Below are 55,629 nucleotides of genomic sequence, written 5' to 3'. Positions count from 1 at the left end.
CATCGGCTGGTTCAGCCGCGAGATCGCCCCCTGGTGCAGGGGTGAGTACACCGTGAGCGCCAGCGGCGGACGCTCCGCCGTGCCGGTGGATGCCGCGTAGTCGAGCATTCCCGGCGTGACGAAGTTGTTGCGCCCGTACTTCGGCGCCGGATGCAGGTAGCTGTACTGCTGCTGCACCAGGCCGTAGGGCGCGACATCCTGCCGCTGCGCCTCCTGCCGCGCCTCGACCAGGCGCCAGGTGGCGATGTTCGAGATGCCCGTGATGCCGACCAGGCCGCTGCGCTGCAGCTCGCCGAAGGCGGCGACGGTCTCGGCAGGATCGGTCGCACGGTCGTCGACGTGCCCGTAGAGCACGTCGATGTGATCGACGCCGAGATGGCGGGCGCTCTCCGGCGCCTGCCGCGCGATGACCTCGGCGGACAGGCCCTCGAAGTTGTCCTCGGTGAGCGGGACGCCCGGGTCGCGCGGCGCGGCACCCAGCTTGGTGGCGATGCGCAGGCTGTCGCGGTTGCCACTGTCCTTCAGCCAGCGGCCGAGCAGGTCCTCACTGTCGCGGCCGGTGCCGCCCGACCAGATCGCGTAGTTGTTCGCGGTGTCGATGAACGTGCCGCCGGCGTCGACGAAGCGATCCAGGATGGCGCGCGAGGTCTGCTCGTCGACGCGGGTGCCGAAGTTCATGGCGCCCAGGCACAGGGTCGAGACCTCGAACGAGGTGCGTCCGTCGGAGATGGTGCGGTACTGCATGTCGGTTTCCCTTTCGTCGGTGAGCTCCAGGCTAGAAAGAGATCGGTTCGGGCATACACTCCAATCAGAATGCAGAACACCAGACCAATTCTCGCGTGGGAGACCCTGCTGGATCTCGCGCCCGCCGCAGCGGACGCCGCCGGCCCCGGCCGCCTGCCCGCACTGCGCGACCGGCTCGAGCACGCGCTGCGCGAAGCGATCGCCGACGGCCGCCTGCCGGCCGGCGCGGCGCTGCCGCCGAGCCGGGTGCTCGCCGATGCGCTGGGGATCTCGCGCTGGGTGGTCACCGAGACCTATGGACGTCTGGTCGCCGAGGGCGTGCTGGACGCCAGGACCGGTTCGGCGACGCGGGTCTCGGCCGGATGGGCGGACGCTGCACGGCCGACCTCGGCGCGTGCTGTCGCGCAGGACCCCGCCGCGGGCGCGGCGATCGCGCCGGCTGCTCCCCCGCAGCATCCGCGGTTCGACCTGCGGCCGGGTATCCCCGACCTGCACGCCGTGCCGCGCTCACGCTGGACGGCGGCGCTGCGCGAGGGCCTCGCCTCGCTGCCCGACCGCGATCTCGCGAGCGCCTTCCCGTTCGGGCATCCGCTCGCCGCAGCCGCGGTCGCCGGATACCTCGGTCGCTCGCGGCTGATCGACGTCGAGGCGGCCCGCATCGTGATCACACACGGCGCGACGGACGGCATGGCGCTCATCGCGGCCGCGTTGCACGAGCGGGGGCACACGCGCCTGCTGGTGGAGGACCCGAGCTGGCCGCGACTGCGCGAGGTGGCTCGGCAGCACGGCCTGGAGCCGGTACCGGTTCCGGTGGACGCCGATGGGATCGACACGGAGCGCCTGGCGGACGAGGCCGCGCGCACCGGGGCGCGGGCTGCGCTGGTGACCCCCGCGCACCAGTTCCCGCTCGGCGCGGCACTTCATCCGGCCCGCCGTGAGCGCCTGGTCTCCTGGGCGCGAGAGGCCGACGGCCTCATCATCGAGGACGACTACGACGCCGAGTTCCGCTACGACCGGCGGCCGATCGCCGCATTGCAGCGGCTCGCGCCGGATCGGGTCGTGCTGATCGGCTCGCTCTCGAAGTCGGTCTCGCCCGCGCTCGGCGTCGGCTGGGCGGTGCTGCCGCCCTGGCTCTCGCTCGCGGATGCCCCACCCGCTCCCTCCACGATCGATCAGGCCGCGCTCACGCGCTTCATCTCCAGCGGCGACCTGGAGCGGCACCTGCGCCGCTCTCGAGTGCGCTTCCGCCGGCGCCGGGAACGCCTGCTCGCGGCGCTCGCAGAGCGGATGCCCGAACTGCCGGTGTCCGGCATCGCAGCCGGCATGCACCTGGTGCTCGGGTTGCCGTCCGGCGTCGTCGCCGCCGACCTGATCGCGGCCGCGCCAGAGGATCTGGCGCTCACCGCGCTGTCACGCTACGTCGTCGCCTCGCCGGCATCCGAGGCCCTCGTCATCGGGTACGGCGACCTCGACGACGCCCTCGTCGACGAGGCCGTCGCGCGCCTGGCCGCGCTGATCCGCCCGCACTGACCGCCTCAGGTGCCACTTTCGGCGCTGGATCTTTCCTGATCCGGGCATCATGCGAAGATTCTGCGAAATCTCATCCGTGACCCCGATGTTTCTGCGATTCTTCTCTACGCTCTGCTATCCCGCCACCCCAGGAGAATCGATGAAGATCGGCGTCCCGACCGAGGTCAAGAACAACGAGAATCGCGTCGCCCTCACACCCGCCGGCGCCGACCGGCTGGTGCGCGAAGGCCACCGCGTGTTCGTGCAGTCCGGAGCCGGCAACGGCTCGCGCATCGACGACGATGCCTACCGCGCCGCCGGCGCCGAGATCGTCGCCTCCGCGGACGACGCCTGGGGCGAGGCCGACCTGCTGCTCAAGGTGAAGGAGCCCATCGCGCAGGAGTACGGCTTCCTGCGCCCCGATCTCACGCTGTTCACCTATCTGCACCTGGCCGCCGACCGCCCGCTCACCGAGGCTCTGGTCGACGCCGGCACCACCGCCGTCGCCTACGAGACCGTGCAGCTGCCCGACCGCAGCCTGCCTCTGCTGGTGCCGATGAGCGAGATCGCCGGGCGCCTGTCGGTCACTGTCGGCTCGTACTCGCTGATGCGCTCCAACGGCGGCCGCGGCACGCTGCTGGGCGGCATCCCGGGCACCCCGCGGGCGAAGACCGTCGTCATCGGCGGCGGCGTCGCCGGCGAGCATGCGGCGGCGAACGCGCTCGGACTGGGTTCGAAGGTCACCGTGTTCGACATCTCGCTGCCCCGGCTTCGCGAGCTCGAGCACCGCTACGGCGGCGCACTCGAGACGCGCGCCTCCAGCCGCTACGACATCGCGGAGGAGCTCGCCACGGCCGACCTCGTGATCGGATCGGTGCTCATCCCCGGCGCAGCCGCCCCGAAGCTCGTCACCGACGACATGGTCGCCGCGATGAAGCCCGGGTCCGTGCTGGTCGACATCGCGATCGACCAGGGCGGATGCTTCGAGGGCTCGCGCCCCACGACGCACGACGACCCGACGTTCGCGGTGCACGACTCGATCTACTACTGCGTCGCGAACATGCCCGGCGCCGTGCCCGAGACCGCCACCCGGGCGCTGACCAACGCGACCCTCCCGTACGTCTCGGCGATCGCCAGCAAGGGCTGGGTCCGGGCGGCGGCGGAAGACGCAGCACTGGCCAAGGGCTTGAACGTGCACGGCGGTCGCATCACGCTGCCGGCCGTCGCCGAGGCGCACGGGCTCGCCGCCTGATCGTTTGAGGGGCGCGTCAAGAACGTCGGTTCTTGACGCGCCCCTCGCCTGCGCAGCGGCTCGCCCACCCGAGTACGATCGTGATCGTGACCGAACGCGCGCCTCTCTCCCGCAAACTGTCCGCCATCGCCGAGTCCGCCACGCTGAAGGTGGACGCCAAGGCCAAGGCCCTGAAGGCCGAGGGCAAGCCCGTCATCTCCTACGCCGCCGGCGAGCCCGACTTCGCGACGCCGCAGTTAATCGTGGATGCCGCGGCCGAGGCCCTGGCCGACCCGGCGAACTACCGGTACACCCCCGCCCCCGGCCTTCCCGCGCTGCGCGAGGCGATCGCGGCGAAGACGCTGCGCGACTCGGGTCTCGAGGTCTCGCCCAGCCAGATCATCGTCACCAACGGCGGCAAGCAGTCCGTCTACCAGGCGTTCCAGACCGTGGTGAACCCGGGCGACGAGGTGCTGCTGCCCGCGCCGTACTGGACCACCTACCCCGAGGCGATCCGTCTCGCCGACGGTGTGCCGGTCGAGGTGTTCGCCGGCGCCGATCAGGAGTACAAGGTCACCGTCGAGCAGCTCGAGGCCGCCCGCACCCCGCGCACGACGGTGCTCGTGTTCGTCTCGCCGTCGAACCCGACCGGTTCGGTGTACTCCGCCGACGAGACCAGGGCGATCGCCGAATGGGCCCTCGAGCACGGCATCTGGATCATCTCCGACGAGATCTACCAGAACCTCACCTACGACGGCGTGAAGGCCACCTCGGTCGTGCAGGCTCTCCCCGAGGTCGCCGGCCAGACCATCCTCGTCAACGGCGTGGCCAAGACCTACGCGATGACCGGCTGGCGCGTGGGCTGGATGGTCGGCCCGGCCGACGCGATCAAGATCGCGGGCAACCTGCAGTCGCACCTGACCAGCAACGTGAACAACGTCGCCCAGAAGGCGGCGATCGCCGCACTGAACGGTCCGCAGACCGAGGCCGAGCAGATGCGCGAGGCGTTCGACCGCCGTCGCCGCCTGATCGTCTCGGAGCTGTCGAAGATCGACGGCCTCGTGGTGCCGAACCCCACCGGCGCGTTCTACGTCTACCCCGATGTGCAGGGTCTGCTCGGGCGCACATGGGGCGGCGTCACGCCGACCACCTCGCTCGAGCTCGCCGATCTGATCCTCGACCAGGCCGAGGTCGCCGTCGTGCCCGGTGAGGCCTTCGGCCCGTCCGGCTACATCCGCATGTCGTACGCGCTCGGCGACGACGCCCTGCTCGAGGGTGTGCAGCGCCTGCAGCGGCTGTTCGCGTCCTGACCTCGGCCATGGCGGGCGAGACGACCGAGAACGGCACGCGCAAGACGCGCTCTCCGGCCGGCTCCATGAAGCTGTCCGAGATCGCCGCCGTCGCCGGCGTCAGCGAGGCGACGGTGAGCCGCGTACTCAACCGCAAATACGGGGTCGCGCAGAAGACCCGCGATCAGGTCGAGGCCGCGCTGCGCTCGGTCGGCTACGAGCGCACCAACAAGGGCGAGATCGTGCTGATCCTGGTGCCGAGTCTCGGGGGGTTGATCTTCGCCGAGCTGTGCGACGAGATCGAGAAACAGCTCAGCCCGCACGGGCTGCGCGCCCTGGTGTGCCCGGTGTTCCCTGGCACGGTGTACGAGCAGGACTATGTCGAGCTGATGATCGACAAGGGCATCGCCGGTGCGATCTTCGTCTCGTCCAGCAACACGCTCCGGAATTCGGATTCGGGCGCGCATCAGCTTCTCGAGTCTCGCGGTGTGCCGTTCCTCACCGTCAACGGCGGCTTCGCCGACGCGGATGCCCCGGTCGTGTCGACGGATGACTGGCAGGCCGCCGAGCTCTCCGTCGCGCATCTGCACGATCTCGGACACCGCCGGATCGGTCTGGCCGCGGGCCCCGTCGGCAACATTCCGGCGGACCGGAGGGCCGAGGGATTCCTGACCGCGATGGAGTCCCGCGGCATCGACGACGCCGAGGAGCTCATCGCCAGGGGCCGATACACGATCGAAGGCGGCCGCACCGCCGCCGACGAGCTGCTCGAGCTGGGCGCGACGGCGATCATCGCCGCGAGCGATGACATGGCGCTCGGCGCCTACCGCGCGATCGCGCGACGGGGGCTGAACGTGCCGCAGGACGTCTCGGTCATCGGCTACGACGACTCGTACCTGCTCGACTTCACGGATCCGCCGCTGACCAGCGTGCGGCAGCCGGTCGAGTCGATCGGCGAGGTCTGCACCCGCGCGATGGTCACGATGATCCAGCACCGCCCGCTGCGCACCGAGGAGGTGCTGCTCGAGCCGGAGCTGCGCCTGCGCAAGTCCACCGGACCGGTGCCCGTGTCGTCGTCCTAGCGTCTGCCGCGGCGCAGCACCGCACCGTCCCCTGCGACGACGACGACGCCTTCATCGGCTTCCTCGGCCAGGTGCGGATCGCGGAACCCGGATGCCTCGCACGCGGCGACGCGCAGTGCCTTGCCGGTTCCGTTCCAGACATGCACCTCCGACTTCGTGACGCGCACCGAGACGGCCCCGCGGCCGAACGGCAGGCCGCGCAGCTCGACGGTGCCAATGTCAGCGGGCAGTCCCGGCCGCACGGTGAGCCGGCCGCCCGCAGCATCCGGTTCGATGCCGAGCATGCCGAGCGCGATCTGGCTGAGCAGCGTGAACGACACCTCCGGGTACGAGCCGTTCGCGCCCTGCTCCGGCACCTCGTGCGGCTCGTCGCGCAGAGCGTGGATGTGCTGCATCCAGCGCCACGCAGTGTCGGGCCGGCCGTGCCGGAAGAACAGGTCGGGCAGATAGGTGAGCGCCTCGACGTTGCGCGGAGCGGATGCCGCATCGCGGCAGAGCGCATCCACCCGATCCAGTTCGCCTGCTGCCCGATCACCGACCAGCAGGCCCTTCAGCAACGGGAACCAGGTGGATTCGCGCGACCACTCGGTGACCGGTTCACCGGCGGTCGTCCACCCGCACACGACCTCTCCCGAGGGCCCGCGACTCCACACGGAGGCGTAGTGCTGCAGCATCCGCGCCGCTCGCGCGGCCAGCCGCGGCGCGGCATCCGTGCCTGCCAGCAGCGCGGCCGCATGCAGGGTTGCGGCGTACTGCGCCGCGAAGCCGTCGCCCGCCTCGTGCAGCACCACGCCGGGCAGCTCGTTGTAACTCGCCGTGCCGTCGAAGATTCCGGGGCCGGATGCCTCGGCCACGCCGTTGCGGGGCGCGACGTCGTGCGCGTCCGCGAAGTCCTCGACGAGTCGCCGGGCGGCATCCGCATGCTCGCGCAGTGCGGGGTCGCCGGTCCAACGGTGCAGAACCTGCACGGTCTCGGCCAGCTCGAACGCGGCGGGAAGCTCGCGCACGAACCGGTCAGCCGACCGGTAGTCGATCGCCAGCGGTGTGCGCAGGTCGAAGTTGATCGCCCACCACGGCCAGCCGCCGTGCCGCTCGTCCGCCGATCGCACGAAGGCGGCGAGCATCGACGCGTTGCGCTGCGCCCAACCCAGCATGTGCGCACCGACGGCCTGGTGCGCGAAGTCGCGCAGGTAGAAGCCGGAGCGATGCCGGTAGCCGGCCCAGTAGGCGTCGCGGTACAGCACCGGCCAGCTCCCCCGCGGCGAGCGCTCCGAGACGTCCCTCCGCTCCAGGCGTCCGCCCGGCACGACGTGCGAGCGCGCCTCGGCAACAGCCCAGGCGAAGATCCTCTCGAGCTCACGGCTGTCGCTGTGCAGCGTGAGTGCAGTCATACGACGATCAGCTCGATCGCGCCGGCCTCCTGCGGGCGCAGCGTGGGCAGCGGCAGCCCCACCTGCGTGAGCACGACGCCGGCGACCTCGGTCGACTCGAGCCACCAGGCCGGCTGCCCGCGCCGGGCGGTGGGGTCGTCTGCGCCCTCGACCGTCAGCCGCTGCACGCGGTAGCGGCGGTCGGGATCGATGCCGGCGATCCGCAGCGTTCCGCCTGGGATGTGTGCGACGGAGTCGATCGCGGCGATCGTGACCAGGCCGTGCGCACGGTCGGCCGAGACGACCGACTGCGCGATCAGCGCGGGCTCAGTCGCCAGGCGGTGCAGTTCGCCGCGCTCGGTGAGGGGCCGCAGCCGCTTCGCGATCTCGATCCAGCCTGCCAGCTCGGTACGTTCGGCAGGCGTGGCCTCGCGCAGGTCCCACTCCACCCCGAAGCTCGCGACCAGCGCGGTGACCGCGCGGTAGGTCATGCTCGCCGCGCGGCCGGTGGTGTGCGCGAACAGCGCCCCCACGTGCGAGCCGAGCAGCTCGGGCGGCATCAGCAGGGTCGTGGCGCGCTGGATGCGCTGCCGCTCCAGCGGGTCGTTCGAGTCACTGGTCCAGAACCGGTCGACGTACTCGGCGATGCCGAGGTCGATGCGACCGCCGCCGGCCGAGCACGACTCGATCTCCAGCCACGGGCACGCCTCGCGCACCTCGCGCAGCAGGCGGTACACCGCTGCGGTCTGCCGGTGCACGCCAGCCCGTCCGGTGCTGCGGTCGACGGGTTCGGTGAGATCGCGGTTGTGGTCCCACTTCACGTAGTCCACCCGGTACCGGGTGATCACGTCGATGAGCCGCTCGGCGATGTAGGCGTAGGCGCCGGGATGGGCGAGGTTCAGCACCTGCTGCTGGCGTGCGAGCGGAGCATCCCGCTGCTCGGGCGAGAGGATCCAGTCCGGATGCTGCCGGGCGAGGTCCGAGTCGGGGTTGACCATCTCGGGTTCGAACCACAGGCCGAACTGCATGCCACGCTCGCGCACGTGATCGACCAGCGGGCCGAGCCCGTGCGGCCAGACGTCCTCGTCCTCGTACCAGTCGCCGAGTCCCGCCCGGTCGTGCCGTCGGCCGCGGAACCAGCCGTCGTCCAGCACGAAGCGCTCGATGCCCACCTCGGCGGCCTGATCGGCCAGCTCCAGCAGCGGCGGCAGGGAGTGGTCGAAGTACACCGCCTCCCAGGTGTTCAGGGTGATCGGGCGGCCGACCGGCGGGTGCGAGGGTCGCGCCCGCAGCATCCGGTGCAGGCGGGCGGATGCCGCATCCAGCCCCTCACCCCAGGTGAGGTACAGCCACGGCGAGGTGTACTGCTCACCGGGCGCGAGGTCGAGCTCACCGGGCTCGAGCGCCTCGCCGCCGCCGAGGAAGGAGCGCCCGCCGTTGGTGCGGTGCGCCCACAGTCGCTGGTCGCCCGACCAGGCCAGGTGCGCGGCCCACACCTCGCCGGTGTCGAATCCGAAGCCGGGGATGCCTGCGGCGAGCAGTGTCACGGCATCGGGGCCGGTGCGGCCGCGGCGGTTCTCGCGCAGATGCGTGCCGTCGACCAGGGCGTGCCGCTGCGGGCGGCGCTCGCCGTTGTGACGGCCGCTGAAGTCCAGCAGCTCGGTGGCGCGCGCCGGGATCGGCGCGGCGAGGTCCATGCCCTCCAGGGCGTAAGGCCCGTCGCCGTCGTTCGTGACGGTCGCACGCGTACGCAGCAGGCCGCTGGGAAGCAGTTCGAGGCGCACCTCCAGCGCGACCCCGGCGGTCTCGTCGACGCCGTGCGCGACGAGGACACCGCCCTCCTCGCGCAGGGCGGTGCGGGTGAAGGCGGGGAACGGATGCCGGCCGGCTCGGTGGCCGGCCAGGCCAGTGGGGCCGTACCAACCCTGTCGCGCCTCGGGCACGACGCCGATCGGCAGCGGGATGTCCGGTTCGCTGGTGGCGCGCTGACGGCGTGTGCCCGCCGTGATGTCGTCCAGCGCCTGCGCTGAGAGATCGCCGAGGCCTCGCCCCCAGTAGGCGATCGCGGGCATCGCCCCCGCATCCGCGGTGATGACGACGCTGACACCGTCGGAGGTCAGGTGAAAGACATCGATGTCCATGCATTCTTCCGTTCTGCAATCTTGCAAATCATCATTGCATATCTGCAGAATCTGTTGTTAGCATGACGTTCACCACCCGCTGCTATGTCACACAGCACCCGAAAGGACCCTGAACGATGAAGTTCCCCTCGCGGCTCGGCCGCACCACTGCATTGATCGCCGCGGCTGCCGCAGCGCTCGCCCTCACCTCCTGCTCTCCTGCCTCCGACGGCGAAGCCGCCGGCAGCGAGAAGATCGAGGGCAAGATCACCGTCTGGTCGTGGACCGCACCCGCCAAGGGCCTGCGCGCCGCGATCCCCGGCTTCAAGAAGCTGCACCCGGGAGTCGAGGTCGAGGTGCTCGACGTGGGCAACCCGGCGATCTGGAGCAAGATCACCACCGGCATGGCCGCCGGCGGAGCCGGTCTCGCCGACGTGCTCAACATCGGCATCGACTACATGGGCAACTACGTCGAGGAGTTCCCCGGCAAGCTGGTCGACTTCCGCGACTACGACGGCGAGGAGCTCGAGGGCGACTTCCCCGCCGGCGCGTGGAAGAGCGGCAGCGGCGCGAAGGGCCAGGTCTACGGCCTGCCCTACGAGGTGAACGCCACCGGCTTCTTCTACCGCACCGATCTCTTCGAGCAGGCGGGAGTCGACATCGACCAGGTCAAGACCTGGGACGAGCTTTTCGACGCCGCCAAGATCGTGCAGGACGAGACGGGCGCCCCGCTCTTCCGCATGGACATGTCTGCCACGAAGGGTCCGTCCGGCGGGCTCTGGCAGCTGCTGACCAATCTTCAGGGTTCGTTCTACTTCAACGAGAAGGGCGAGATCACGATGAACAACGCCGAGGGCCTGCGCTCCCTCGAGCTGATCAAGAAGGCCAAGGACATGGGCCTGATCGAGCAGGACTCCAAGGGCGGCTGGGAGGGCATGGTCGCGCAGATGAAGGGCGAGAAGCCCGTCTCGGCGTTCTCGAGCGGCGGCTGGATGGCCGGCGAGATGGCGATCGACGCCCCCGAGATGGCCGGCAAGTGGGGCGTGCGCAAGCCGCCGTCCGTCGAGCCGGGCGGGCTCACCGCCGCGATCGACGGCGGCACCTACCTGTCGGTGCCCACCACGAGCAAGAACAAGGCGACCGCCGTCGCCTTCGCGAAGTACGCCATGGCGACGACGGAGGGTGCCCAGGAGGTCTACAAGGCCGGCGGCATGTTCCCGGGCTACAAGCCCTTCATCACCTCGAAGGAGTTCTCGCAGCCCGTCGAGTTCTACGGCGGTCAGCGCGTGAACGACATCTTCATCGCGCAGCTCGCCGAGAAGACGCCCGTCGTCAACTACACCAGCGATTACGCCCGCGCCCTGAAGGCGTACAGCGACGCGCAGACCAAGGTGCTCACACAGGATGCCGACCCGCAGAAGGTCCTGGACGAGGCGGCCGAACTCGTCGCCCAGCAGACCGGCCGCAAGATCGCGGACGACTGACCCGAGAAAGGATGCGGGTTCCGGCGCCTCCGGGCGCCGGAACCCGCGACGACATCGTGACCATCACCGCACCATCCGCACCGCGCACCACGGAGCCCCGCCCTGTCGCGCAGCCGCCCAGGCCGCGCCGTCGTGGCAGCGTCGGCTACCCGCGCTACGTCCCCTACGCGCTGCTGCTCCCGACCATCGCCCTGTTCGCGGCATTCACGGTCTTCCCCTACATCAGCGCCCTCTGGCAGAGCTTCACCACCAACACCGACGGCGAGGCGGTCTTCTCGGGCCTGGCCAATTACACCCGGCTGTTCCAGGACCCGCTGTTCTACACGGCGCTGTGGAACACCTTCGTCATCCTGATCGTGCAGGTGCCGATCATGCTCGCGCTCGCGATCGTGCTCGCGGTCGCCTTCAACTCAGTGCTGCTGAAGTTCCGCGCGCTGTGGCGCACGCTGTACTTCGTGCCGATCGTGATGGGCCTTGTGGCCTACGGCATCCTGTTCAGTGCCCTGTTCAACTCTCAGGACGGCTTCGTCAACCAGCTGCTCGGCTACATCGGCATCGGGCCGGTGCCCTGGCTCACGGACCCGTTCTGGGCGAAGATCTCCATCGTCCTCGCGATGACCTGGCACTACACCGGTCAGAGCGCGATCATCTATCTCGCCCAGTTGCAGGCGATCCCCACCGAGCTATACGAGGCGGCATCCGTCGACGGAGCGAATGCGCGCAAGCAGTTCTGGCACGTCACCCTGCCCGGCCTGCGCCCGGCGATCGTCCTCACGGTGATCCTGTCCACCATCGGCACGCTGCAGCTGTTCGACGAGCCGTTCGTGATCACCAACGGCGGTCCGCTGAACGCCACCCTCACCGTGGGCATGTACCTGTACCAGAACGGCTTCCAGTACTTCGACTTCGGGTACGCCTCGGCGATCGGCTACGTCCTCACCCTCATCATCGGCGTCATCTCGCTGATCCAGTTCCGACTCTTCCGGGAGAAGTCATGACCACCGTCCAGGCCGGCCCCCGCCGCACGGGCCGCTCGCTGGTGCTGACCACCGCGATCGCCGCCGGCGCCGTGTTCATGGCGCTGCCGTTCTACTGGCTGATCATCGCCACCACCTATCCGTCGAGGGACATCTTCGCGACCCCGCCGAACTTCCTGCCCGGCGACGCGTTCTGGGACAACGTCACCGGCCTGTTCCAGGACACGATGTTCGGCCGCTCGGTGCTCAACTCGGTGCTCGTGGCGAGCATCTACACCGTGCTCGGGCTGATCGTCTGCACCGCGGCCGGCTACGCGTTCGCGAAGTTCGAGTTCCGCGGCAAGAACGTGATGTTCGGCATCCTGCTGGTGACCCTCGCACTGCCCTCGCAGGTGACGCTGGTGCCGCTGTTCCAGATCATGGTGTGGCTGGGCTGGCTGGACACCTATCAGGCCATCATCCTGCCCGGCCTCGCGATGCCGTTCGGCGTCTTCCTGATGCGGCAGGCGATGACCTCGATACCCGGCGAACTGATCCAGGCGGCCCGCGTCGACGGCGCCGGCGAGTTCCGCCTGCTGATGCGCATCGTGATCCCCACGGTCCGCCCCGCTCTCTCCGCGCTCGCGATCTTCCTGTTCCTCGGGCAGTGGAACGCGTTCGTGTTCCCGCTCGTCGTGCTGCGCTCGCCGGACGCGTACACGATCCCGGTGGCGCTGGCGACCCTGCAGGGCGTCAGCAGCACCGACTACGGCCAGCTGCTCACCGGCACGATGCTGTCGATGCTGCCGATCCTCATCCTGTTCCTGTTCCTCCAGCGCCAGTTCGTCGCCGGCATCCTCGCCGGCGCCGTCAAGCAGTAGCGCCCTCCCTCCACGACGCAAAGGACCATCTGTGCTCCTCGAAGACAACGACCTCGACACCGTCCAGTGGACGCCGCTCTCACGCGGCTTCTCGCTGGGGGTGGGCGGCCGGGCCCGCACCCTCTCCGCCGAACGCATCGGCGCCCTGTTCGAGGTGCGCCTCCGCGTGGCCGGTCCGGGTCAGATCATGCTGGAGGGCCCGCTCGGCAACGCCTCCGGCGTCTGGCACGGCGGCGCGGACAGCCGCGGACTGCCCGCGGACTGGGCCGGTTCCGAATCCTTCGGCGCCGTGCGGTCGGTGCCCCTGCTGGTGCTCTGCGACGTCGACGGCAGTGCGCAGGTCGGCATCGCGTTGGACAGCATGGTCGCCAGCGGGCGGATCGAGTACGGCGTCTCGGAGGAGTCCAAGTCGTTCGTCGCGCGCGTCGCGCTCGACGACTCGATGACGGATGCCGACGGAGAGGTCGTCCTGCTGTTCGTCGCCGATCGGGAGCCGTACGGCGACGCCGTGCGCCTGTTGTCGCGACGGCTCCGCGCGGGGCTGCCGTCGCGGCCGGTGTCGCCCTACGCCGTCGAGCCGGTGTACTCCTCGTGGTACTCCTACTCGCAGCGCATCAGCGCGGACATCATCCGCGACGAGGCGCTGCGGGCCCGTGAGATCGGATGCCGTTCGGTCTTCATCGACGACGGCTGGCAGCGTTTCGGCGACGGGCGCTGGTACGCCGGATGCGGCGACTGGGTGCCGGACGAGACGAAGTTCCCCGACCTGCGCGGCAGCGTCGAGGAGCTGCACGAGGCGGGGATGGGTGTCATCCTCTGGGTGGCGCCGCTGCTGCTCGGCGCACAGAGCGAGGCCTTCTCCCGGCTCTCGCAGTACGCGCCGCACCACTCAGCAGGCTTGCGCGCACACGTGCTGGATCCGCGCATCCCGCAGGTGCGCGAGCACCTCGCGGAGACCTGCGCCCGGCTCATGGCCGACTACGCGCTGGACGGCCTGAAGGTCGACTTCCTGAACAACGCGATGGTCTACGCCGGCACCGAGTCCCCCGGTGACATCGCCGACGTCGGCGAGGCGATGAGGGTGCTGCTCGCTGACATCTCGGCCGCGGCGGAGCGCACCCGGCCGGGATCTCTGATCGAGTATCGCCAGCCGTACGTCTCCCCCGCGATCGCCGGGTACGCCGACGTCATCCGGGTCACCGACTGCCCCGCCGACGCCGATCAGAACCGCCGCTCCAGCGTCGACCTCCGGCTGTTCGCCACCGATCAGGTGGTGCACTCCGACCCGATCATGTGGGACCCGCGAGCCGGCGTCGATGCCGCGGCCCGCCAGGTGCTGAACGCGTTCTTCTCGGTGCCGCAGTTCTCGATGCCGATGGCCTCGCTGCCCGCGGATCAGCGTGAACTCGTGCGCGGTCTGCTCGACGTCTGGCGCGGGCTGCGCGACGTGCTCGTCCGCGGCACGATCACCGCCGCCCTGCCCGGCGAGGGATATCCAGTCATCGCGTCCCGTCTCGACGGCGTGCTCGTCGTCGCGGCGTACCAGGAGCGCATCCTCGAGCTCGACCTCGACGGCGTCGAACGCCTCGTGCTCATCAACGGCACTGCGGCGAGCGCCCTGCCCTACCGCGTGACATCCGGCGACCCCGCCCGGTTCGGGCTCGAGGCGGAGTGCGCGATCGAGGTGCGCCCGTGGAGCGTCACAGCGCTACGCTGACGCCCCTCCGTACCGCCGACGCCCCCTCGGAGCCGCGGCGCTACGCGGGGGCGTCGGCGGCCAGAGGGGGCGTCGGCGCGATCAGCCCTCGTAGCCGATCAGCCAGCGCACCCCGTAGCGGTCCACGAGCGTGCCGTCGTGGTCGCCCCATGGCCGCTTCTGCAGCGGGTCGATCACGCGGCCGCCTTCGGCGAGCGCGTAGAACCAGGTCGTGAGCGTCTCCGGGTCGGCGGTGCCGAGCAGCGAGAAGAACATCCCGTTCATCTGCACCGCGTCGTCGTCGGCCCCCGCGTCAGCGCCGGAGAGCGCGACAGGGCCGCCGGTCAGCATCCCGTGCGCAATCTGATCGCCCGGCCCGTCGGTGCGCTCGAACTGCGCGTAGGTGAACGTCGTGAGCTCACCGCCGAATACCGAGCGGTAGAACGGCAGCGCCTCGGCTGCGGTGCCGGGGAACAGGATGTATGGGACGAGTCCGCTCATCCTGCGAGCGTACCCTCCGCTCACCCCAGCAGCAGGGCGGCGCCCAGCAGCACGGGCACGCAGCCGATGGTCGTGATGAAGACCGTGTCGCGGGAGATCGCTTCGCCGACGTCGTAGCGCTGCGAGTAGTTGAACACGTTCTGCGCCGTGGGCAGTGCCGCGAGCACCACGACGATCAGCACCTCGTGCGCGGACAGGCCGAAGACGAACTGCGCGACCAGCCAGGCGATCACCGGCATGACGAGCAGCTTCAGCGTGCTCGCCAGCAGCACGTCGCGTCGTCGCCCCGACGCGCCGAGCACCCGCTGCCCGTGCAGCGAGATGCCGTAGCTGATCAGCAGCACCGGCACGCACGCGTTCGCGAGCAGGGTGATCGGATCGATGACGATCGGCGGCAGTTCGATACCGAGCACCGACACCAGGGTGCCGAGCGCCGATCCGAGGATGATCGGGTTGGTCGCGGTGCGCAGCACCGTGCGCCCCAGAGAGGTGCGCCCGCCGGTCACCGTGTCGAGGATCGTCAGCGAGACGGGTGTGAAGATCAGCAGCTGCATGAGGATCACCGGCGCCGGATACGCCGCACTGCCGAGCAGGTAGAGCGACAGCGGAATGCCGATGTTGTTCGAGTTCACCTGCCCCGCGGAGAGCGCGCCGATCACGGTCTCCCCCGCGGCGCGCTTCCAGACGAGCTTCGCCACCAGCACGTACAGCCCGATGACGACGACCGCCGCGATCGCCGACACCGGGAGCAGCGCGGAGAACAGCACCCGGGCATCGGCCTGGGCCAGCACGGTGAAGAGCAGGAACGGCGACAGCACGAAGAACGTCAGTCTGCTGAGCACCCCGCGCGCGTGCGGGCCGAGCAGGTCGATGCGGCCGATGACGTACCCGACGGCGATCGCCAGCCCGACGACGGCGAATCCGGTGAGAGTGTCGAGCACCCTTCGAGCTTAGAACGAGCTCAGAGCTCGACCTCCACCAGCACCGGTTCGGGCTGCAGCAGCAGCCCGTACTCGGCGTGCACGCGGCTCTGGATGAAGCGGGCCAGTTCCGACACCTCGGCGGCGGTCGCCCCGCCGCGGTTGGTGAGGGCGAGGGCGTGCTTGGTCGAGACGCCCGCGCGCGAGCGCGGCAGTTTGAATCCCTTGCGGATGCCGGAGTGCTCGATCAGCCAGGCGGCGCTGACCTTCACGTCGGCCTGCGCCGCCGCGAGCGGCGGCACCGCGCCGGTGAATCCCGAGAGCGGGATCACCGTGACCGCGTCGAGGTCCGGGGTGACGGGCCAGCGCGGGCATTCGGCCGGCAGCGTCCTCGCGACCGACTCCGGCACGATCGCGTTCTGGAAGAACGAGCCGGCACTCGCGGTGTCGGGGTCGTCGGGGTTCAGCAGCATCCCCTTCTGGGCACGCGTGGAGAGGATGGTGGAGCGCACCCAGGCCAGCGGCACGGCGCTCGCGTCCTCGAGACCGAGCGCGCGGCGCAGCTGCTCCCCGCGCACCACCCGCGTGCCATCGGTGACGGCGAGGTCGAGGGTGACGCTGAGGATCACGGCGCGGCGCTGCGGCACACCACCGTAGTGGTGCTTGAGCACGGAGGTGCGGAAGCCGAGGGCCAATTCGGATGCCGGGACGATGACCGGGCTCTCCGCGTACTCGTCGATCAGCTCGACCTCGACGAGCGTCTCCTGGATCTCCTGGCCGTAGGCGCCCACGTTCTGCACGGGGGCGGCGCCGACCGTGCCCGGGATGCCGCTCATCGCCTCGATGCCGGCGTAGCCGCGCTCGACCGCGTAGGCGACCAGGTGGTCCCAGTCGTGCCCGGCCTGCACGCGCAGCCGCACCCGGCCGTCGTGCGGCGACGGGAGCTCCTCGATGCCACGGGTGAGCACGCGGATGACGGTGCCCTCGAAGCCGGCGTCGCCGGCGAACAGGTTCGACCCGCCGCCGAGCACGAACCACTCGTCGCCGGCGGCCCAGACCGTCTGCAGCTCGGCGATCAACTCGGCGGCGGTGGCTGCCTCGCGCATCCGTTCGGGCGCGCCGCCGGTGCGCAGCGTGGTCAGCTCGCGCAGCGGGATCGGCGTGATCTCGGTCACAGTGCGACGCGCAGCTGCGCCTTGGCCAGCACGGTGGTCTCGCCGTGCGTGACCTTCAGGTCGATCCGCGCGGTCTCGTCGTCGACGGCCGCGACCTTGGCGACCACCGTCACGTCGGCGCCCTCCCGGGGGTCGACGACGACGGGCTTGGTGAAACGGACGCCGTAGTCGACGATCTTCGCCACGTCGCTCGCGCCTGACTCATAGAGCGCGGACACCACGACGGACGAGGCGAGCCCCATCGTCAGCATGCCGTGCGCGAGCACGCCGGGCAGACCGACCTCCGCCGCGACGTCGTCGCGGTAGTGGATGGGGTTGAAGTCACCGGACGCTCCGGCGTAGCGAACCAGCGACTCCCGCGTGAGGTGCACGGTGCGCTCGGCGATGACGTCTCCGACTACGAGGCCCATCACTCCCCCTCTCCGACCAGCAGCACGCTGGTCGCGGTGACGACGTGCGAGCCGTCGGCATCGGTGATCTCGGCCTCGCTGGTGATCATCGCGTTGCCGCCGAGCGTGCGGATGCCGGTGACCCGCAGCTGCCCGGTGAGCTCGTCGCCGGCGACGATGGGCCGGGTGTACGTGAACTTCTGCTCGGCGTGGATGGTGCGCGCCAGCACGATGCCGGAGTCCTCGAGCGACAGCAGCTGCTGCAGCGTGTGGTCCTGGATGACCATCGCGAAGGTCGGCGGCGCGACCACGTCGGCGTAGCCGGCTGCGCGCGCGGCCTCGACGTCGATGTGCACGGGCGCGTCGGCGAAGACCGCACGCGCGAACTCGCGCACCTTCTCACGCCCGACGAGATAGGGGGACGTCGGCGGGAACTCCCGGCCGACCAGTTCTGGGTTCACTGGCACCCCTCGATCCTATCCGGGCCGGGTTCCGGCCATCCCTTGACCGATCGGGGAAAAGAGTGATTCGATATGACTGCTTTGCGCACCCCAGATGCACAAACAATCACAACGAGGAGACGATGACGTTGAACTCACTTTCCTGCCGGCGCCGCTTCGGTGCGCTGGGACTCGCGATCGCACTGGGGGTGACGGGCTTCGGGCTCGTCTCCGCTTCGGTGCCCGAACCGGCATCCGCCGCCACCACGACCGCGTCCGCCCCCACACCGATCACGCCCGATCCCGCGTCGCCGGAAGTCCCCGTCGACGACGCCGGCACCTCGATCGGCGCCATCACCGGCGTGCAGCGCGACGGCGCATCCGTCACGCTGACCGCCGAGCACGGCGCGATGCGCGTGACGTTCCTCGAGAACGGCACCTTCCGCCTCGAGGCCGATCCGAGCGGCGACTTCACCGACCCGGCGAACACCCCGCAGAACGACCCGGCGCGCACCGCCGACATCGTCGTGGGCGCCAAGACCTTCGACGGCGCGGAGGTCGACGTCGCCGAGGGCGACGTGATCCGCATCGCCTCGAAGACCGTCACCGTGTCGGTCGACCGGGCCACCGGCGCCGTGTCCGCCACCCGCGCCGACGGTTCGACGATCTTCGCCGAGTCTGCGGCGATCACGTTCGGCAAGAACTCCGCCACCCAGCACCTGAAGGGCGCGGAGGGCGAGCAGATCCTCGGCGGCGGCATGCAGAACGGCCGGTCGATCCACACCGGATCGGTCATCAACATCGCCAACAACTTCGACTGGGACGACGACGGCTACCCCAACGCCGTTCCCTACTACATGTCGTCCGAGGGGTATGGCGTGCTGCGCAACACCTTCGCGAAGGGCACCTACGACTTCGCCAAGCACACCACCACGCATCAGGAGCGCCGGTTCGACGCCTACTACTTCGTCGGCGACTACGCGCAGTCCCTCGAGTCGTACACCCAGCTGACCGGCCGGCCGATGATGCCGCCGGTGTACGCCCTCGAGTACGGCGATGCGGACTGCTACAACCGGTCCAGCCCGACCTACTCCGGCAGTAGGCACCCCGACAAACTGCGCACCCCGCAGGCCCTCGAGATCGCCAAGGACTTCGTCGAGAACGACATGCCCGGCGGCTGGATGCTGGTGAACGACGGCTACGGCTGCGAGTACCAGGAGCTTCCCGAGACGGTCGAGGCCATCGAGAAGGAGACCGGCCTCAAGACCGGCCTGTGGACCCAGCGCTCGCTGACGAACCAGGAGTACGAGGTCGGCGAAGCGGGCGTGCGGCTGCGCAAGCTCGACGTCGCCTGGGTCGGCAGCGGCTACCGTCTCGCTCTCACCGGCTGCGAGGCCGCGCACGACGGCATCGAGAAGTACTCGGATGCCCGCGGCACATCTCTCATGGTCGAGGGCTGGGCCGGATCTCAGCGCTGCGGCATGCAGTGGACCGGCGATCACTCCGGCAACCTCGACGCCGTGCGCTGGCAGATCTCCGCGCTGACCGGCGCGGGCAACTCGGGTCTCGCCTTCTCCACCGGCGACGTGGACGGCATCTTCGGCGGTTCAGCGGAGAGCTACGTGCGCGACCTGCAGTGGAAGGCCTTCGCACCCGCGCTGTACTCGATGAGCGGCTGGGCCTCGGTCGACAAGCGCCCGTGGCTCTACGGCGACGAGGCGACGAAGATCAACCGCAGCTACCTGCAGCTGCGTCAGCGCCTGATGCCGTACATCTACACGCTCGCGGCGGAATCGCACCGCAGCGGACTGCCGATGATGCGCTCGCTGGCGCTGGAGTACCCGAAGGACCCCGGCTCGTACAGCGCCGAGGCGAACAACGAGTTCCTGCTCGGCAGCGACTACCTCGTCGCACCGGTGTTCACCAAGACCGAGGTGCGCAACGGCATCTACCTGCCGAAGGGCACCCGGTGGGTGGACTACTGGACCGGGAAGCTCTACGAGGGCGGTCAGGTGCTGAACGGGCACCCCGCTCCGCTCGACAAGCTGCCGATCTTCGTGCGCGCCGGTGCCCTGGTGCCGCAGGGCATCACCGCCCGTAACGCCTCGCTGGTTCCGGCGGACTCCCCCGTCACGCTGTCGGTGTTCCCGCAGGGTGAGAGCTCGTTCTCGCTCTACGAGGACGACCAGGTCACCCGCGCTTACGCCGACGGCGCGTCCAGCACCCAGGAGTTCACCGTGGATGCTCCGGAGGCCGGCAAGAAGGGCTCGGTCGTGATCGGCATCGGCAAGCGGGCCGGATCGTACGACGGCAAGGCCGACGCCCGGCCCTACGTGATCGAGGCGCACACCGGCTCCGCACCGGCGAATGTCGCGATCGACGGCAAGGGCCTGGAGCAGGCCGCTTCGCGCGAGGCCCTGGATGCGGCATCCTCGGGCTGGTTCTTCGACGCGGAGAACGCCGGAGGCGTCATCGTCGTGAAGGTGCCCGCCCTCGCCTCCTCCGCCTCTGCGGAGGTCGTGCTCGCAGCGACCAGCGCCGTCGGAGGTCGCGATGCCGACCTCACCGCGGCATCCGTCTCAGTCGGCCTCGAGGACCGCGTCTTCCAGGGCGACACCACCACGGTGGAGGCGACGTTCCGCAACACGGGCACGAAGAAGAAGGAGAACGTCACGCTCACCGCGCAGCTGCCCGAGGGCTGGACCCTCATCTCGTCCGAGGGCGAGAAGGCCGCCCTGGTCGAGCCCGGCGCATCCTTCACCGCGACCTTCGACGCGAAGGTCACCGACGCGGCGGCCGCCGACCTGCAGACCGTGACGGTGGTCGCGGACTACACCGCGCAGAAGACCGCGCAGCAGACGTCCGGAGCGAACCAGCTCTACGTCGCCTACGGGTCGCTGGCCGGGGCGTACAACGCCGACGCCGTGACCACGCTGACGACCGCGAAGCCCGGTGACTTCGACGGCGGCGGTGCCACGTTCTCGGCCGAAGCGCTGGAGCGGGCAGGAGTCACCCCCGGTTCCACCGTCACCGTCGGCACCGGGGATGCGGCGATCGCCTACACCTGGCCGAACCCGGCAGGCGCGAAGGACTCGGTCGCCCCGGCCGGGCAGACCATCGCACTGGCGGGCAAGGGCACGCACCTCGCCGTCCTCGCCTCCGCGGCATCCGGTGGCGGCGTGAACCCCGCGCTCGAGCTGCACTACGCCGACGGAACGGTCTCGAAGCAGAACGTGTTCTTCCCGAACTGGCTGCCGCAGGCATCCGGCCTCGGCGGCGCGAGCGTGGCGATCACCAGCCTCGGGCGCAACAGCGCGACCAACTCGAACGTGTACGAGTACTCGACGTACAAGTACCAGGTGTATTCGAACCTCGTGCGGCTGAACCCGGCCAAGGAGCTCGCCTACGTCGTGCTGCCGACCGAGAGCCGTCTGAAGATCTTCGACTGGAAGGTCGTCGATCAGCCGATGCCCCCTGCACCCTCCGGCACGGTCTACGCGTCGGATCTGGACTGGATCAGCGCGACCAACGGATGGGGCGTGATCGGCAAGGATGTCGCCAACAAGGACTCGGCGTCCTCGCCCGACCTGCCGCTGGCGATCAACTACGTCGATCCGGCGACCGGCACGAGCCCGACCTACGAGAAGGGGCTCGGCGTGCACGCGGCGTCGAAGGTGACCTACTTCCTCGGCGGCAAGTGCTCCACCTTCACGGCCTCGGTCGGGCTGGAGAAGAACTTCTCCGGGAACGTGATCTTCACGGTCGACACCGACGGGACCAACCGCTACCAGTCCCGCACGTTCACACCGGGCTTCGCCCCCGAGGAGGTGAAGGTCGACGTCACCGGAGTGCAGTACATCGACCTCAACGTGACGGCACCGGGCAGCATCAACGGCGCGCACGGCGTCTGGGGCGACGCGCTCTTCACCTGCGAATGACCGGATGATGCGCTGAACGCACGGCGCCCCTCGGACCTGATCCGAGGGGCGCCGTGCGTTGCGGACTCAGCTCTTGGCGCGCAGCGCCTTACGGGACATCTGATAGCCGATGTAGAGCAGGTACGCGGCGAACAGCATGTTGCCGACGAACGGGTCGATGCGCGCGGCGATCAGCGCACCGAGGGCGGTGGTCGTGCAGGCCGAGACGCCGACGACCGCGGCGGCGACGAGGTCGACGTTCCGGTGCCGCACGTTGCCGATCGTTCCCGAGACCGCGGTGGGGATCATCATCAGCAGTGACGTGCCCTTCGCGACCAGATCGCTGACCCCCATGCCGAGCATGAGCGCGGGCACGACGATGATGCCGCCGCCGACGCCGATGAGTCCTGCCAGGATGCCGGTGAAGACGCCGACCACGGCGAGGATCAGCCCGGTCAGCCAGGTGAGGTCGAGTTCGGCGTCCCGCGACGGAATGACGAAGAACAGACTCACCACGACGAGGGCGAGGAAGCCGACGAATCCCCACAGCAGCGCACGCTGCGAGATCCGCGGCAGCAGTCGCGTGCCGATCTGCGCGCCGACGACGGCACCGACCGCCAGGATCAGCGCCGCGACCCACGACACCGAACCGGAGACCGCGTAGGAGATCACGCCGACCGTCGCGATCGGGACGATCGCGGCCAGCGAGGTGCCTGCGGCGCGCCGCTGGTCGAATCCGAGCAGCAGCACGAGCATCGGCACGATGATGGTTCCTCCGCCGACGCCGAACAGGCCGGAGAGAAGTCCGGCGGCGAGGCCGATCCCGATGTACGAGAGATATGCGCGAGCGCCCCGCGTGGTGGTGTGTTCGTCCTGCACCGCCCCAGCTTAGGGGGCGGTGCAGGACGTGTTTCAGATCTCCTGGTCCGCGAGGATCGGCACGGAGATCGACTGCGTGAGCTGCTGCTCGTACCGCGCCTGACGACGACGCAGCCACAGCGCGCCGATCACGAGCAGCGCGAGGAACGCGTACGCCGCGGCCGCGAACGGCTGCAGGATCAGCGTCGACAGGTCGCCCTGACTCAGCTGCAGCGCCTGCCGCAGGAACGCCTCTCCCATGGGGCCGAGGATCATGCCCACCACCAGCGGCGCCACCGGATAGCCGTACCGCCGCATGAAGTAGCCGAGCAGACCGATGACCACGAGGATGACGATGTCGGCGATCAGGAAGTTCAGCGCGTACGCGCCGAAGGCCGCGAACATCAGGATGCCCGCGTACAGGTAGGGGCGCGGGATCTGCAGCAGCTTCACCCACATGCCGACCAGGGGCAGGTTCAGCACGATCAGCAGCAGATTGCCCACGTACAGGCTCGCCACCAGCGCCCACACCAGCGCGGGCTGGTTCGTGAACAGCTGCGGCCCCGGCTGGATGCCGTAGGTCTGCAGCGCGACGAGGATGATCGCCGCGGTGGCGGTCGTCGGCAGCCCGAGAGTCAGCAGCGGTACGAGCACCCCTGCCGCCGCGGCGTTGTTCGCCGCCTCCGGACCCGCCACGCCTTCGATCGCGCCGCGGCCGAACTCGCTCTTGCGCTTGGACAGCTTGCGCTCGGTCGCGTAGGAGAGGAACGTCGCGACATCCGCACCACCCGCAGGGATCGTGCCGATCGGGAACCCGATCGCCGTTCCGCGCAGCCACGGCTTCCAGGAGCGGCGCCAGTCGTCCTTCGTCATCCAGTTGCGCCATCCCTTCGACACCGGGATCACGTCGACGCCGCCGTGCCGCAGCCGGGATGCCACGTACAGCGTCTCCCCCACGGCGAAGAGTCCGACCGCCACGAGCACCACGTTGATGCCGTCGCCGAGCTCCGGCAGTCCGAGGGTGAAGCGCTGCTGGCCGGACAGCGCGTCCGTGCCGACCATGCCGAGGAAGAGGCCCGCGGCGAGCGAGACGAGACCGCGGGAGATCGACTTGCCCATCAGCGCCCCGACCGTGATGAACGCGATGACGATCAGCGCGAACTTGTCGGCGGGACCGAGGCTCACCGCGAACTGCGCGAGCAGCGGCGCGAGCAGGGTGAGGCCGACCGTCGCGATCGTCCCCGCGACGAACGATCCGATGGCCGCGGTCGCGAGCGCCGCCGCACCACGGCCGAGCTTCGCCATCCGATTGCCCTCGATGGCCGTGACGATCGACGCGGACTCCCCGGGGGTGTTCAGCAGGATGCTGGTGGTCGAGCCGCCGTACATCCCGCCGTAGTAGATGCCCGCGAACGTGATCATCGCGGCGGTCGCGTCGAGCGAGTAGGTCAGCGGCAGCAGCAGAGCGACCGTCATCGCCGGCCCGACGCCGGGCAGCACGCCGACGGCCGTGCCGATGAAGACGCCGATGAACGCCCACATCAGGTACTCCGGCTGCAGCGCGGTGGCGAATCCGTCCAGGAGGAGTCCCCAGCTGTCCATCAGAACATCCCTCCGAGCCAGCCGAACACGGGACCCCACGGCAGCGAGAGCCCCAGCAGGCCGGCGAAGATCACCTGGACGACGAGCGCGAGGCCGAGTCCGATGACGAATCCGAGCCACCAGCGCCTGGCGCCGAGAGCCCACGCGACGATCCCGAACAGCACGGCGGCCGCGGGCGCCCAGCCGATCAGCTCGAGCAGCACGACGTGCGCGATCAGCCCTCCGACGATCTCGACGAGCGTGAGCCAGTCCGTCTTGGCATCCGGGTCGATGTCCTCGCCCTCTTCGAGCTCTGCGCGCTTCCCGCGCAGCACGCCGACGAGCACCGCGACGGCCGAGCCGATCAGCAGCGCCGAGACGGCGATGGGGAAGACCGTCGGGCCGACGGTCACCCCGACGGGCACGTGGATGCTGAACGCACCGACCAGTGCGGCGATGCCCAGCGCGAGCATGAGCAGGGCGAAGACGAGTTCACCGACGGGAATCCGCCGGGCGGGCCGGGAGTCCCCGACCCGCCCGTCCGCCCCCGCGAGCGGGGTGCTGCTCATGTCAGATCAGCCCGATGTTCTTCAGCGTGCCGGTGACGTCCGAGACGTTCTGCTCCACGAACGCGTCCAGGTCGTCGCCGGTCAGGAAGGCGTCCGCCCAGCCCTTGGTCTCGAGTTCCTGCTTCCAGGCATCCGAGTCGTGCATCTCGGTGACGATGCGCTCGAGTTCGGCACGATCCGCGTCCGAGATGCCGCCGGGCGCGATCACGCCGCGCCAGTTCGTGAGCACGACGTCGTAGCCCTCGTCGGTGATGGTCGGCACGTCGGGCAGCTGCGAGCTGGGCTCCTCGCTCGACACGGCGAGCGCACGCATGTCGCCCGACTCGATGTGCTGGGCGAACTCGCCGACGCCCGAGATGCCGGCGCCGACCTTGCCGCCGAGGATCAGCGACACCGCCTCGCCGCCGCCCGCGTTGGGCGTGTAGTTCAGCTTCTGCGGGATCTCGGTGCTGTCCAGCCCCGCCTCCTCGAGCAGCAGGCCGGCGAGGATGTGGTCGGCACCGCCCGCCGAACCGCCGGTGACGGTGACCTTCTGGCCGTTCTCGACGATGTCGTCGACCAGATCCTCGAGGGTGTCGTACTTCGAGTCGGCCGGCACCACGACGACCAGGGGCTCATCGGTGAGGCGGGCGATCGGCGTGGTGTCCTCGAGACGCGTCTTCGAGTCGTTGGTCTCGATCGCGCCGACCATCACCAGGCCGTTGACCATCAGCGTGCCCGGATCCTTCTCGTTGGCGAGCTGGGCGAGGCCGATCGTGCCGCCGGCGCCGCCGACGTTCGTGACCGGCGCGGACTTCACGATGTCATCGTCCGTCAGCACCTTCGACATGGCACGGCCGGTCTGGTCCCAGCCGCCGCCCGGGTCGGCGGGGACGATGATCTTGACGCTGTCGATCGACGCGGCCTCGGCCTCGCCGTCGCTCTCCGGTGCGGCGTTCTGACCGGAGCAGGCGGTCAGGATCAGGGCAGCGGATGCGGCGAGCGCCGTCAGCGCGATCCGTCGGGTGTTTCTCATTGCGCTCCTCCTCGAGCGGTGAAAGGGATGCTGGCAACCGTATGCACCCGCTCCCCCGCCGCCGCGCTTGCGAAACCATTGGTCGCGTTCCGTAAGTATTGGTCGCGAGAAGGTCCCGGGCCCGGATGCGGGCGCACGCGCGCGCGGTGACAATGGAGTGTGCCCTCGATGACGACGACGCATGCGCCTCGGATGACGCTCCGCGTGCAGCTGCTCCTGCTGCAGGCGGCGATCGTGTTTCTCGTCACCCTGATCGCCGGCATCACGGCCGGCGTCGTGCAGTGGGGTACCATCCGCGACGCCTACGAGGACCGGATGATGGCGGTTTCGCAGTCGATCGCGTCGATGCCCGCCGTGATCGATGCCTTCGACGACGCCGATCCATCGGCGACGATCCAGCCGCTCGCCGAGACCATCCGCGAGGCCTCCGACCTCACCTACGTGGTCGTCGCCAATGCCGACGGCATCCGCTACTCGCATCCCGATCCGGCCCGGATCGGCGAACGCGTCTCGACCGACCCGTCGGTGCCGCTGTCCGGGCGGATCTACACCGGCACCCAGACCGGCACGCTCGGCACCACCTGGCGGGTGAAGGTGCCGATCTTCCAGGAGGGCGAGGTGATCGGCACGGCCTCGGTCGGCATCCTGGAGTCGCAGGGCAGGGACGAGTTCTTCGGCAACCTGGCGTGGATCATCGGCGCGATGCTCGCCGCCGTGCTCATGGGCCTGTTCGGGTCGGCCTGGGTGGCCGCCCTCATCCGCCGCCGCATCCAGGGTCTCGAACCCGACCAGATCAGCGCGCTGGTGCGCAACCAGGAGACGACGCTGCACGGGCTCAGCGAGGGCGTCATCACGGTCGACGCCGCAGGTGTCATCACGCTGGCGAACGACGCCGCCGCGCGATTCCTCGACACGGATGCCGCGGAGCTGACCGGTGCGCGCGCCGAGGACGTGCTCGGTGCAGAACTGCTCGAGGTGCTGCGCGAGGGCGAGGATGCAGGACGGCCGGTCATCCTCGGCCCGCGCGTGGTGGTGGCCCGTTCGACCGGCGCCCGCGACGGCGGGGCAGCGGTGGACGCGACGCTGCTGCTGCGCGACCACACCGAACTGCACGACGTGGTGCAGCGCGTGGAGGCCGCCGACGCCATCATCGCGTTCCGGCAGCGTGCCGGGCTGCCGAAGGGGCTGTCCGCGGAAACGCTGGAACGGGTGTCGAACGCCCTCGCCGGGCATCCGGACTCCTCGGCCTCGGAGATCGGCGCGGTGCTGCAGATGTCGCGGGTGAGCACACGTCGCTATCTGGAGCATCTCGCGAGCACCGGGCGCGCGGTACGCTCGCTCGACTACTCCACTCGCGGACGTCCGGGCAGCCGTTACCGCGTCAACGATCCGAGTACCGGACCAGTTGAGACTGCGTCTCAGTACATGAGACACTGAATCACACCACCCGACGGGATGATCGAAGGAGATCACATGTTCCGCAGCCCTTACCCGGATCTCGAGATCCCCGATGTCTCGATCCACGAGTACCTCTTCACCGGACTCGATGAGGCCGCCCTCGATCGCGTCGCGATCGTCGACGGCATGTCCGGCGCCGAGACCACCTATCGTCAGTTGATCGGCCAGATCGATCTGTTCGCCGGTGCCCTCGCCGCGCGCGGAATCGGCGTCGGCAGCGTCATCGGCGTGCTGTGCCCGAACATCCCCGCCTTCGCGATCGTCTTCCACGGCATCCTTCGCGCCGGCGCGACCGCCACCACGATCAACTCGCTGTACACCGCCGAGGAGATCGGCAACCAGCTCGAGGACGCCGGTGCCGAGTGGTTGATCACGGTCTCCCCCATGCTGGCGGGCGCGATGGCCGCCGCCGAGCGCAGGGGCATCCCGGCGGAACAGGTGATCGTGCTGGATGGCGCCGAGGGGCACCCGAACCTGCGCGACCTGCTCGGTGAGGGCAACGCCGCGCCCGAGGTCGCCTTCGACCCGGCCACCCACATCGCCGTGCTGCCGTACTCCTCCGGCACCACCGGCCGCCCCAAGGGCGTCATGCTCACGCACCGCAACCTCGTCGCGAACGTCGCGCAGGTTCGCGGCGTGCTCGACGTCACCCAGGACGACGCACTGCTGGCCGTGCTGCCGTTCTTCCACATCTACGGCATGACCGTGCTGCTGAACTTCGCCATGAGCCGCGGGGCGCGCCTGGTCACGATGCCGAAGTTCGACCTCGTCGAGTTCCTGCGCATCATCCAGGAGCACCGCACCACCTGGGTGTTCGTCGCACCGCCGATCGCGGTCGCGCTCGCGAAGCATCCGATCGTCGACCAGTACGACCTGTCGTCGGTCAAGGTGATCTTCTCGGGCGCCGCGCCGCTGGACGGCGCACTCTCGGCGGCCGTCGAGAAGCGCCTCGGCTGCGAGGTGCAGCAGGGCTACGGCATGACCGAGACCAGCCCGGCCGCCATGGTCATCCCGAGCGGCCGTCGCGACGTCGACCGCGCCTCGATCGGCCCTCTCGTGCCCAACACCGAGGCCCGCCTCGTGGACGTCGAGTCCGGCGCCGACATCGAGCCGCCGGCCGAGGGCTCGAGCGCGCCCGGCGAACTATGGCTGCGCGGCCCGCAGATCATGGCAGGCTACCTGAACCGGCCGGATGCCACGGCCGAGATGATCGACGCGGACGGCTGGCTGCACACCGGCGACATCGCCACCGTGGACACCGACGCCATCTTCCACATCGTCGACCGACTCAAGGAGCTCATCAAGTACAAGGGCTACCAGGTGGCTCCCGCAGTGCTGGAGGCGCTGCTGCTCGAGCACCCGCAGATCGCGGATGCCGCGGTCATCGGGGCGAACGACGAGGACGGCCAGGAGGTGCCGAAGGCGTTCATCGTGCTCCAGCAGGACGCCGACCTCGACGCTGCCGGCGTGATGGAGTTCGTGGCATCCCGTGTGGCCCCGCACGAGAAGGTGCGCATGGTCGAATTCATCGACGTCATCCCGAAGTCCTCGGCCGGCAAGATCCTGCGCAAGGACCTCCGGGCCCGGGTCTGACCCGCGTTCTGGGTCCGACCCGCCCTTCCCTCGCTCCGGTCTCACTCGTTGCGGGTGTTTCTGCCCGAACACCCGCAACGAGTGAGACCGGAGCTTCTTTCTGCGCGGCAGATGCGAAGAAGCCCGCCTCCCCTTTCGGGGTGGCGGGCTTCTTGCGTCAGACGAGAATTACTCGGCCTTCTCCTCAGCGGGTGCCTCGGCGGCGGTCTCCTCGACGGGAGCCTCGGCGGCCTCCTCGACGACCTCCTCAGCCGGAGCCTCCTCGACCTTCTCGGCCTTGGGGGCAGCAGCCTTCTTGGCGGCCTTCTTCTTCGGGGCGACGGGCTCGAGCACGAGCTCGATCACGGCCATGGGCGCGTTGTCGCCCTTGCGGTTGCCGATCTTGGTGATGCGGGTGTAGCCGCCCTCACGCTCGGCGACCAGCGGCGCGATCTCGGTGAACAGCACGTGCGCGGCATCCTTGTTGCTGCGCAGCACGGTCATCGCACGACGACGGGCGTGCAGGTCGCCGCGCTTGGCCAGCGTGACGAGGCGCTCGGCCAGCGGACGCAGGCGCTTGGCCTTGGTCTCGGTGGTCGTGATCGAGCGGTGCTCGAAGAGCTGCGCGGCCAGGTTCGCGAGAAGCAGGCGCTCGTGGGCGGGGCCGCCTCCGAGGCGGGGACCCTTGGTGGGCTTAGGCATATTCGTTTACTCCAGGGAAAAAGGGGATCAGAAGGACTCGTCTTCGGAGCCGCCGTAGAAGTGGGCTCCGTCGAAACCGGGCACCGAGTCCTTCAGCGAAAGACCGAGCGAGACGAGCTTGTCGCGCACCTCGTCGACCGACTTCTGCCCGAAGTTGCGGATGTTCATCAGCTGGGTCTCGGAGAGGGCGACCAGCTCCGCGACCGTGTTGATGCCCTCGCGCTTGAGGCAGTTGTAGGAACGGACCGAAAGGTCGAGGTCCTCGATCGGCATGGACAGCTCGCTGGAGAGCACAGCCTCCACCGGCGCCGGGCCGATCTCGATGCCCTCGGCCTCGACGTTCAGCTCGCGTGCGAGGCCGAACAGCTCGGTCAGGGTCTTCGCAGCCGAGGCGACGGCGTCGCGCGGGCTGATCGCGGACTTGGTCTCGACGTCGAGGACGAGCTTGTCGAAGTCGGTGCGCTCACCGGCACGGGTGGCGTCGACGCGGTAGCTGACCTTCAGGACCGGCGAGTAGATCGAGTCGACCGGAATCTGACCGGCCTCGGCGTACTCGTTGCGGTTCTGCGAGGCGGAGACGTAGCCGCGACCGCGCTCGATCGTCAGCTCCAGCTCGAACTTCGCGGTGTCGTTCAGGGTCGCGATCACCAGGTCGGGGTTGTGCACCTCGACACCGGCCGGAGCGGAGATGTCCGCAGCGGTGACCTCGCCCGCGCCCGTCTTGCGCAGGTAGGCGGTGATCGGCTCGTCGCGCTCCGAGGAGACGACCAGCTGCTTGATGTTGAGGATGATCTCGGTGACATCCTCCTTCACGCCCGGGATGGTGCTGAACTCGTGCAGCACGCCGTCGATGCGGATCGTGGTGACCGCGGCGCCGGGGATCGACGAGAGGAGGCTGCGACGCAGCGCGTTGCCGATGGTGTAGCCGAAACCGGGCTCCAGCGGCTCGATCACGAACCGGCTGCGGTTGTCGGCGAGCTTTTCCTCGTTCAGGGTGGGACGCTGTGCGATGAGCACTATGTGTTCCTTTCGATCACATGCCCGCTATATGACATGTGTTGGGTGAGGTGTTGAGTTGTCGAAAGTCGGCGGAAGGGATGCCGGCCCCGACGGATCGGTACCGGCATCCCTGTCCGAGATCAGACGCGGCGGCGCTTCGGCGGGCGGCAGCCGTTGTGCGCCTGCGGGGTGACGTCCTGGATGGACCCCACCTCGAGGCCGGCGGCCTGCAGCGAGCGGATCGCGGTCTCGCGGCCCGAGCCCGGACCCTTCACGAAGACGTCGACCTTCTTCACACCGTGCTCGGCGGCCTGACGGGCGGCCGACTCGGCGGCCATGCCGGCCGCGTACGGGGTGGACTTGCGCGAGCCCTTGAAGCCCACGCCACCCGACGATGCCCAGCTGATGACAGCGCCGGACGGGTCGGTGATCGAGACGATGGTGTTGTTGAACGTCGACTTGATGTGGGCCTGGCCCAGCGCGATGTTCTTCTTCTCCTTGCGGCGCGGCTTGCGCGCGGCGGCCTTGGGTGCAGCCATGAAAGTGTTCTCCTATTCCCTGGCCGCTTAGCGGGCCTTCTTCTTACCGGCGACGGTGCGCTTCGGGCCCTTGCGGGTACGGGCGTTGGTCTTGGTGCGCTGACCGCGGACCGGGAGACCACGACGGTGGCGGATGCCCTCGTACGAGCCGATCTCGACCTTGCGGCGGATGTCTGCGGCAACCTCGCGGCGAAGGTCACCCTCCACCTTGTAGTTGCCCTCGATGTGGTCGCGGAGTGCGACGAGCTGGTCGTCGGTGAGGTCCTTGACGCGGATCGACTCGTCGATCTCGGTGGCCTTGAGGATCTCGACCGAACGGGTACGGCCGATGCCGTAGATGTACGTGAGGGCGATCACCACGCGCTTGTCGCGCGGGATGTCGACGCCGGCAAGACGTGCCATGCGGTAACTCCTGGAGTGTTGTGGAGGTGTGGAGCAGAATCCCTTCCCGGGCCTCCTACCCGGGGTGTCCCCCGCCTGCGCGGGATCCGACCTGCCTGTTCAGATATTGAGTTGTATCCCCGTCCCGTGTCACGGCTCCTGAGCGAGGAGCGCAGCGACGAGACGAAGGACGTTCAGCCCTGGCGCTGCTTGTGACGCGGGTTCGACTTGCAGATCACCATGACGCGACCGTGACGACGGATCACGCGGCAGTGGTCGCAGATGGGCTTGACGCTGGGGTTGACCTTCATGTTTCTTCCTGTTCGCTGTCCTCACCGGGCAGGCGCAAGCGCCTGGGGTGTTACTTCTCGACCGATCAGCGGTAGCGGTAGACGATACGACCGCGGGTCAGGTCGTAGGGCGAGAGCTCCACGACCACGCGGTCCTCGGGGATGATGCGGATGTAGTTCTGCCGCATCTTTCCGGAGATCGTTGCCAGAACCTTGTGTCCGTTGCTGAGCTCAACGCGGAACATCGCGTTGGGAAGAGCCTCGGACACGACGCCCTCGATCTCGATGACACCGTCTTTCTTAGCCATAGCCTCGCTGACGCTTCTGCAGATCGGTCGATCTGCGGTGGATGGATGGGTGGTGCCGGGACACGCCGGATGAAGGCGCAAGGCACCAAAGATCTATGATAGTCCGCTCCGGCGCATCCGGCAAATGCAGAACGCGGATGCGGCGCCGGGGCCCGCATCCGCGTTCATGCGGAACGATCAGCCGATCAGATCGGTGAGCTTCTTGAAGTCCGCGTCCTTGGCGAGGTCGAGGCGCTCACCGTTGATCTCGACCGTCGGCGTGCCCTGGATCTCGTGCGCCTTCGCCTGCGATGCGCCGAACTTCTTGTACGTCTCGTCCATGATGCAGGACTCGACCTTGTCGGCGCCCGCTTCCTCGGCGATCGATGCGATCTGCTCGTTCGTCAGGCCGGGGGTGTTCTCCGCGGGCTGACCGGCGAACAGCGCCTTGGAGAAGTCGAGGTACTTGTCGGGCTGGGTCGACGCGACGCAGACCGCCGCTCCCGCCGATCGCGACGAGTACTCGGTCCCCTGCGAGAAGCGGTCGAGGATCGCGATCGGGTGGTATGCCAGGGTGATCTTGCCGTCGTCCGCAGCCTTCTCGAGCGCGGGCCCGAACTGGTCCTCGAAACTCTTGCAGGCAGGGCACTGGAAGTCCACGAAGACCGCGACCTCGTCCTTGCCATCGCCGAACGAGATCGCACCGCTCTCGGAGTCGAACGACGAGTTGCTCGTCGGCGTGGCCCCCGGACCGGTGGCCTGGTTGTTCAGGTACACCACGAAACCGCCGAGGGCGACGAGCACCACCACGACGGCGATGGAGACTCCGATGGCGAACCAGTTGGTCTTGCTCTTGGCGTTGGCCATTGCTTTCCGTTCTGTCTGCAGGGGGCGTCCGCACGCCCGCATCCTCGCAATTGTGCCATCAGATGACTATGGGCTCCATGTGAATGCATGGAGTGGGTGCCGTCCTCCCGCCGCGATCCGCGTGACACCCCGAGTTCTGCGTGAGCCCCACCTGCATCAGGCGGGTCTCACGCAGCCTTCGGGGTTTCGCGGGGAACTCGCGGCAACTCTCGCGGACTCGAACGCAGTGTGGCGAGCATCGCGGGCTGCGCCGGACGCATCTGGGGCACGCCGGCGTCTTTCAACGTCGTACACAACGGCTTCACACGCATCGCCTCGCCGAGGTCCCAGCGAGCGAACGGATGGCCGTTGCGGCGGAGCCTGTCCTCGCGACGCTTCTCATCCGCCAGCTTCTGGGCGGCCTGCGCCGGATCACCGAGCGAGTACTTCTGCCATCCGTCGGACTCGCCGATGACTCTGCCCGAGCGAAAATGGAAGTCGACGCGATCCTCGTGCCCTTCGTAGTGGAACTCGGACTGCAGCTCCGGTTCCTCGAATCCGCTCCACATGATCACGGCCCGGCTGATGCTCTCACCCGGCGACTCGGCCAGGCCGTCGGCATGAGCGCAGACCCATCGGGCGCGTGCGACGCCGCGCTTGCTCGGCTGCGCGTCGAGCAGGTCGCAGACATCGTCGATCGAGACCGTACCGCCCTGCACCGGCGAGATCGCACTGTCGGCAAGGCAGAGCGCCTTCGCGGTCGGCAGCACCCGGCACAGATCGGCCACCGTGTCCGACTCGGAAGTGACCAGCACGCCTCCGACACGTTCGACGCTTCGCGCGACCTCGCTGGTGTGCACCCAGACATCACCGGCATGGCGCGCCTTCTCGCCGGGATCGCCGAGCACGTGGATGTCGCGTGTCTCGCCGAACAACGGGAAGCCGTGGAACACCGCAGCGCTCTCGAGGCAGAGCACGGCATCGGGGTTGGCATGCACGAAGGCGTGCACCCGCACGGCGTATCGCTTCCACGGCTGCAACTTCTCGTAGGCAGCACGATCGACGTACACGCCACGACGGATTCGGCGCCATGTCTTCGGATCGATCCGGATGCCGAGCATCCGAGCATCGTGAGCGGTCAACAGCGGCAGCGGCGAGACGATCTCGGCGCGTTCGGAGAGGCGCAGCGGCATGGCAGCATCCTGGCGCCTCCCCCGTCCTATGAGTCGCCGCGTTCCGCGCATCCGCCTTCGACGTGCACAACCAGGCGCGGCACCGTCGCTGTGGAGGACGAGAGCCAGGTAGTCGAGCCCCCGAGTCCCGCATGAGACCCGGGTTCCAGACCCGGGTCTCGCGCAGAGCTCAAGGTCCCGGATGAATGTCGTGCGGAACTCGACGGCTCACCGCAGTGCCAGGACCCGCGGAGCAGGCCGCGCGCACTGCGCGGAGCGCGGCCGGAAAACGAGACCCCGAGTCCTGCGTGAGACCCATGTTCCGGATGCGGGTCTCACGCGGCACTCGGGGTCTCACGCGAAAGTCGCGCGGGGCTCGAGGTCTCGCGGACGCAGCCTGCGGCAGACGCGCACCGACGGGAACGCGTTACGGGATGGGGACGGGAACCACGCCGAAGGGGGCGAGGCCGGCGGCGCCGCCGTCGGCAGCCGTCAGCACCCAGATTCCGTCCGCGTGGCGGGCGATGCTGTGCTCCCAGTGCGACCCGTCGGAGCCGTCGACGGTCGTGACCGTCCAGTCATCGTCCTCGACGAAGGTCGCCTCGCCTCCGTCGGTGACCATCGGCTCGATCGCCAGCACGAGACCCGGACGGATTTCAGCACCGGCATCCGGCGTGCGGTAGTTGAAGACACTCGGCGACTCGTGCATCTTGCGTCCGATGCCGTGACCCACGTACTCCCGCAGGATGCCGTACGTCCCCTGGCTCTCGATGTAGCCCTGGATGGCCTCGCCGAGCTGGCCGATGTGCGACGCGGTCGCCATCGCGGCGATTCCGGCCCACATCGACCCCTCGGTCACCCGCGAGAGCTCCTCGCGTCGGGCGACGAGCTCGGGCTGCGCGGCATCCGGCACGACGATCGTGATCGCGCTGTCACCGTTCCAGCCCTGGTACTGCGCGCCGCAGTCGATCGACACGATGTCGCCGGGCTGCAGCACCCGCTCGCCGGGGATGCCGTGCACGACCTGGTCGTTCACCGAGATGCAGGTCGTGTGACGGTATCCCCGCACGAGCTGGAAGTTCGACTCGGCGCCGCGACCGGTGATCACCCGGGATGCCGCGGCATCCAGCTCTGCGGTCGTCACGCCGGGCGCGACCAGGGTGCGCACCTCGTCGAGGGCCGCCGCCGTGATCAGGCCCGGCTCGACCATCGACCGGAGCTGCGCCGGCGACTTGTAGATCGAGCGTCGGAACACGTCAGACCAGCACGCGCAGGCCGCGCGCATCCAGCGCCGCGACGATGCGCTCGGCGATCTCGTCGAGCGAGCCCACACCGTCGATGCGGTCGACGATGCCGCGCTGCTCGTACACCGAGATGATCGGAGCCGTCTCGTGTTCGTAGATGTCCAGGCGGTGCGCGATGGCCTCGTCGGTGTCGTCGGAGCGCCCCTGCTCGGTGGCCCGCAGGCGAAGCCGGGTCAGGCTCTCCTCGCGCGGCACGTCGAGCAGGATGACCGCGTCGAGCGACTCGCCGCGCTCCTGCAGGAACGCATCCAGGTGCTCGACCTGGTGCGTGTTGCGCGGGTAGCCGTCCAGGAGGAAGCCGTTCGCGGCATCCTCCTGCGACAGGCGGTCGCGCACGATCTCGCTGGTCAGCTCATCGGGAACCAGGTCGCCGGCATCCAGGATCGCGGTGACCTTCTGGCCGAGCTCGGTGCCCGCCTTGATGTTCGCGCGGAAGATGTCGCCGGTCGAGACCACGGGGATCCCGTACGCGGCGGCGATGCGCACGCCCTGCGTGCCCTTGCCGGAGCCCTGCGGGCCCACGATCAGAAGGCGGGCGGTGGTGTGTGCGGATGCCGTCATCGGAGGAGCCCTTCGTAATGGCGCTGCTGCAGCTGCGCGTCGATCTGCTTCACGGTCTCGAGCCCGACGCCCACGATGATGAGGATCGAGGCGCCGCCGAACGGGAAGTTCTGGTTGGCCTGGACCGTCGACAGCGCGATCAGCGGGATCAGCGCGATCAGACCGATGTAGATCGAGCCGGGGAACGTGATGCGCGTCAGCACGTAGTCGAGGTACTCGGCGGTCGGCCGGCCGGCACGGATGCCCGGGATGAAGCCGCCGTACTTCTTCATGTTGTCCGCGACCTCGACCGGGTTGAACGTGATCGCCACGTAGAAGTAGGTGAAGCCGATGATCAGCAGGAAGTAGACCGCCATGTACAGCGGGCTGTCGCCGGTCGTGAAGTGCTGGGAGATCCAGGTGACCCACTCGGGCGGCGCGCTGCCGTCGGTCGGGGTGTTGAACTGTGCGATCAGCATCGGGATGTACAGCAGCGACGACGCGAAGATGATCGGGATCACGCCCGCCATGTTCACCTTCAGCGGGATGTAGGTGTTCGTGCCGCCGTAGGTGCGGCGACCCACCATGCGCTTCGCGTACTGCACCGGGATGCGGCGCTGAGACTGCTCGACGAAGACGACGAGCCCCATCACGATGATTCCGACGATGAGGACCATGAGGAAGACCTCGAAGCCCTTCGCCTCCCAGATCGCCCACATCGCGGCCGGGAAGGTGGCGGCGATCGAGGTGAAGATCAGCAGCGACATGCCGTTGCCGATGCCGCGCTCGGTGACGAGCTCGGCGAACCACATGATCAGACCGGTGCCGGCGGTGAGCGCGAAGATCATCAGCAGCTGGGCCCACCACACGTCATTGGTGAGGAGCGCCTGGCAGGACGGATCGCTCGCGGATCCGAACAGCTGACCGCTGCGTGCAACGGTGACCAGCGTGGTCGACTGCAGCAGCGCAAGCGCGATGGTCAGGTAGCGGGTGTACTGCGTGAGCTTCGCCTGGCCCGCCTGACCCTCCTTGTGGAGCGACTCGAAGTGCGGGATGACGACGCGCAGCAGCTGCACGATGATCGTCGCGGTGATGTACGGCATGACGCCGAGCGCGAAGATCGACAGCTTGAGCAGGGCGCCGCCGGAGAACAGGTTGACGAGCCCCAGGAGGCCCTCGGTGCCGGCGCTGGCAGCGAGACAGGTCTCCACGTTGGGGTAGTCCACGAAGGGGGCGGGAACGTTCGAACCCAGGCGGTAGAGGGCGATGATCGCCAGGGTGAAGCCGATCTTCCGCCGCAGGTCGGGCGTGCGGACGATCCGCGCGATAGCGCTGAACAAGAGTTTTCCTCCTGAGTGGGGATGCCGGCCTACAACTCGCGGCCGAAAGTCCAGGGTAACGCACAGGAGGGGCCGGAGAATCTCCGGCCCCTCCTGGTGCTGGTCACCAGACGGTCACTTGATGGAACCGCCGGCGGCCACGATCTTCTGCTCGGCGCTGCCCGAGACCTTGTCGACCGAGACCGTGAGCTTGACGGAGATCTCCCCGTCGCCCAGGACCTTGACCTTCTCGTTCTTGCGAACGGCACCCTTGGCGACCAGGTCGCTGACGGTGACGTCGCCACCGGTCGGGTACAGCTCGGCGAGCTTGTTCAGGTTCACGACCTGGTACTCGACGCGGAACGGGTTCTTGAAGCCGCGCAGCTTCGGGGTGCGCATGTGCAGCGGCATCTGCCCACCCTCGAATCCGACGCGGACGGTGTTGCGGGCCTTGGTGCCCTTGGTGCCGCGGCCGGCGGTCTTGCCCTTGGAGCCCTCACCACGACCGACACGGGTCTTCGCGGTGTTGGCGCCGGGGACCGGACGCAGGTGGTGCACCTTCAGAACGCCGGGACGCGACGCCGGAGCATCCTTCGTCTCCGCCTTCTTCGCGGGCGCCTTCTTGGCGGCGGGCTTCTTGGCCGGCGCCTTCTTCTCGACCTTCTCGGCCTCGACGGCTTCGTTCTTCTCAGCCATTAGTCGATCTCCTCAACCTTGACGAGGTGAGCGACGGCCCGGACGTAGCCGCGCGTCTGCGCGTCATCCGGACGGACGACCGAGTCGCCGATCTTCTTGAGACCGAGCGAACGCAGCGTGTCGCGCTGGTTCTGCTTCTCGCTCACCTTGGACTTGACCTGGGTCACCTTCAGACGAGCGGCCATCAGGCACCCACCTTCTGTGCGGCGGCGGCCGCAGCGGCCTTCGCCTCGTTGCGGATGATGATCTCCGGCACGACGGCGTCGTAGTCGAGACCACGACGGGCGGCCACGGCGCGCGGCTCCTCGAGAGCCTTCAGCGCGGTCACGGTCGCGTGCACGATGTTGATCGTGTTCGACGAGCCGAGGGACTTCGACAGGACGTCGTGGATACCGGCGCACTCGAGCACGGCGCGGACCGGACCACCGGCGATGACACCGGTACCGGCGGCAGCCGGACGCAGCAGCACCACACCGGCGGCGGACTCGCCCTGCACCGGGTGCGGGATGGTCGAGCCGACGCGCGGGACGCGGAAGAAGTTGCGCTTGGCCTCTTCGACACCCTTCGAGATCGCCAGGGGGACCTCGCGGGCCTTGCCGTAGCCGACGCCCACCAGACCGTTGCCGTCACCGACGACCACGAGAGCGGTGAAGCTGAAGCGACGACCACCCTTCACGACCTTCGAGACGCGGTTGATGGTGACGACGCGCTCCAGGAACTGGTTGTCGCCACGGTCGCGCGAGTTGCGGTCGCGACCCTGGTTGCGGTCACCGCGGCCACCGCGACGGTTGTCGCGCTGCTCGCGAGCCGGCTCAGTCGCCTGAGCCTCGGCAGCGGGCTGCTGCTCGGTCACTTCGTTCTCCTTGTTGTCACTCACAGTGCCAGCCCCCCTTCGCGGGCGCCGTCGGCGATCGCCGCGACACGGCCGGCGTAGCGGTTGCCACCGCGGTCGAACACGACCTCGGAGACACCGACGGCCTTCGCACGCTCGGCGACGAGCTCGCCGACCTTGCGGGCCTTGGCGGTCTTGTCACCGTCGAAGGTGCGCAGTTCGGTCTCGAGCGTCGATGCGGATGCCACGGTGTGGCCCTTGCTGTCGTCGACCAGCTGCACGAAGACGTGGCGGGCCGAACGGGTGACGACCAGGCGCGGACGCGCCTCGGTGCCGACGATCTTCTTGCGAAGACGGGCGTGACGACGCGCGCGGGCGTCGGACTTCGACTTCACAGCCATGGTTACTTACCAGCCTTTCCGGCCTTGCGACGCACGACCTCGCCGGCGTAGCGCACACCCTTGCCCTTGTACGGCTCGGGCTTGCGGATCTTGCGGATGTTCGCAGCCGCCTCGCCGACGGCCTGCTTGGAGATGCCGCTGACGGTCACCTTGTTGGTGCCCTCCACCGCGAAGGTGATGCCCTCGGGCGGGTCGACCAGCACGGGGTGCGAGAAGCCGAGAGCGAACTCGATCGAGCTGCCCTTCTGCTGCACGCGGTAACCGGTGCCGACGACCTCGAGGCCCTTGGAGTAGCCCTGGGTGACGCCGATGATGTTGTTGTTGATGAGAGTGCGGGTCAGGCCGTGGAGCGACCGCGACTCGCGCTCGTCGTCGGGACGGGAGACCAGAACCTGGTTCTCCTCGACCGCGACCTCGATGGGGCTGGCCACCTGCAGGGTGAGCTCACCCTTGGGGCCCTTCACCGCGACCTCACGGCCGTCGACCGAAACGGTCACGCCCGCGGGGATCTCGATGGGAAGTCGTCCGATACGCGACATTTCAGGTCACCACACGTAGGCGAGAACTTCTCCGCCCACGCCCTTCTGCTCGGCCTGACGGTCGGTGAGAAGACCGGAGGAGGTGGACAGGATGGCGACGCCGAGGCCACCGAGGACCTTGGGAAGCTCCGTGGACTTCGCGTACACGCGGAGGCCGGGCTTCGAGACACGCTTGATGCCGGCGATGGAGCGCTCGCGGTTGGGACCGTACTTGAGCGACATGGTGAGCGTCTTGCCCACGCGGGCGTCGGTCACCTCGAAGCCGGCGATGTAGCCCTCCTTCTGGAGGATCTCGGCGATGTGCGTCTTCAGCTTGCTCGACGGGAGCGACACGCTGTCGTGGTGCGCCGAGTTCGCGTTGCGCAGACGGGTCAGCATGTCTGCGACCGGGTCTGTCATTGTCATTGTGATTTTCCTTTGTTCATTGAGGTTCCGGCTGCCGTTACACGACAGACGGCCTGCGATGAGCACGCAATCTTCAATTGTACGTGCAATCGGGTGGGCCCGATGACCATGCCATCGAGCCCACCCGAGGACTCACGCCGCGGCGTCGGCGGCCTTGAACGGGAAGCCGAGGTGGCGCAGCAGCGCACGGCCCTCGTCATCCGTCTTGGCCGACGTCACCACGGTGATGTCGAAACCGCGGACGCGGTCGATCTTGTCCTGGTCGATCTCGTGGAACACGCTCTGCTCCGTGAGACCGAAGGTGTAGTTGCCGTTGCCGTCGAACTGCTGGGCCGACAGTCCGCGGAAGTCGCGGATGCGGGGCAGTGCGAGGTTCACCAGGCGGTCCAGGAACTCCCACGCGCGGTCACCGCGGAGGGTGACGTGCGCGCCGATGGCCTGACCCTCGCGCAGCTTGAACTGCGCGATCGACTTGCGAGCCTTGGTGACGATCGGCTTCTGACCGGTGATCTTGGTGAGGTCGTCGACCGCACCATCGATCACCTTGGAGTCACGAGCCGCCTCGCCGACGCCGGTGTTGACGACGACCTTGACCAGTCCGGGGATCTGCATGACGTTGACGTAGCCGAACTCGTCCTGCAGGGCCTTCTTGATCTCGGTGTTGTACTTCTGCTTGAGGCGGGGCTGGATCTTGCCAGCCTCCACGGCAGTGGTGTCGCTCATCAGATGTCCTTACCCGACTTCTTCGCGTAGCGCACGCGGACCGTGCGCTTCACGCCGTCCTTCGTCTGCTCCTCGACGCGGTGACCGACGCGGGTCGGCTTCTTGGTCGAGGGGTCGACGAGTGCGACGTTGGAAATGTGGATGGGCGCCTCGACGGTCTCGATGCCACCGGTCTTGGTGCCGCGCTGGGTCTGACCGACGCGGGTGTGCTTGGTGACGTAGTTCACGCCCTCCACGACCACGCGGTTCTGCTCGACGAGGACCTCGAGGACCTTGCCCTGCTTGCCGCGGTCGCCGCCCTTGTCCTGCTTGCGGCCGGTGATGACCTCGACGAGGTCGCCCTTCTTGATGTTCGCCATGATCAGATGACCTCCGGGGCGAGCGAGACGATCTTCATGAACTTCTTGTCACGAAGCTCACGACCGACCGGCCCGAAGATGCGGGTGCCACGGGGCTCCCCGTCAGCCTTCAGGATCACGGCGGCGTTCTCGTCGAACTTGATGTACGAGCCGTCTGCACGACGCGTCTGCTTCTTGGTGCGGACGATGACGGCCTTGACCACATCGCCCTTCTTGACGTTGCCGCCCGGGATCGCGTCCTTGACGGTCGCGACGATCGTGTCACCGAGACCGGCGTAACGGCGGCGCGAGCCACCGAGAACGCGGATGGTGAGCAGTTCCTTCGCGCCGGTGTTGTCGGCGACCTTGAGGCGGGACTCCTGCTGGATCACTTGGCCTTCTCCAGAATCTCCACCAGACGCCAGCGCTTGGTGGCGCTCAGCGGCCGGGTCTCGTTGATGAGGACGAGGTCGCCGATGCCGGCGGTGTTGTTCTCGTCGTGCGCCTTGACCTTCGAGGTACGGCGGATGACCTTGCCGTACAGCGGGTGCTTCACGCGGTCCTCGACCTCGACGACGATGGTCTTGTCCATCTTGTCGCTGACGACGTAACCACGACGCGCCTTGCGGTAGCCGCGGGCCTCAGCCTCGACGGCCGGGGCGGCTTCAGCAGCCTTCTTCTCAGCCATTACTCGGCCTCCTCCTTCGGCGCCTCAGCCTCTTCGGCCTTCTTCGCCTTCGCCTTGGACGCCTTCTTCGCCGGCGCCTCGACCGGAGCCGGCGTCGCACGGATGCCGAGCTCGCGCTCACGGATGACGGTGTAGAGGCGCGCGATGTCGCGCTTCACGGTGCGGATGCGGCCGTGGCTCTCCAGCTGGCCGGTGGCCGACTGGAAACGGAGGTTGAACAGCTCCTCCTTGGCCTTGCGCAGCTCCTCGACGAGGCGCTGGTCTTCGAACGTGTCGAGCTCTGCCGGAGCGAGCTCCTTGGTGCCGATCGCCATTACGCGTCGCCCTCCTCGCGCTTGATGATGCGTGCCTTGAGAGGCAGCTTGTGGATTGCTCGGGTGAGGGCCTCGCGTGCGAGCTCCTCGTTCACGCCCGCGACCTCGAAGAGGACGCGACCCGGCTTGACGTTGGCGACCCACCACTCGGGGGAACCCTTACCGGAACCCATGCGGGTCTCAGCAGGCTTCTTGGTGAGCGGACGGTCGGGGTAGATGTTGATCCACACCTTTCCACCACGCTTGATGTGACGGGTCATCGCGATACGAGCTGCCTCGATCTGACGGTTGGTCACGTAAGCGGGGGTGAGAGCCTGGATGCCGAACTCGCCGAAGGAGACCTTCGTGCCACCGGTGGCCTGGCCCGAACGCTTCGGGTGGTGCTGCTTGCGGTACTTGACCTTACGAGGGATAAGCATCAGGCAGACGCTCCTTCTGCGACGGGAGCCTCGTTGCGACGGTCACCGCGGTCGCCACGGGGGCCACGACGGTCGCCACGCTCGCGCGAAGGCTTCTGGTTGGCCTGCTCACGAGCAAGCTCCTTGTTGGTGAGGTCGCCCTTGTAGATCCAGACCTTCACGCCGATGCGGCCGAAGGTGGTCTTGGCCTCGTAGAAGCCGTAGTCGATGTTCGCGCGCAGCGTGTGCAGCGGCACACGACCCTCGCGGTAGAACTCCGAGCGGCTCATCTCCGCGCCGCCGAGGCGGCCGGAGACCTGGATGCGGATGCCCTTGGCGCCGGCGCGCTGAGCGCCCTGCAGGCCCTTGCGCATCGCGCGACGGAACGCCACGCGAGCGGAGAGCTGCTCTGCGATGCCCTGAGCGACCAGCTGAGCGTCGGCCTCGGGGTTCTTGACCTCGAGGATGTTCAGCTGGATCTGCTTGCCGGTGAGCTTCTCGAGGTCGGCGCGGATGCGCTCGGCCTCGGCGCCGCGGCGGCCGATGACGATACCCGGACGAGCCGTGTGGATGTCCACACGCACGCGGTCACGGGTGCGCTCGATCTCGATGCCGGAAACGCCGGCACGGTCGAGCTGCGTCTGCAGCAGCTTGCGGATCTTGATGTCCTCGGCGACGTAGTCGGCGTAGCGCTGTCCGGGCTTCGTCGAGTCCGAGAACCAACGCGACACGTGGTCGGTCGTGATGCCGAGGCGGAAGCCGTACGGGTTGACCTTCTGGCCCATTACTTGCTCGCCTTCTTCGTCTCGGCGGCCGGAGCCGCCTCGGCGACCTCGGGGGTCGCCAGCACGACCGTGATGTGGCTCGTGCGCTTCTTGATCTGGAAAGCACGACCCTGGGCGCGGGGCTGGAAACGCTTGAGCGTCGTGCCCTCGTCGACGTACGCGTTCTTCACGTACAGGTCCTGCTCGTCGAGGTACTCGCCGTCACGATCAGCCTTCACCTGCGCGTTGGCCATGGCCGACGCGACAAGCTTGTAGATCGGCTCGCTGGCGCTCTGCGGAGCGAACTTCAGGATGGCCAGGGCCTCCTGAGCCTGCTTGCCCTTGATGAGCGCGACGACACGACGAGCCTTCTGAGGGGTCACGCGGATGTGTCGCACACGTGCGATGGACTCCACCATTTCTCTCTCCTCTGTCTCTCAGACAGTCGCCGCGTCAGCGGCGACGGCCCTTCTTGTCGTCCTTCTCGTGGCCGCGGAAGGTGCGGGTGGGCGCGAACTCGCCCAGCTTGTGGCCGACCATGGTCTCGGTCACGAACACGGGGATGTGCTTGCGACCGTCGTGGACGGCGATGGTGTGTCCCAGCATGGCGGGGATGATCATCGACCGGCGCGACCAGGTCTTGATGACGTTCTTCGTACCGGCTTCGTTCTGACCGATCACCTTGCGAAGCAGGTGCTCGTCGACGAAGGGGCCCTTCTTCAGACTGCGTGGCATCTTCCTCTACTCCTACTTGCGCTTCTTGCCAGCGGTACGGCGACGCACGATGTACTTGTCGCTTTCCTTGTTGGCGTGACGGGTGCGGCCCTCGGCCTGGCCCCACGGGGAGACGGGGTGACGTCCACCGGAGGTCTTGCCCTCACCACCACCGTGCGGGTGGTCGACCGGGTTCATGGCGACGCCGCGGACGGTCGGGCGGATGCCCTTCCAGCGGTTGCGGCCGGCCTTGCCCCAGTTGATGTTCGACTGCTCGGCGTTGCCGACCTCGCCGATCGTCGCACGGCAGCGCGCGTCGACGTTGCGGATCTCGCCCGAGGGCAGACGCAGCTGAGCGTAGGGGCCGTCCTTCGCGACCAGACGCACGGAGGCGCCGGCCGAACGGGCCATCTTCGCACCGCCGCCGGGACGCAGCTCGATCGCGTGGATCACGGTACCGGTGGGGATGTTCTTCAGCGGCAGGTTGTTGCCCGGCTTGATGTCGGCCGCGGGACCGGACTCGACGATGTCGCCCTGCTTCAGCTTGTTCGGCGCGATGATGTAGCGCTTCTCGCCGTCGAAGTAGTGCAGCAGCGCGATGCGCGCGGTGCGGTTGGGGTCGTACTCGATGTGAGCGACCTTGGCGTTGATGCCGTCCTTGTCATTGCGCTTGAAGTCGATGACGCGGTACTGGCGCTTGTGTCCACCACCGATGTGGCGGGTGGTGATGCGGCCCTGGTTGTTGCGGCCACCGGTCTTGCTCAGCGGACGCAGCAGCGACTTCTCCGGCGTCGATCGGGTGATCTCGGCGAAGTCGGCCACAGACGAACCGCGGCGACCCGGGGTCGTGGGCTTGTACTTGCGAATAGCCATGTTTAGTCCTTATCCCCCGGTCAGCCGACTGCCGTGAAGATGTCGATGGTGCCGGACTTCAGCGTGACGATGGCGCGCTTGGTGTCCTTGCGCTTGCCGGTGCCGAAGCGGGTGCGGCGGGCCTTGCCGGCGCGGTTGAGAGTGTTCACCGCGGCGACCTTGACGCCGAAGATCTTCTCGATGGCGAGCTTGATCTCGGTCTTCGAGGCGCGGGTGTCCACGTAGAACGTGTACTTGCCCTCGTCGATCAGGCCGTAGCTCTTCTCGGAGACCACCGGGCCCAGGATGATGTCGCGCGGGTCCTTGTTGAAGGCCGCGGAGAGGGCGCTTGCCTGCTCGGTCATGCCGAGACCTCCTCGGTTGCGCCGGTCTTCGAGGCGATGAAGCCCTCGAGAGCGGCCTGGGTGAAGACGATGTCGTCGGCGACGAGCACGTCGTAGGCGTTCAGCTGGTCGAAGGTCAGCACGTGCACCTCGGCGAGGTTGCGCACGCTGAGCAGCGTCAGGTCGTCGCCGCGCTCGGTGACGATCAGGACGTTCTTCGACGGCGAGACCTGCGCGATCAGCGCAGCCGCGGCCTTGGTCGAGGGCGTGCCCTCGATGCCGAAGTTCTCGACGGCGTGCAGGCGCTCACCGCGGAAGCGGTCGCTCAGCGCACCCAGCAGGGCGGCGGCGATCATCTTCTTGGGGGTGCGCTGCGAGTAGTCGCGGGGCTTCGGACCGTGCACGATGCCACCACCGGTCATGTGCGGCGCGCGGATCGAACCCTGACGGGCGTTACCCGTGCCCTTCTGCTTGAAGGGCTTGCGGCCGGCACCGGAGACCTCACCGCGACGCTTGGTCGAGTGAGTGCCCTGGCGAGCCGCCGCGAGCTGCGCGACGACGACCTGGTGGATGAGCGGGATGTTCGTCTTGACGTCGAACAGCGCGGCGGGCAGCTCGATCGAGCCGGCCTTCTTGCCGTCTGCCTTCAGGACGTCGAGCGCGAGAGTCGAGTCAGCCATGTTCAGGCACCCTTCACTGCGTTGCGGACGTAGACGATGCGGCCGCGAGCGCCGGGGACGGCGCCCTTGACGAGCATGAGTCCCTTCTCGGCGTCGATGGCGTGCACCTTCAGGTTGAGGACGGTGACACGCTCGCCACCCATGCGACCGGCCATGCGCATGCCCTTGAACACGCGGCTCGGGGTTGCCGAGGCGCCGATCGAACCGGGCTTGCGGTGGTTGCGGTGCGCACCGTGCGAGGCGGAGACGCCCTTGAAGTTGTGGCGCTTCATGACACCGGCGAAGCCCTTGCCCTTGCTCGTGCCGACGACGTCGACGAGCTGGCCGGCCTCGAAGGTGCCGTCCACCGTGAGCTCCTGACCGAGTGAGTAGTCGGCAGCATCCGCGGTGCGGATCTCGGTGACGTGGCGGCGCGGCGTGACGCCGGCGGCCTCGAAGTGCTTCGCGAGCGGCTGGGTGACCTTACGGGGGTCGATCTGGCCGTAGGCGATCTGAACGGCGTTGTAGCCGTCCTTCTCGGGCGTGCGGACCTGCGTGACCACGTTCGGGGCGATCTCGATCACGGTGACGGGAACGAGCTTGCCGTTCTCGTCCCAGACCTGAGTCATGCCGAGCTTGGTGCCGAGCAGGGCCTTGGAAACCTTGTTGTTGATGTCAACCATGTCGAACCTCAGAGCTTGATCTCGATGTTGACATCGGCCGGCAGGTCGAGACGCATCAGCGAGTCGACGGCCTTCGGCGTCGGGTCGACGATGTCGATCAGACGCTTGTGGGTGCGCATCTCGAAGTGCTCGCGGCTGTCCTTGTACTTGTGCGGCGAACGGATCACAGCGATCACGTTCTTCTCCGTCGGAAGGGGCACGGGGCCCACGACGGTCGCGCCCGCACGGGTCACGGTGTCGACGATCTTGCGCGCCGACGAGTCGATGACCTCGTGGTCATACGACTTCAGGCGAATGCGGATCTTCTGTCCCGCCATCTGCTTTCTCACTCTCTATAAGCGTCTTACCTCTCCGGGCCAGGTGGACCCGGGGGCATTGGACGCACGTCGGCGCTGTTCGCGCCCGGCGCTTGCGCACCCTGTTCTCTTTTCACACGGAAGACGCCGGCACCCTGGTGCCCGCGTCTTCGAGTAGGAGATGTTCTGCTGCCCGCGGCCTAGATCCCTGCACGCCGAATCACGAGGATCGGATGCCGTCTATGCACTGCCTGGCAGTGATCCCGCGCAGAGCGCAGGAATGTGGAACCTGTCTATTCTGCCATGCCGGATTCGACTACTGCAAACCCGGGCGTGTCGCGCGTCGTTCCGCGGGACGGGCGGGTGCTAGTTCTTGACGACCTGCACCGCGAACGGCCGGTTCTCGATCACGAAACCGTCACACCCAGGGACCTGGAGGCTCACCGTGCCGGTGACGAGATGCGTATCGTCATTACCGTGCCCGATGGCTCCCGAGAAGTACATCGAGGTATCCGAGGTGGTGCTGGTCGCCGTGAGCACACCCGTGGCCGGATCGTACGACGTCGTCATGCCGTCGGCATTGGTCGCGTGGTCGAAGTCGGCGGGATTTGAGAACTTCACCGTGACGACGACTCCCTGAAGCGAGATCGCTTCGCCGCAGTGCGTGACGGTGATCGTGTCACGGTACTGCCAGGCACCGGTCTGCTTCTCGAACGTCTGGACGACCTCGTACCCCTCGCACGGCAGGCAGCTGGCCGCTCGAGCCGGCACCGCCGCCGCGGCCGCCACCGCAGGCACCGACCACGCCGCACCCTTCAGGAGCGTGCGCCGCGTCGTCCCCTCGTCAGTACGCATGATCCTCCGTCGTCGCCCGGCTACGACCTTACACACGACGACGGGGGGATGCGCGCAGCATCCCCCCGTCGGGGTGAGTCACTCGTGGCCGACGGCCTTGTCGAGATTGCCGCGCACCTCGTCGACCTTGGCGGCGTGGTCCTCGGGCAGGATCTTCTTCGCGAGACCGGCGAGGGTGTCCAGGACGTTGTCGCTGACGCCCTCCGCCTGCTCGCTCTTGAGAGCCTCGTCGACCTTGTCCTTGTTCTCCTCGTAGAACTTCTTCGCCTTCGTCAGCGCATCGTCGGCTGCGTCACCGACCTTGTCTGCGTTCTGCTCGAAGAACTCCTTCACCTTGTTGACTGCGTCCGCGGACTGGTTCTCGTCTGCCATGTCGGTATCCCCTCCAGGTCGGTGAGCCGGCGGATGCCGGCCACGGCCATTCTGCCTTCCGCATCCACGCAAGGGAAGAGCAGGGACTCACCGGGCATGACAAAGGGGCCGGACCCGTAGGTCCGACCCCTCCGATCTCAGAAAGAGATTACTTGATGATCTTCGTCACCGTGCCGGCGCCGACGGTGCGGCCACCCTCACGGATCGCGAAGCCCAGGCCCTCTTCCATGGCGATCGGCTGGATCAGCTCGACCGTCATGTCCGTGGTGTCGCCGGGCATGACCATCTCGGTGCCCTCGGGCAGCGAGATGACGCCGGTGACGTCGGTGGTGCGGAAGTAGAACTGCGGGCGGTAGTTCGTGTAGAAGGGGTTGTGACGGCCACCCTCGTTCTTGTTGAGGATGTACGCGGTGCCCTCGAAGTCGGTGTGCGGCGTGACCGAACCCGGCTTCACGACGACCTGGCCGCGCTCGACGTCCTCGCGCTTGGTGCCGCGGAGGAGAAGACCGCAGTTCTCGCCGGCCCATGCCTCGTCGAGCTGCTTGTGGAACATCTCGATACCGGTGACCGTGGTCTTCTGCGTCGGGCGGATGCCGACGATCTCGACCTCGGAGTTGATGGCGAGGGTGCCACGCTCGGCGCGGCCGGTGACGACGGTGCCACGACCGGTGATCGTGAAGACGTCCTCGATCGGCATCAGGAACGGCTTGTCACGGTCACGCACCGGGTCCGGAACGTGCTCGTCGACAGCGGTCATCAGCTCGACGATCGACTCGACCCACTTCTCGTCGCCCTCGAGAGCCTTCAGGCCCGAGACGCGGACGACAGGAGCGTTGTCACCGTCGAAGTCGTTCTTGGAGAGCTCCTCGCGGACCTCCATCTCGACGAGCTCGAGGATCTCCTCGTCGTCGACCATGTCGGACTTGTTCAGCGCGACCAGCAGGTAGGGGACGCCGACCTGCTTGGCGAGCAGGATGTGCTCCTTGGTCTGCGCCATCATGCCGTCGGTGGCGGCGACCACGAGGATCGCGCCGTCCATCTGAGCGGCACCGGTGATCATGTTCTTGATGTAGTCGGCGTGACCCGGCGCGTCGACGTGAGCGTAGTGACGCTTCGGGGTCTCGTACTCGACGTGCGAGATGTTGATCGTGATACCGCGCTGACGCTCCTCCGGAGCGGAGTCGATGGTCGAGAAGTCACGAACGACGTTGACGTCGGACGGGTACTTGTCGGCGAGCACCTTCGAGATCGCAGCGGTGAGCGTGGTCTTGCCGTGGTCGACGTGACCGATCGTTCCGATGTTGACGTGCGGCTTGGTCCGCTCGAACTTGGCCTTGGCCACTTGGTCCTCCTCAGGACGTTCGTGTAGAGATCGCCGGGCACTGGATTGTGACCGGCTCCCTACAGATTTCGGTTTCTCAGTTTAGTAGAGAGGGAATGTGAAGTTGTGGGGAGTCCGGGTCCTGGGGCGCTTCGACAGGCTCAGCGACCCAGGACCCGGACAAGGGCTTACTCGCCCTTGGTCTTCTGGACGATCTCGTCCGCCACGGCGCGGGGCACCTCGGCGTAGGACTCGAACTCCATCGAGTAGACGGCACGGCCCGAGGTCTTCGAGCGCAGGTCGCCGATGTAGCCGAACATCTCGGACAGCGGGACCGACGCGCGGACGACCTTGACGCCCTGGGCGTCCTCCATCGACTGGATCTGGCCACGACGCGAGTTCAGGTCGCCGATGACGTCGCCCATGTACTCCTCGGGAGTACGGACCTCGACGGCCATCAGCGGCTCGAGCAGCACCGGGTTCGCACGGCGGACAGCCTCCTTGAAGCCCATCGAGCCCGCGATCTTGAACGCCATCTCCGAGGAGTCGACGTCGTGCGAGGCACCGTCGATGAGGATCGCCTTCACGCCCACCATCGGGTAGCCGGCCAGCGCACCGGTCGCCATGGCGTCCTGGAAGCCCTGGTTGGTCGGCTCGATGTACTCGCGCGGGATGCGACCACCGGTGACCTTGTTCTCGAACTCGTAGGTCTTCTCCGAGTCGAGCTCGAGGGGCTCGATGGTGAACTGGATCTTCGCGAACTGACCCGATCCACCCGTCTGCTTCTTGTGGGTGTAGTCGTGCTTCTCGACGGTCTTCTTGATCGTCTCGCGGTACGCCACCTGCGGCTTGCCGACGTTCGCCTCGACCTTGAACTCGCGCTTCATGCGGTCCACGAGGATGTCGAGGTGCAGCTCGCCCATGCCCTTGATGGTCGTCTGACCGGTCTCGGGGTTGAGCTCCGTGCGGAAGGTCGGGTCCTCCTCAGCGAGCTTCTGGATGGCGACACCCAGCTTCTCCTGGTCGGCCTTGGTCTTCGGCTCGATGGCGACCTCGATCACCGGCTCCGGGAACGTCATCGACTCGAGGACGACCGGCTGCGCCATGTCGGCGAGGGTGTCACCGGTGGTGGTGTCCTTCAGGCCGATGACGGCGTAGATGTTGCCGGCGGTCAGCTTGTCGACCGGGTTCTCCTTGTTGGCGTGCATCTGGAAGATCTTCCCGATGCGCTCCTTCTTGCCCTTGGTCGAGTTGATGACCTGCGAGCCCGACTCGAGCTCACCCGAGTACACGCGCACGTAGGTCAGGCGACCGAAGAACGGGTGCACGGCGACCTTGAAGGCCAGCGCGGCGAAGGGGTCCTTCGCGTCGGGGTGACGCTCGATGATCTTCTCTTCGTCCTTCGGGTCGTGCGCCTCGATGGCGGGCACGTCCAGCGGGGACGGCAGGAAGTCGACGACCGCGTCCAGCATCGGCTGCACGCCGCGGTTCTTGAACGCCGAGCCGCAGAGCACGGGGTAGATCGCGTCGTCGATGACGAGCTTGCGGATCGCGCCCTTGATCTCGGCGATCGTGAGCTCCTCGCCGCCGAAGAACTTCTCGAGAAGCTCCTCGTCGGTCTCGGCGACGGTCTCCAGCAGCTGCTGACGGTACTCCTCGGCCTTGGCCTGGAGGTCTGCGGGGATCTCCTGGACCTCGTACGAGGCGCCCATCGTCACGTCACCCTTGGCGTCGCCCGGCCAGACCAGCGCGCGCATCTCGATGAGGTCGACGACGCCGACGAAGTCGTTCTCGGCACCGATCGGGAGCTGCAGCACGAGCGGCTTGGCGCCCAGGCGGCTGATGATGGTGTCGACGGTGTAGTAGAAGTCCGCACCGAGCTTGTCCATCTTGTTGACGAAGCAGATGCGGGGCACGCCGTACTTGTCGGCCTGACGCCACACCGTCTCGGACTGGGGCTCGACGCCCTCCTTGCCGTCGAAGACGGCGACGGCGCCGTCGAGGACGCGGAGCGAACGCTCCACCTCGACGGTGAAGTCCACGTGGCCCGGGGTGTCGATGATGTTGATCTGGTTCTTGTTCCAGAAGCAGGTCACGGCGGCAGACGTGATCGTGATGCCGCGCTCCTTCTCCTGCTCCATCCAGTCGGTCGTCGAGGCGCCGTCGTGGGTCTCGCCCAGCTTGTGGTTGACGCCCGTGTAGAACAGGATGCGCTCGGTCGTCGTGGTCTTGCCGGCATCGATGTGCGCCATGATGCCGATGTTGCGGACCTTGCTCAGGTCGGTGAGCACGTCTTGTGCCACAGGAGTGTCCTTATCTGTCGAGCAGTGGTACTGCGAAGAGTGGATGCCGGTCCCCGGCGTGTGACCGGGGACCGGCGATGCCGCTTACCAGCGGTAGTGCGCGAAGGCGCGGTTCGACTCGGCCATCTTGTGGGTGTCCTCGCGGCGCTTGACCGCGGCACCGAGGCCGTTCGAGGCGTCGAGGATCTCGTTCTGCAGACGCTCGGTCATCGTCTTCTCACGACGACCCTTCGCGTAGCTGACGAGCCAGCGCAGCGCGAGCGTGTTCGCGCGGTGCGGCTTGACCTCGACCGGAACCTGGTAGGTCGAGCCGCCGACGCGGCGGCTGCGGACCTCGAGGGTGGGGCGCACGTTGTCGAGCGCCTTCTTGAGCGTTGCGACCGCGTCCTCGCCGTTCTTGGCGTGGACGCCCTCGAGCGCGCCGTACACGATCGACTCGGCGAGCGACTTCTTGCCGTCGACGAGGATCTTGTTCACGAGCGAGGTGACGATCGGAGCGCCGTAGACCGGGTCGTTGACGACGGGGCGCTTGGGGGCGGGACCCTTACGAGGCATCTAACTCAACCCTTCTTCGCGCCGTAGCGGGAACGAGCCTGCTTACGGTTCTTGACTGCCTGGGTGTCGAGCGCACCACGGACGATCTTGTAGCGGACACCGGGGAGGTCCTTCACACGACCGCCGCGGACGAGCACCAGCGAGTGCTCCTGCAGGTTGTGGCCCTCACCGGGGATGTAGGCCGTGACCTCGGTGCCGTTGCGCAGCTTCACACGAGCGACCTTGCGCATCGCCGAGTTCGGCTTCTTCGGGGTGGTGGTGTACACACGGGTGCACACGCCGGCCTGCTGCGGGTTCGACTTCAGGGCGGGCGCCTTGGTCTTGTTGACCTTCGGCGAACGGCCCTTGCGAACCAACTGCTGAATGGTTGGCACGTTCTCTCCTAATAGTGCTGCACGGTGACAGCATGATGGGTTTCACATCATGACCCACCGGCGTGACGGAACCGCCGCGCTTTTGGTGTGGTGGGTATGCCGTGGGGGCGGACCGGCGAATGCCGACGCCCTGACATGCGCGCACAGCAGTGCGCACACTCGACCAAGTGTAATCCGGCGTAACGCTGCTGGTCAAATGATCGTGGACGCCACGCCGGTCAGCGCAGATCGCGCATCCGGGCGACCACTCCCCCGCCTGCTCCCTCGCGCCGTTCGCCTGCGACCGCGATGATCAGCAGCACCGTCCCGATCGTCGCGAGGGTGATCCACCACGGCATGGATTCTATGCCGCGACCGAGCTGGACCGAGAACACGAACACGTTCTCGACCGGCAGCACGATCAGGCCGAGGATGAACGGTGCCGACAGCCTCCTGGACGCCCCGACGAGGATCGCGACGAGGGCGAGCACCATCACCAGGATCGCCCGCCAGGTGAGCGGATCGGTGAACGTCGAGACGATGGAGGCCGACATCATGACGATCAGCCCTGGTGCCAGCAGCGGCCATGAACCCCGCCAGCCGCGCGGCCAGTCCGTCAGCCGGGCATCCGCCGTCGCATCGCCGCGCAGCCCCAGCGCACCCGCGGCGAGCAGGAACGCCCCCAGCGGCAGCGAGAACCACTCCACGCGCAGGTCGCGCGGGCTCCATGCCACCACGGCGGTGACGAAGGCGACGCCGAAGAGGAACCACACCGGCGGCAGCATCGCTCCGCGGGCGGATGCCGCGCACAGCATCAGGATCAGCACGGCGAGCATCAGCGCCCACATGGTCCAGATCACCGCCCAGTCCCGCTCGATCGCGGGCCACACGCCGAGCGTGAAGGCGAGCACGGCCGGCGCTCCGACCCAGCGCCGTGCGAGCGAGGGCAGCGAGCGCGCAGCATCCGCACGCAGCCGCAGTGCGACGATCAGCACGGCGAGAGCCGCGAGCGCACTTAGGCCCGCGCACGTCAGGAGCACGCCGATCGCAGACGGAGCCAGCGGAGCGGCATCCCGTCCAACGCCCCAGCGCACGGCCTGGATGGTACCCGCGGCGGCGGCCGCCCCGGCGACGCCCAGCGCGGGTGCGCGGAGCACGCGCAGCCGGCGCAGGCGCGGTGAACTCGCGCGCGCCACCAGCACGGTCACGCCGATCAGCGTCCACCCGGCCGCGAGCAGGCCGAACGCTCGCCAGGGCACGTCATCCGACCCCGGGCCGACGGCGAGCAGCACGTCGAGAGGCACGGTCGCGATCGTCGCCCCGGCAGCGAACAGGCCGACGGCAGGGCGTCCGCGCATGGTGAGCACGACCGCGACGACCGCAGCCCCGAGAGCCGGCGGAAGCAGGTACGCCTCGGGCAGCGCCACTCCGGCGAGCGCCCACGCCGACCACAGCGCCCCGGTGAAGGATGCCGCCGACACCCACCATCCGTAGCGACGGCCGGCCAGCACCGCTGCGAGTGCCGCCCCGACACCCAGCACGATCAGCACCAGGCAGGCGGTGCCCAGCCCCGCCGCCTCGCGCACGAGGGCGAGCCCGACGGTGATGACGCCGGTCAGCAGAGCCGAGGCCTCGATCGCCATCCTGGCGCCCGCCGCGGTGCTCTCGTCGCGGCCGCGTGCCACGAGCAGGTCGCTGATCAGGACACCTGATGCCAGCGCGATCGCGACCAGCACGGCGATGATGGGCAGCGCGACCGGCGATCCGCTCTGCGCCAGCAGCTGCGCGCACAGGCACACGACGACCACCGCCAGCGTGGGGACGAGCAGACCCGCCGCCACGATGCGCACCGGTGCGGTGAGCCCCGGCCGGCGGGTCGTCAGCAGCACCAGCGAGAGGATGAACATCAGCCCGGTCGACAGAGCGGTCCAGCCGCTGCGTTCGATCAGCACCTGGATGACCCCGATCACGAAGGGCACCGCGGCGACGACGAGCACCGCGTACCAGTTGCGCGCGCCGATCCCGGGCAGGAAGGTCGCCACGATCGCCCCGAGCAGGCCTGCGGATGCCGTGAGCGAGAACTGCGCGATGCCGGTCACGCCCGCGAGCGACAGCGTTGTGGCGACGATCGCGAGGGCGTAGCCGTAGCCCGCCCCGACGTGCAGGAACCTGACTTCGGCGGGAAGCGTGCGCGCAGCCACGGCGAGTGCGATCAGGGTCGCAGCTCCGGCGAACGGCACCAGGGAGCGGTCCTGCCACGACAGCAGGACCGCCACGATCAGTGCGACGTGCACGGCGATCGTCAGGAGCAGGCGGACCACCTTCGCGCCCCGGACGGTCCGCAGCAGGATCACCCCGGTTGCGGCGGTGACCAGCAGCACGACGCCGATGCTCGCCGGAAGCACGAGCAGCCCGGAGCAGCCGAGGGCGAGGACGGCGCCCGAGCCGTAGAGCACGGCGATGGCGTGGGCCGCCACCGCGAGTCGGTCGATGCCGCGGCGCGATGCGGCGAGCAGCCCGAACCCGACCAGTCCGAGTGCGACGACGCCGAGCGCGACGATCGTCGGCAGCGTCGTCTCGGAGAGCGGGCGGGTCTGGGAGATGCCCGCCACGTCTCGCAGCAGGGACGAGCCGATGATCAGGCCCCCGAGTACCGACGGCGCGCTCGTGAGGGCGACCGTCACGGCGGCACCGGCCGCGAGGAGTGCGCGCGGCGTGCGCGAGGGCAGCGGGACGACGGCGGTGCCCACGAGGATGGCGGTCGCCCCCGCGGCGATCACCGCGACCCTCCAGTCCAGAGCACCCTCGGGCATCAGACCCACGGCGGCGAACACCCCCGCGACAGCGCCCAGCACGCCTCCGAGGAACGCCCAGATCCGCGGGATGACGTACCTGGCCGCCAGCACGGCCTGCACGGCGAGCACCGCGAGCACCAACGCGACGAGGAACTCACCACGCCCCGCGAATCCGATGCGTCCTATGGAGAGCACGGTCGCGACGAGCTGCACCGCAGTGAGCACGGCGGCCTCGGCGGCGAGCGGCCGCCTGGGGCGCGGCGCCGCCGGGGCGACCGGGCCGGCCGGGGCAC

The 55,629-nt window shown here is 68.3% G+C and carries 61 protein-coding genes (1 of these 61 only partly in view); 11 read left to right on the top strand and 50 right to left on the bottom strand.

Annotated elements, in window-relative coordinates; all coding sequences use genetic code 11:
* A protein-coding gene (locus tag DY023_RS07835) for an aldo/keto reductase (RefSeq protein WP_116241785.1) crosses the window boundary here: on the bottom strand, positions 1-744 show its 5' portion. It extends 246 nt beyond the left edge of the window; 744 of the gene's 990 nt are visible here — the first part of the coding sequence; its start codon is at positions 742-744; the stop codon falls past the left edge of the window.
* A 69-nt stretch (positions 745-813) separates the two neighbouring features.
* On the opposite strand from DY023_RS07835, the gene pdxR reads away from it, so the two are divergent.
* The 4 genes from pdxR (at position 814) to DY023_RS07815 (ending at position 5,855) form a co-directional block, all read left to right on the top strand.
* Positions 814-2,274, top strand: coding sequence for a MocR-like pyridoxine biosynthesis transcription factor PdxR (pdxR, locus tag DY023_RS07830; RefSeq protein ID WP_116241784.1), 1,461 nt, complete (start codon positions 814-816; stop codon positions 2,272-2,274).
* A 139-nt stretch (positions 2,275-2,413) separates the two neighbouring features.
* A complete protein-coding gene (gene ald / locus DY023_RS07825; protein ID WP_116241783.1) occupies positions 2,414-3,505 on the top strand; it encodes an alanine dehydrogenase in 1,092 nt (363 codons plus the stop codon).
* Positions 3,506-3,591: 86 nt separating this feature from the next.
* Positions 3,592-4,794 carry a pyridoxal phosphate-dependent aminotransferase gene (locus tag DY023_RS07820; protein WP_116241927.1) on the top strand — a complete coding sequence of 401 codons (1,203 nt, stop codon included), beginning with the start codon at positions 3,592-3,594 and terminating at the stop codon, positions 4,792-4,794.
* A gap of 8 nt (positions 4,795-4,802) precedes the next feature.
* Positions 4,803-5,855, top strand: coding sequence for a LacI family DNA-binding transcriptional regulator (locus DY023_RS07815; RefSeq protein WP_220347260.1), 1,053 nt, complete (start codon positions 4,803-4,805; stop codon positions 5,853-5,855).
* On the opposite strand, the gene DY023_RS07810 is transcribed toward DY023_RS07815, so the two are convergent.
* Together DY023_RS07810 and DY023_RS07805 are read right to left on the bottom strand one after the other, a co-directional pair.
* On the bottom strand, positions 5,852-7,246 hold the full coding sequence (locus DY023_RS07810) for a hypothetical protein (RefSeq protein ID WP_116241782.1): 1,395 nt from the start codon (positions 7,244-7,246) through the stop codon (positions 5,852-5,854). The two genes, DY023_RS07815 and DY023_RS07810, sit on opposite strands and share 4 nt — an antisense overlap.
* Complete coding sequence (locus DY023_RS07805; RefSeq protein ID WP_116241781.1) at positions 7,243-9,366, bottom strand: alpha-galactosidase; 2,124 nt, start codon at positions 9,364-9,366, stop codon at positions 7,243-7,245. Before DY023_RS07805 ends, DY023_RS07810 begins: the two co-directional genes overlap by 4 nt.
* 116 nt (positions 9,367-9,482) lie before the next feature.
* Here DY023_RS07805 and DY023_RS07800 point away from each other — a divergent pair, with 116 nt between their 5' ends.
* Genes DY023_RS07800 through DY023_RS07785 form a run of 4 tightly spaced genes read left to right on the top strand, consistent with a single transcriptional unit; the run spans position 9,483 to position 14,383 of the window.
* The gene (locus DY023_RS07800) at positions 9,483-10,829 is read left to right on the top strand and encodes an extracellular solute-binding protein (protein WP_116241780.1); all 1,347 of its coding nucleotides are present in this window, start codon (positions 9,483-9,485) and stop codon (positions 10,827-10,829) included.
* A gap of 56 nt (positions 10,830-10,885) precedes the next feature.
* A complete protein-coding gene (locus DY023_RS07795) occupies positions 10,886-11,827 on the top strand; it encodes a carbohydrate ABC transporter permease (RefSeq protein ID WP_220347259.1) in 942 nt (313 codons plus the stop codon).
* Positions 11,824-12,666 carry a carbohydrate ABC transporter permease gene (locus DY023_RS07790; RefSeq protein WP_116241778.1) on the top strand — a complete coding sequence of 281 codons (843 nt, stop codon included), beginning with the start codon at positions 11,824-11,826 and terminating at the stop codon, positions 12,664-12,666. Before DY023_RS07795 ends, DY023_RS07790 begins: the two co-directional genes overlap by 4 nt.
* A gap of 31 nt (positions 12,667-12,697) precedes the next feature.
* Positions 12,698-14,383, top strand: coding sequence for a glycoside hydrolase family 36 protein (locus tag DY023_RS07785; protein WP_116241777.1), 1,686 nt, complete (start codon positions 12,698-12,700; stop codon positions 14,381-14,383).
* An 81-nt stretch (positions 14,384-14,464) separates the two neighbouring features.
* Here DY023_RS07785 and DY023_RS07780 read toward each other — a convergent pair whose 3' ends face one another.
* Genes DY023_RS07780 through DY023_RS07760 form a run of 5 tightly spaced genes read right to left on the bottom strand, consistent with a single transcriptional unit; the run spans position 14,465 to position 17,814 of the window.
* Positions 14,465-14,863, bottom strand: coding sequence for a VOC family protein (locus DY023_RS07780; RefSeq protein ID WP_116241776.1), 399 nt, complete (start codon positions 14,861-14,863; stop codon positions 14,465-14,467).
* Positions 14,864-14,883: 20 nt separating this feature from the next.
* Positions 14,884-15,804: an AEC family transporter gene (locus tag DY023_RS07775; RefSeq protein ID WP_116241775.1), complete on the bottom strand. Its 921-nt coding sequence runs from the start codon at positions 15,802-15,804 to the stop codon at positions 14,884-14,886.
* Positions 15,805-15,824: 20 nt separating this feature from the next.
* Complete coding sequence (locus DY023_RS07770; protein WP_116241774.1) at positions 15,825-16,958, bottom strand: UDP-N-acetylmuramate dehydrogenase; 1,134 nt, start codon at positions 16,956-16,958, stop codon at positions 15,825-15,827.
* Positions 16,955-17,368, bottom strand: coding sequence for a MaoC/PaaZ C-terminal domain-containing protein (locus DY023_RS07765; RefSeq protein ID WP_116241773.1), 414 nt, complete (start codon positions 17,366-17,368; stop codon positions 16,955-16,957). The genes DY023_RS07770 and DY023_RS07765 overlap by 4 nt, the downstream gene beginning before the upstream one ends.
* The gene (locus DY023_RS07760; RefSeq protein ID WP_116241772.1) at positions 17,368-17,814 is read right to left on the bottom strand and encodes a MaoC family dehydratase N-terminal domain-containing protein; all 447 of its coding nucleotides are present in this window, start codon (positions 17,812-17,814) and stop codon (positions 17,368-17,370) included. The genes DY023_RS07765 and DY023_RS07760 overlap by 1 nt, the downstream gene beginning before the upstream one ends.
* A gap of 116 nt (positions 17,815-17,930) precedes the next feature.
* On the opposite strand from DY023_RS07760, the gene DY023_RS07755 reads away from it, so the two are divergent.
* Positions 17,931-21,725, top strand: coding sequence for an NPCBM/NEW2 domain-containing protein (locus tag DY023_RS07755; protein ID WP_116241771.1), 3,795 nt, complete (start codon positions 17,931-17,933; stop codon positions 21,723-21,725).
* A 66-nt stretch (positions 21,726-21,791) separates the two neighbouring features.
* Here DY023_RS07755 and DY023_RS07750 read toward each other — a convergent pair whose 3' ends face one another.
* The 4 genes from DY023_RS07750 to DY023_RS07735 are packed head-to-tail and all read right to left on the bottom strand — an operon-like array spanning position 21,792 to position 25,727.
* Positions 21,792-22,583, bottom strand: a complete 792-nt coding sequence (locus DY023_RS07750; RefSeq protein ID WP_116241770.1) for a sulfite exporter TauE/SafE family protein — start codon at positions 22,581-22,583, stop codon at positions 21,792-21,794.
* A gap of 33 nt (positions 22,584-22,616) precedes the next feature.
* Entirely contained in the window at positions 22,617-24,164 is a 1,548-nt protein-coding gene (locus DY023_RS07745; RefSeq protein ID WP_116241769.1) for a tripartite tricarboxylate transporter permease, read from the bottom strand.
* Positions 24,164-24,712, bottom strand: a complete 549-nt coding sequence (locus DY023_RS07740; protein WP_116241768.1) for a tripartite tricarboxylate transporter TctB family protein — start codon at positions 24,710-24,712, stop codon at positions 24,164-24,166. Before DY023_RS07740 ends, DY023_RS07745 begins: the two co-directional genes overlap by 1 nt.
* A 1-nt stretch (position 24,713) precedes the next feature.
* Positions 24,714-25,727, bottom strand: a complete 1,014-nt coding sequence (locus DY023_RS07735; RefSeq protein WP_116241767.1) for a Bug family tripartite tricarboxylate transporter substrate binding protein — start codon at positions 25,725-25,727, stop codon at positions 24,714-24,716.
* A 168-nt stretch (positions 25,728-25,895) separates the two neighbouring features.
* Between DY023_RS07735 and DY023_RS07730 the strand changes: the two genes are divergently transcribed.
* The gene (locus tag DY023_RS07730; protein ID WP_116241766.1) at positions 25,896-27,164 is read left to right on the top strand and encodes a PAS domain-containing protein; all 1,269 of its coding nucleotides are present in this window, start codon (positions 25,896-25,898) and stop codon (positions 27,162-27,164) included.
* A 36-nt stretch (positions 27,165-27,200) separates the two neighbouring features.
* A complete protein-coding gene (locus DY023_RS07725; protein ID WP_116241925.1) occupies positions 27,201-28,778 on the top strand; it encodes an AMP-binding protein in 1,578 nt (525 codons plus the stop codon).
* A 168-nt stretch (positions 28,779-28,946) separates the two neighbouring features.
* Here the strand turns inward: DY023_RS07725 and rplQ are convergent, their stop codons facing one another.
* The 38 genes from rplQ to DY023_RS17975 form a co-directional block, all read right to left on the bottom strand.
* A complete protein-coding gene (gene rplQ / locus DY023_RS07720; protein WP_116241765.1) occupies positions 28,947-29,459 on the bottom strand; it encodes a 50S ribosomal protein L17 in 513 nt (170 codons plus the stop codon).
* Between the two features lie 27 nt (positions 29,460-29,486).
* Positions 29,487-30,476, bottom strand: coding sequence for a DNA-directed RNA polymerase subunit alpha (locus DY023_RS07715; protein WP_116241764.1), 990 nt, complete (start codon positions 30,474-30,476; stop codon positions 29,487-29,489).
* 122 nt (positions 30,477-30,598) lie between these two features.
* Positions 30,599-30,997, bottom strand: a complete 399-nt coding sequence (gene rpsK / locus DY023_RS07710) for a 30S ribosomal protein S11 (protein ID WP_071644012.1) — start codon at positions 30,995-30,997, stop codon at positions 30,599-30,601.
* Positions 30,998-31,024: 27 nt separating this feature from the next.
* Complete coding sequence (rpsM, locus tag DY023_RS07705) at positions 31,025-31,399, bottom strand: 30S ribosomal protein S13 (protein WP_116241763.1); 375 nt, start codon at positions 31,397-31,399, stop codon at positions 31,025-31,027.
* Between the two features lie 173 nt (positions 31,400-31,572).
* On the bottom strand, positions 31,573-31,689 hold the full coding sequence (gene rpmJ, locus DY023_RS07700) for a 50S ribosomal protein L36 (protein ID WP_071644008.1): 117 nt from the start codon (positions 31,687-31,689) through the stop codon (positions 31,573-31,575).
* Between the two features lie 65 nt (positions 31,690-31,754).
* A complete protein-coding gene (infA, locus tag DY023_RS07695; protein WP_018171468.1) occupies positions 31,755-31,976 on the bottom strand; it encodes a translation initiation factor IF-1 in 222 nt (73 codons plus the stop codon).
* Positions 31,977-32,153: 177 nt separating this feature from the next.
* Positions 32,154-32,822, bottom strand: coding sequence for a DsbA family protein (locus DY023_RS07690; RefSeq protein WP_116241762.1), 669 nt, complete (start codon positions 32,820-32,822; stop codon positions 32,154-32,156).
* A gap of 167 nt (positions 32,823-32,989) precedes the next feature.
* Positions 32,990-33,994 carry a hypothetical protein gene (locus DY023_RS07685; protein ID WP_116241761.1) on the bottom strand — a complete coding sequence of 335 codons (1,005 nt, stop codon included), beginning with the start codon at positions 33,992-33,994 and terminating at the stop codon, positions 32,990-32,992.
* A 406-nt stretch (positions 33,995-34,400) separates the two neighbouring features.
* Positions 34,401-35,258 carry a type I methionyl aminopeptidase gene (gene map, locus DY023_RS07680; protein WP_181905767.1) on the bottom strand — a complete coding sequence of 286 codons (858 nt, stop codon included), beginning with the start codon at positions 35,256-35,258 and terminating at the stop codon, positions 34,401-34,403.
* Positions 35,230-35,838: an adenylate kinase gene (locus tag DY023_RS07675; protein ID WP_116241759.1), complete on the bottom strand. Its 609-nt coding sequence runs from the start codon at positions 35,836-35,838 to the stop codon at positions 35,230-35,232. Before DY023_RS07675 ends, map begins: the two co-directional genes overlap by 29 nt.
* Entirely contained in the window at positions 35,835-37,157 is a 1,323-nt protein-coding gene (gene secY / locus DY023_RS07670) for a preprotein translocase subunit SecY (protein ID WP_116241758.1), read from the bottom strand. Before secY ends, DY023_RS07675 begins: the two co-directional genes overlap by 4 nt.
* Before the next feature lie 114 nt (positions 37,158-37,271).
* Complete coding sequence (gene rplO / locus DY023_RS07665) at positions 37,272-37,832, bottom strand: 50S ribosomal protein L15 (protein WP_116241757.1); 561 nt, start codon at positions 37,830-37,832, stop codon at positions 37,272-37,274.
* A complete protein-coding gene (rpmD, locus tag DY023_RS07660; protein ID WP_116241756.1) occupies positions 37,832-38,017 on the bottom strand; it encodes a 50S ribosomal protein L30 in 186 nt (61 codons plus the stop codon). The genes rplO and rpmD overlap by 1 nt, the downstream gene beginning before the upstream one ends.
* Complete coding sequence (gene rpsE / locus DY023_RS07655) at positions 38,017-38,709, bottom strand: 30S ribosomal protein S5 (protein ID WP_116241755.1); 693 nt, start codon at positions 38,707-38,709, stop codon at positions 38,017-38,019. The genes rpmD and rpsE overlap by 1 nt, the downstream gene beginning before the upstream one ends.
* Positions 38,706-39,065 carry a 50S ribosomal protein L18 gene (gene rplR / locus DY023_RS07650; RefSeq protein WP_116241754.1) on the bottom strand — a complete coding sequence of 120 codons (360 nt, stop codon included), beginning with the start codon at positions 39,063-39,065 and terminating at the stop codon, positions 38,706-38,708. The genes rpsE and rplR overlap by 4 nt, the downstream gene beginning before the upstream one ends.
* 2 nt (positions 39,066-39,067) lie before the next feature.
* Positions 39,068-39,604: a 50S ribosomal protein L6 gene (rplF, locus tag DY023_RS07645; protein ID WP_116241753.1), complete on the bottom strand. Its 537-nt coding sequence runs from the start codon at positions 39,602-39,604 to the stop codon at positions 39,068-39,070.
* Positions 39,605-39,610: 6 nt separating this feature from the next.
* Positions 39,611-40,009 (bottom strand): 30S ribosomal protein S8, encoded by a 399-nt coding sequence (gene rpsH / locus DY023_RS07640; protein ID WP_116241752.1) that lies wholly within the window; start codon positions 40,007-40,009, stop codon positions 39,611-39,613.
* Positions 40,010-40,141: 132 nt separating this feature from the next.
* Positions 40,142-40,732 (bottom strand): 50S ribosomal protein L5, encoded by a 591-nt coding sequence (rplE, locus tag DY023_RS07635; protein WP_116241751.1) that lies wholly within the window; start codon positions 40,730-40,732, stop codon positions 40,142-40,144.
* Positions 40,732-41,091, bottom strand: coding sequence for a 50S ribosomal protein L24 (gene rplX, locus DY023_RS07630; RefSeq protein ID WP_116241750.1), 360 nt, complete (start codon positions 41,089-41,091; stop codon positions 40,732-40,734). The genes rplE and rplX overlap by 1 nt, the downstream gene beginning before the upstream one ends.
* Positions 41,092-41,093: 2 nt before the next feature.
* The gene (rplN, locus tag DY023_RS07625; RefSeq protein ID WP_116241749.1) at positions 41,094-41,462 is read right to left on the bottom strand and encodes a 50S ribosomal protein L14; all 369 of its coding nucleotides are present in this window, start codon (positions 41,460-41,462) and stop codon (positions 41,094-41,096) included.
* A complete protein-coding gene (rpsQ, locus tag DY023_RS07620; protein WP_116241748.1) occupies positions 41,459-41,758 on the bottom strand; it encodes a 30S ribosomal protein S17 in 300 nt (99 codons plus the stop codon). Before rpsQ ends, rplN begins: the two co-directional genes overlap by 4 nt.
* A complete protein-coding gene (gene rpmC / locus DY023_RS18370) occupies positions 41,758-42,072 on the bottom strand; it encodes a 50S ribosomal protein L29 (protein WP_116241747.1) in 315 nt (104 codons plus the stop codon). Before rpmC ends, rpsQ begins: the two co-directional genes overlap by 1 nt.
* Entirely contained in the window at positions 42,072-42,491 is a 420-nt protein-coding gene (rplP, locus tag DY023_RS07610) for a 50S ribosomal protein L16 (protein WP_116241746.1), read from the bottom strand. The genes rpmC and rplP overlap by 1 nt, the downstream gene beginning before the upstream one ends.
* A complete protein-coding gene (rpsC, locus tag DY023_RS07605) occupies positions 42,491-43,255 on the bottom strand; it encodes a 30S ribosomal protein S3 (protein ID WP_116241745.1) in 765 nt (254 codons plus the stop codon). Before rpsC ends, rplP begins: the two co-directional genes overlap by 1 nt.
* Positions 43,255-43,653: a 50S ribosomal protein L22 gene (gene rplV, locus DY023_RS07600; protein ID WP_116241744.1), complete on the bottom strand. Its 399-nt coding sequence runs from the start codon at positions 43,651-43,653 to the stop codon at positions 43,255-43,257. The genes rpsC and rplV overlap by 1 nt, the downstream gene beginning before the upstream one ends.
* A gap of 34 nt (positions 43,654-43,687) precedes the next feature.
* A complete protein-coding gene (gene rpsS / locus DY023_RS07595) occupies positions 43,688-43,969 on the bottom strand; it encodes a 30S ribosomal protein S19 (protein WP_116241743.1) in 282 nt (93 codons plus the stop codon).
* A 12-nt stretch (positions 43,970-43,981) separates the two neighbouring features.
* The gene (gene rplB, locus DY023_RS07590) at positions 43,982-44,821 is read right to left on the bottom strand and encodes a 50S ribosomal protein L2 (protein ID WP_116241742.1); all 840 of its coding nucleotides are present in this window, start codon (positions 44,819-44,821) and stop codon (positions 43,982-43,984) included.
* Positions 44,822-44,841: 20 nt separating this feature from the next.
* Positions 44,842-45,165 (bottom strand): 50S ribosomal protein L23, encoded by a 324-nt coding sequence (gene rplW / locus DY023_RS07585; RefSeq protein WP_116241741.1) that lies wholly within the window; start codon positions 45,163-45,165, stop codon positions 44,842-44,844.
* Complete coding sequence (gene rplD, locus DY023_RS07580) at positions 45,162-45,824, bottom strand: 50S ribosomal protein L4 (protein ID WP_116241740.1); 663 nt, start codon at positions 45,822-45,824, stop codon at positions 45,162-45,164. Before rplD ends, rplW begins: the two co-directional genes overlap by 4 nt.
* Positions 45,825-45,826: 2 nt before the next feature.
* On the bottom strand, positions 45,827-46,486 hold the full coding sequence (gene rplC / locus DY023_RS07575) for a 50S ribosomal protein L3 (RefSeq protein WP_116241739.1): 660 nt from the start codon (positions 46,484-46,486) through the stop codon (positions 45,827-45,829).
* A gap of 8 nt (positions 46,487-46,494) precedes the next feature.
* Complete coding sequence (gene rpsJ / locus DY023_RS07570; RefSeq protein WP_106816553.1) at positions 46,495-46,803, bottom strand: 30S ribosomal protein S10; 309 nt, start codon at positions 46,801-46,803, stop codon at positions 46,495-46,497.
* Between the two features lie 345 nt (positions 46,804-47,148).
* Positions 47,149-47,637 (bottom strand): hypothetical protein, encoded by a 489-nt coding sequence (locus DY023_RS18230; protein ID WP_245958629.1) that lies wholly within the window; start codon positions 47,635-47,637, stop codon positions 47,149-47,151.
* A 78-nt stretch (positions 47,638-47,715) separates the two neighbouring features.
* Positions 47,716-48,009, bottom strand: a complete 294-nt coding sequence (locus tag DY023_RS07560) for an antitoxin (protein ID WP_342770993.1) — start codon at positions 48,007-48,009, stop codon at positions 47,716-47,718.
* A 148-nt stretch (positions 48,010-48,157) separates the two neighbouring features.
* A complete protein-coding gene (gene tuf, locus DY023_RS07555) occupies positions 48,158-49,351 on the bottom strand; it encodes an elongation factor Tu (protein ID WP_116241738.1) in 1,194 nt (397 codons plus the stop codon).
* 167 nt (positions 49,352-49,518) lie between these two features.
* Positions 49,519-51,633: an elongation factor G gene (fusA, locus tag DY023_RS07550; protein WP_116241737.1), complete on the bottom strand. Its 2,115-nt coding sequence runs from the start codon at positions 51,631-51,633 to the stop codon at positions 49,519-49,521.
* 84 nt (positions 51,634-51,717) lie between these two features.
* Positions 51,718-52,188: a 30S ribosomal protein S7 gene (rpsG, locus tag DY023_RS07545; protein WP_116241736.1), complete on the bottom strand. Its 471-nt coding sequence runs from the start codon at positions 52,186-52,188 to the stop codon at positions 51,718-51,720.
* A 5-nt stretch (positions 52,189-52,193) separates the two neighbouring features.
* Positions 52,194-52,562 (bottom strand): 30S ribosomal protein S12, encoded by a 369-nt coding sequence (rpsL, locus tag DY023_RS07540; RefSeq protein WP_116241735.1) that lies wholly within the window; start codon positions 52,560-52,562, stop codon positions 52,194-52,196.
* A 218-nt stretch (positions 52,563-52,780) separates the two neighbouring features.
* Positions 52,781-55,629: SCO7613 C-terminal domain-containing membrane protein (locus DY023_RS17975; RefSeq protein ID WP_181905766.1), on the bottom strand; the 2,849-nt coding region annotated here is incomplete at its 5' end.

The organism is Microbacterium bovistercoris (genome assembly GCF_003387575.1).
GTDB classification, from domain to species: domain Bacteria; phylum Actinomycetota; class Actinomycetes; order Actinomycetales; family Microbacteriaceae; genus Microbacterium; species Microbacterium bovistercoris.
Note: the sequence above shows the minus strand (reverse complement) of the source record. Positions and strands in the feature narration are given on the sequence as shown.

Excerpts from the sequence above, each read along its gene's own strand:
- DY023_RS07755 (WP_116241771.1), top strand. The coding sequence starts at position 17,931 with ATGACGTTGAACTCACTTTCCTGCCGGCGCCGCTTCGGTGCGCTGGGA.
- DY023_RS07690 (WP_116241762.1), bottom strand. The coding sequence starts at position 32,822 with ATGGCCAACGCCAAGAGCAAGACCAACTGGTTCGCCATCGGAGTCTCC.
- rpsQ (WP_116241748.1), bottom strand. The coding sequence starts at position 41,758 with ATGGCTGAGAAGAAGGCTGCTGAAGCCGCCCCGGCCGTCGAGGCTGAG.
- rplF (WP_116241753.1), bottom strand. The coding sequence starts at position 39,604 with ATGTCGCGTATCGGACGACTTCCCATCGAGATCCCCGCGGGCGTGACC.
- rpmC (WP_116241747.1), bottom strand. The coding sequence starts at position 42,072 with ATGGCGATCGGCACCAAGGAGCTCGCTCCGGCAGAGCTCGACACGTTC.
- DY023_RS07725 (WP_116241925.1), top strand. The coding sequence starts at position 27,201 with ATGTTCCGCAGCCCTTACCCGGATCTCGAGATCCCCGATGTCTCGATC.
- DY023_RS07805 (WP_116241781.1), bottom strand. The coding sequence starts at position 9,366 with ATGGACATCGATGTCTTTCACCTGACCTCCGACGGTGTCAGCGTCGTC.
- rplO (WP_116241757.1), bottom strand. The coding sequence starts at position 37,832 with ATGGCTGAGAAGAACGAAGCCGTCGAGGCCGAGAAGGTCGAGAAGAAG.
- DY023_RS07685 (WP_116241761.1), bottom strand. The coding sequence starts at position 33,994 with ATGCCGCTGCGCCTCTCCGAACGCGCCGAGATCGTCTCGCCGCTGCCG.
- ald (WP_116241783.1), top strand. The coding sequence starts at position 2,414 with ATGAAGATCGGCGTCCCGACCGAGGTCAAGAACAACGAGAATCGCGTC.
- rplP (WP_116241746.1), bottom strand. The coding sequence starts at position 42,491 with ATGCTTATCCCTCGTAAGGTCAAGTACCGCAAGCAGCACCACCCGAAG.
- DY023_RS07810 (WP_116241782.1), bottom strand. The coding sequence starts at position 7,246 with ATGACTGCACTCACGCTGCACAGCGACAGCCGTGAGCTCGAGAGGATC.
- DY023_RS07765 (WP_116241773.1), bottom strand. The coding sequence starts at position 17,368 with ATGGGCCTCGTAGTCGGAGACGTCATCGCCGAGCGCACCGTGCACCTC.
- DY023_RS07815 (WP_220347260.1), top strand. The coding sequence starts at position 4,803 with ATGGCGGGCGAGACGACCGAGAACGGCACGCGCAAGACGCGCTCTCCG.
- DY023_RS07745 (WP_116241769.1), bottom strand. The coding sequence starts at position 24,164 with ATGGACAGCTGGGGACTCCTCCTGGACGGATTCGCCACCGCGCTGCAG.
- rpsM (WP_116241763.1), bottom strand. The coding sequence starts at position 31,399 with ATGGCACGTCTTGCCGGCGTCGACATCCCGCGCGACAAGCGCGTGGTG.
- DY023_RS07730 (WP_116241766.1), top strand. The coding sequence starts at position 25,896 with ATGACGACGACGCATGCGCCTCGGATGACGCTCCGCGTGCAGCTGCTC.
- DY023_RS07735 (WP_116241767.1), bottom strand. The coding sequence starts at position 25,727 with ATGAGAAACACCCGACGGATCGCGCTGACGGCGCTCGCCGCATCCGCT.
- rplW (WP_116241741.1), bottom strand. The coding sequence starts at position 45,165 with ATGACCGAGCAGGCAAGCGCCCTCTCCGCGGCCTTCAACAAGGACCCG.
- DY023_RS07780 (WP_116241776.1), bottom strand. The coding sequence starts at position 14,863 with ATGAGCGGACTCGTCCCATACATCCTGTTCCCCGGCACCGCAGCCGAG.
- DY023_RS07800 (WP_116241780.1), top strand. The coding sequence starts at position 9,483 with ATGAAGTTCCCCTCGCGGCTCGGCCGCACCACTGCATTGATCGCCGCG.
- rpsS (WP_116241743.1), bottom strand. The coding sequence starts at position 43,969 with ATGCCACGCAGTCTGAAGAAGGGCCCCTTCGTCGACGAGCACCTGCTT.
- DY023_RS07790 (WP_116241778.1), top strand. The coding sequence starts at position 11,824 with ATGACCACCGTCCAGGCCGGCCCCCGCCGCACGGGCCGCTCGCTGGTG.
- DY023_RS07675 (WP_116241759.1), bottom strand. The coding sequence starts at position 35,838 with ATGACGGCATCCGCACACACCACCGCCCGCCTTCTGATCGTGGGCCCG.
- rplR (WP_116241754.1), bottom strand. The coding sequence starts at position 39,065 with ATGGCTGTGAAGTCGAAGTCCGACGCCCGCGCGCGTCGTCACGCCCGT.
- rpsG (WP_116241736.1), bottom strand. The coding sequence starts at position 52,188 with ATGCCTCGTAAGGGTCCCGCCCCCAAGCGCCCCGTCGTCAACGACCCG.
- rpsH (WP_116241752.1), bottom strand. The coding sequence starts at position 40,009 with ATGACAATGACAGACCCGGTCGCAGACATGCTGACCCGTCTGCGCAAC.
- rpmD (WP_116241756.1), bottom strand. The coding sequence starts at position 38,017 with ATGGCCGCTCGTCTGAAGGTGACCCAGGTCAAGTCCAAGGTGAGCGAG.
- DY023_RS18230 (WP_245958629.1), bottom strand. The coding sequence starts at position 47,637 with ATGCGTACTGACGAGGGGACGACGCGGCGCACGCTCCTGAAGGGTGCG.
- rpmJ (WP_071644008.1), bottom strand. The coding sequence starts at position 31,689 with ATGAAGGTCAACCCCAGCGTCAAGCCCATCTGCGACCACTGCCGCGTG.
- map (WP_181905767.1), bottom strand. The coding sequence starts at position 35,258 with ATGCGCGCGGCCTGCGCGTGCTGGTCTGACGTGTTCCGACGCTCGATC.
- rplX (WP_116241750.1), bottom strand. The coding sequence starts at position 41,091 with ATGGCGAACATCAAGAAGGGCGACCTCGTCGAGGTCATCACCGGCCGC.
- rplC (WP_116241739.1), bottom strand. The coding sequence starts at position 46,486 with ATGGTTGACATCAACAACAAGGTTTCCAAGGCCCTGCTCGGCACCAAG.
- rplV (WP_116241744.1), bottom strand. The coding sequence starts at position 43,653 with ATGGTGGAGTCCATCGCACGTGTGCGACACATCCGCGTGACCCCTCAG.
- pdxR (WP_116241784.1), top strand. The coding sequence starts at position 814 with ATGCAGAACACCAGACCAATTCTCGCGTGGGAGACCCTGCTGGATCTC.
- rplE (WP_116241751.1), bottom strand. The coding sequence starts at position 40,732 with ATGAGCGACACCACTGCCGTGGAGGCTGGCAAGATCCAGCCCCGCCTC.
- DY023_RS07560 (WP_342770993.1), bottom strand. The coding sequence starts at position 48,009 with ATGGCAGACGAGAACCAGTCCGCGGACGCAGTCAACAAGGTGAAGGAG.
- rpsJ (WP_106816553.1), bottom strand. The coding sequence starts at position 46,803 with ATGGCGGGACAGAAGATCCGCATTCGCCTGAAGTCGTATGACCACGAG.
- rplD (WP_116241740.1), bottom strand. The coding sequence starts at position 45,824 with ATGGCTGACTCGACTCTCGCGCTCGACGTCCTGAAGGCAGACGGCAAG.
- infA (WP_018171468.1), bottom strand. The coding sequence starts at position 31,976 with ATGGCTAAGAAAGACGGTGTCATCGAGATCGAGGGCGTCGTGTCCGAG.
- rpsC (WP_116241745.1), bottom strand. The coding sequence starts at position 43,255 with ATGGGCCAGAAGGTCAACCCGTACGGCTTCCGCCTCGGCATCACGACC.
- rplQ (WP_116241765.1), bottom strand. The coding sequence starts at position 29,459 with ATGCCTAAGCCCACCAAGGGTCCCCGCCTCGGAGGCGGCCCCGCCCAC.
- DY023_RS07740 (WP_116241768.1), bottom strand. The coding sequence starts at position 24,712 with ATGAGCAGCACCCCGCTCGCGGGGGCGGACGGGCGGGTCGGGGACTCC.
- rpsK (WP_071644012.1), bottom strand. The coding sequence starts at position 30,997 with ATGGCTGCACCCAAGGCCGCCGCGCGCAAGCCGCGCCGCAAGGAGAAG.
- rplB (WP_116241742.1), bottom strand. The coding sequence starts at position 44,821 with ATGGCTATTCGCAAGTACAAGCCCACGACCCCGGGTCGCCGCGGTTCG.